General features: G+C 32.8%; 56 protein-coding genes, 1 tRNA gene and 1 riboswitch (1 of these 58 running past the window's edge). Of the genes, 24 read left to right on the plus strand and 33 right to left on the minus strand.

The features are described 5' to 3' along the window. From AC1RRN_RS19815 to AC1RRN_RS19825, 3 genes are all read right to left on the minus strand, one after another. A partial coding sequence (locus tag AC1RRN_RS19815) for a GIY-YIG nuclease family protein (RefSeq protein ID WP_492969026.1) occupies positions 1-155 on the minus strand: 155 nt, incomplete at its 3' end. Between the two features lie 123 nt (positions 156-278). After that, positions 279-518 (minus strand): GIY-YIG nuclease family protein, encoded by a 240-nt coding sequence (locus AC1RRN_RS19820; RefSeq protein ID WP_492968960.1) that lies wholly within the window; start codon positions 516-518, stop codon positions 279-281. A gap of 56 nt (positions 519-574) precedes the next feature. Further along, positions 575-648, minus strand: a tRNA-Met gene (locus AC1RRN_RS19825). 153 nt (positions 649-801) lie between these two features. Between AC1RRN_RS19825 and AC1RRN_RS19830 the strand changes: the two genes are divergently transcribed. Both AC1RRN_RS19830 and AC1RRN_RS19835 read left to right on the plus strand, forming a co-directional pair. Next, positions 802-1,194, plus strand: a complete 393-nt coding sequence (locus AC1RRN_RS19830) for an START-like domain-containing protein (RefSeq protein ID WP_026984135.1) — start codon at positions 802-804, stop codon at positions 1,192-1,194. Positions 1,195-1,249: 55 nt separating this feature from the next. Further along, positions 1,250-2,089 carry an aminotransferase class IV gene (locus AC1RRN_RS19835; protein ID WP_492968961.1) on the plus strand — a complete coding sequence of 280 codons (840 nt, stop codon included), beginning with the start codon at positions 1,250-1,252 and terminating at the stop codon, positions 2,087-2,089. Here AC1RRN_RS19835 and AC1RRN_RS19840 read toward each other — a convergent pair. The 6 genes from AC1RRN_RS19840 to AC1RRN_RS19865 all read right to left on the minus strand — a co-directional run bounded on the left by AC1RRN_RS19840 (position 2,086) and on the right by AC1RRN_RS19865 (position 7,911). Further along, the gene (locus tag AC1RRN_RS19840) at positions 2,086-2,646 is read right to left on the minus strand and encodes a YqgE/AlgH family protein (RefSeq protein ID WP_026984133.1); all 561 of its coding nucleotides are present in this window, start codon (positions 2,644-2,646) and stop codon (positions 2,086-2,088) included. The genes AC1RRN_RS19835 and AC1RRN_RS19840 overlap by 4 nt on opposite strands. Before the next feature lie 128 nt (positions 2,647-2,774). Further along, positions 2,775-3,047 (minus strand): HU family DNA-binding protein, encoded by a 273-nt coding sequence (locus AC1RRN_RS19845; RefSeq protein ID WP_017498096.1) that lies wholly within the window; start codon positions 3,045-3,047, stop codon positions 2,775-2,777. Between the two features lie 180 nt (positions 3,048-3,227). Continuing rightward, complete coding sequence (fmt, locus tag AC1RRN_RS19850; protein ID WP_492968962.1) at positions 3,228-4,175, minus strand: methionyl-tRNA formyltransferase; 948 nt, start codon at positions 4,173-4,175, stop codon at positions 3,228-3,230. Next, positions 4,175-6,070: a RecQ family ATP-dependent DNA helicase gene (locus AC1RRN_RS19855; RefSeq protein WP_492968963.1), complete on the minus strand. Its 1,896-nt coding sequence runs from the start codon at positions 6,068-6,070 to the stop codon at positions 4,175-4,177. The genes fmt and AC1RRN_RS19855 overlap by 1 nt, the downstream gene beginning before the upstream one ends. 65 nt (positions 6,071-6,135) lie before the next feature. Continuing rightward, on the minus strand, positions 6,136-6,669 hold the full coding sequence (locus AC1RRN_RS19860) for an AAA family ATPase (RefSeq protein ID WP_492968964.1): 534 nt from the start codon (positions 6,667-6,669) through the stop codon (positions 6,136-6,138). 327 nt (positions 6,670-6,996) lie between these two features. After that, positions 6,997-7,911: an alpha/beta hydrolase family protein gene (locus AC1RRN_RS19865; RefSeq protein ID WP_492968965.1), complete on the minus strand. Its 915-nt coding sequence runs from the start codon at positions 7,909-7,911 to the stop codon at positions 6,997-6,999. 198 nt (positions 7,912-8,109) lie between these two features. Here AC1RRN_RS19865 and AC1RRN_RS19870 point away from each other — a divergent pair, with 198 nt between their 5' ends. The 4 genes from AC1RRN_RS19870 (at position 8,110) to AC1RRN_RS19885 (ending at position 11,562) form a co-directional block, all read left to right on the plus strand. Then, positions 8,110-8,406 carry a DUF493 family protein gene (locus AC1RRN_RS19870; protein WP_492968966.1) on the plus strand — a complete coding sequence of 99 codons (297 nt, stop codon included), beginning with the start codon at positions 8,110-8,112 and terminating at the stop codon, positions 8,404-8,406. Positions 8,407-8,409: 3 nt separating this feature from the next. Further along, on the plus strand, positions 8,410-9,132 hold the full coding sequence (locus AC1RRN_RS19875; protein ID WP_492968967.1) for a DUF4290 domain-containing protein: 723 nt from the start codon (positions 8,410-8,412) through the stop codon (positions 9,130-9,132). A 91-nt stretch (positions 9,133-9,223) separates the two neighbouring features. After that, positions 9,224-10,537, plus strand: coding sequence for a UDP-N-acetylglucosamine 1-carboxyvinyltransferase (gene murA, locus AC1RRN_RS19880; RefSeq protein WP_492968968.1), 1,314 nt, complete (start codon positions 9,224-9,226; stop codon positions 10,535-10,537). Between the two features lie 146 nt (positions 10,538-10,683). Continuing rightward, positions 10,684-11,562, plus strand: a complete 879-nt coding sequence (locus tag AC1RRN_RS19885) for a cation diffusion facilitator family transporter (protein WP_492968969.1) — start codon at positions 10,684-10,686, stop codon at positions 11,560-11,562. A gap of 100 nt (positions 11,563-11,662) precedes the next feature. Here the strand turns inward: AC1RRN_RS19885 and AC1RRN_RS19890 are convergent, their stop codons facing one another. The 3 genes from AC1RRN_RS19890 to AC1RRN_RS19900 all read right to left on the minus strand — a co-directional run bounded on the left by AC1RRN_RS19890 (position 11,663) and on the right by AC1RRN_RS19900 (position 15,332). Then, positions 11,663-14,152, minus strand: a complete 2,490-nt coding sequence (locus AC1RRN_RS19890) for a DUF5686 and carboxypeptidase regulatory-like domain-containing protein (RefSeq protein WP_492968970.1) — start codon at positions 14,150-14,152, stop codon at positions 11,663-11,665. Between the two features lie 70 nt (positions 14,153-14,222). After that, on the minus strand, positions 14,223-14,636 hold the full coding sequence (gene aroQ / locus AC1RRN_RS19895) for a type II 3-dehydroquinate dehydratase (RefSeq protein WP_492968971.1): 414 nt from the start codon (positions 14,634-14,636) through the stop codon (positions 14,223-14,225). Between the two features lie 132 nt (positions 14,637-14,768). After that, a complete protein-coding gene (locus tag AC1RRN_RS19900) occupies positions 14,769-15,332 on the minus strand; it encodes a porin family protein (protein WP_492968972.1) in 564 nt (187 codons plus the stop codon). Positions 15,333-15,757: 425 nt separating this feature from the next. On the opposite strand from AC1RRN_RS19900, the gene AC1RRN_RS19905 reads away from it, so the two are divergent. The 3 genes from AC1RRN_RS19905 to AC1RRN_RS19915 all read left to right on the plus strand — a co-directional run bounded on the left by AC1RRN_RS19905 (position 15,758) and on the right by AC1RRN_RS19915 (position 18,978). Continuing rightward, on the plus strand, positions 15,758-16,339 hold the full coding sequence (locus AC1RRN_RS19905) for a porin family protein (protein WP_492968973.1): 582 nt from the start codon (positions 15,758-15,760) through the stop codon (positions 16,337-16,339). A 79-nt stretch (positions 16,340-16,418) separates the two neighbouring features. Continuing rightward, entirely contained in the window at positions 16,419-17,315 is an 897-nt protein-coding gene (gene xerD / locus AC1RRN_RS19910) for a site-specific tyrosine recombinase XerD (RefSeq protein WP_492968974.1), read from the plus strand. Between the two features lie 142 nt (positions 17,316-17,457). Then, the gene (locus AC1RRN_RS19915; protein WP_492968975.1) at positions 17,458-18,978 is read left to right on the plus strand and encodes a PAS domain-containing sensor histidine kinase; all 1,521 of its coding nucleotides are present in this window, start codon (positions 17,458-17,460) and stop codon (positions 18,976-18,978) included. A gap of 74 nt (positions 18,979-19,052) precedes the next feature. On the opposite strand, the gene rny is transcribed toward AC1RRN_RS19915, so the two are convergent. The 3 genes from rny to AC1RRN_RS19930 form a co-directional block, all read right to left on the minus strand. Continuing rightward, entirely contained in the window at positions 19,053-20,615 is a 1,563-nt protein-coding gene (gene rny, locus AC1RRN_RS19920; protein ID WP_492968976.1) for a ribonuclease Y, read from the minus strand. A gap of 208 nt (positions 20,616-20,823) precedes the next feature. Next, positions 20,824-21,117 carry a cell division protein ZapA gene (locus tag AC1RRN_RS19925; protein WP_026984116.1) on the minus strand — a complete coding sequence of 98 codons (294 nt, stop codon included), beginning with the start codon at positions 21,115-21,117 and terminating at the stop codon, positions 20,824-20,826. A gap of 5 nt (positions 21,118-21,122) precedes the next feature. Then, the gene (locus AC1RRN_RS19930; protein ID WP_492968977.1) at positions 21,123-21,413 is read right to left on the minus strand and encodes a coiled-coil domain-containing protein; all 291 of its coding nucleotides are present in this window, start codon (positions 21,411-21,413) and stop codon (positions 21,123-21,125) included. A gap of 180 nt (positions 21,414-21,593) precedes the next feature. On the opposite strand from AC1RRN_RS19930, the gene AC1RRN_RS19935 reads away from it, so the two are divergent. From AC1RRN_RS19935 to AC1RRN_RS19950, 4 genes are read left to right on the plus strand one after another with little or no spacing between them, the layout of a single operon-like run. Further along, complete coding sequence (locus AC1RRN_RS19935) at positions 21,594-23,276, plus strand: M23 family metallopeptidase (protein WP_492968978.1); 1,683 nt, start codon at positions 21,594-21,596, stop codon at positions 23,274-23,276. 11 nt (positions 23,277-23,287) lie between these two features. After that, positions 23,288-25,747, plus strand: a complete 2,460-nt coding sequence (locus AC1RRN_RS19940; protein WP_492968979.1) for a TonB-dependent receptor plug domain-containing protein — start codon at positions 23,288-23,290, stop codon at positions 25,745-25,747. Next, entirely contained in the window at positions 25,744-26,412 is a 669-nt protein-coding gene (locus tag AC1RRN_RS19945) for a hypothetical protein (RefSeq protein WP_492968980.1), read from the plus strand. Before AC1RRN_RS19940 ends, AC1RRN_RS19945 begins: the two co-directional genes overlap by 4 nt. Positions 26,413-26,443: 31 nt before the next feature. Further along, a complete protein-coding gene (locus tag AC1RRN_RS19950; protein WP_492968981.1) occupies positions 26,444-27,166 on the plus strand; it encodes a hypothetical protein in 723 nt (240 codons plus the stop codon). A gap of 190 nt (positions 27,167-27,356) precedes the next feature. On the opposite strand, the gene AC1RRN_RS19955 is transcribed toward AC1RRN_RS19950, so the two are convergent. The 5 genes from AC1RRN_RS19955 to AC1RRN_RS19975 form a co-directional block, all read right to left on the minus strand. Further along, positions 27,357-28,058 (minus strand): hypothetical protein, encoded by a 702-nt coding sequence (locus AC1RRN_RS19955; protein ID WP_492968982.1) that lies wholly within the window; start codon positions 28,056-28,058, stop codon positions 27,357-27,359. Positions 28,059-28,175: 117 nt separating this feature from the next. After that, positions 28,176-30,005: an ABC transporter ATP-binding protein gene (locus AC1RRN_RS19960; protein WP_492968983.1), complete on the minus strand. Its 1,830-nt coding sequence runs from the start codon at positions 30,003-30,005 to the stop codon at positions 28,176-28,178. Between the two features lie 76 nt (positions 30,006-30,081). Continuing rightward, entirely contained in the window at positions 30,082-31,809 is a 1,728-nt protein-coding gene (locus tag AC1RRN_RS19965) for a phospho-sugar mutase (RefSeq protein ID WP_492968984.1), read from the minus strand. 151 nt (positions 31,810-31,960) lie between these two features. Then, positions 31,961-32,917: a glycosyltransferase family 2 protein gene (locus AC1RRN_RS19970; protein WP_492968985.1), complete on the minus strand. Its 957-nt coding sequence runs from the start codon at positions 32,915-32,917 to the stop codon at positions 31,961-31,963. A gap of 8 nt (positions 32,918-32,925) precedes the next feature. Next, complete coding sequence (locus AC1RRN_RS19975; RefSeq protein WP_492968986.1) at positions 32,926-33,456, minus strand: DUF4199 domain-containing protein; 531 nt, start codon at positions 33,454-33,456, stop codon at positions 32,926-32,928. A gap of 248 nt (positions 33,457-33,704) precedes the next feature. Here AC1RRN_RS19975 and AC1RRN_RS19980 point away from each other — a divergent pair, with 248 nt between their 5' ends. The 3 genes from AC1RRN_RS19980 (at position 33,705) to AC1RRN_RS19990 (ending at position 37,428) form a co-directional block, all read left to right on the plus strand. Further along, a complete protein-coding gene (locus AC1RRN_RS19980; protein ID WP_029272307.1) occupies positions 33,705-33,959 on the plus strand; it encodes a type B 50S ribosomal protein L31 in 255 nt (84 codons plus the stop codon). A gap of 362 nt (positions 33,960-34,321) precedes the next feature. Continuing rightward, positions 34,322-35,497, plus strand: a complete 1,176-nt coding sequence (locus AC1RRN_RS19985; protein WP_492968987.1) for a GlmU family protein — start codon at positions 34,322-34,324, stop codon at positions 35,495-35,497. A gap of 296 nt (positions 35,498-35,793) precedes the next feature. Beyond that, a complete protein-coding gene (locus tag AC1RRN_RS19990; RefSeq protein ID WP_492968988.1) occupies positions 35,794-37,428 on the plus strand; it encodes an ABC-F family ATP-binding cassette domain-containing protein in 1,635 nt (544 codons plus the stop codon). 77 nt (positions 37,429-37,505) lie between these two features. On the opposite strand, the gene AC1RRN_RS19995 is transcribed toward AC1RRN_RS19990, so the two are convergent. Continuing rightward, positions 37,506-37,811: a GNAT family N-acetyltransferase gene (locus AC1RRN_RS19995; RefSeq protein WP_492968989.1), complete on the minus strand. Its 306-nt coding sequence runs from the start codon at positions 37,809-37,811 to the stop codon at positions 37,506-37,508. Between the two features lie 282 nt (positions 37,812-38,093). Here AC1RRN_RS19995 and AC1RRN_RS20000 point away from each other — a divergent pair, with 282 nt between their 5' ends. Next, complete coding sequence (locus tag AC1RRN_RS20000; protein WP_492968990.1) at positions 38,094-38,753, plus strand: alpha/beta hydrolase; 660 nt, start codon at positions 38,094-38,096, stop codon at positions 38,751-38,753. A 268-nt stretch (positions 38,754-39,021) separates the two neighbouring features. Here AC1RRN_RS20000 and AC1RRN_RS20005 read toward each other — a convergent pair whose 3' ends face one another. Beyond that, positions 39,022-39,537, minus strand: a complete 516-nt coding sequence (locus tag AC1RRN_RS20005; RefSeq protein WP_026984100.1) for a hypothetical protein — start codon at positions 39,535-39,537, stop codon at positions 39,022-39,024. A gap of 166 nt (positions 39,538-39,703) precedes the next feature. Here AC1RRN_RS20005 and rpmH point away from each other — a divergent pair, with 166 nt between their 5' ends. The 3 genes from rpmH to AC1RRN_RS20020 all read left to right on the plus strand — a co-directional run bounded on the left by rpmH (position 39,704) and on the right by AC1RRN_RS20020 (position 43,380). Then, positions 39,704-39,865: a 50S ribosomal protein L34 gene (gene rpmH / locus AC1RRN_RS20010; protein WP_008464848.1), complete on the plus strand. Its 162-nt coding sequence runs from the start codon at positions 39,704-39,706 to the stop codon at positions 39,863-39,865. Positions 39,866-40,012: 147 nt separating this feature from the next. Then, positions 40,013-42,868: a carbamoyl-phosphate synthase large subunit gene (carB, locus tag AC1RRN_RS20015; RefSeq protein ID WP_194658407.1), complete on the plus strand. Its 2,856-nt coding sequence runs from the start codon at positions 40,013-40,015 to the stop codon at positions 42,866-42,868. 173 nt (positions 42,869-43,041) lie between these two features. After that, positions 43,042-43,380: a hypothetical protein gene (locus AC1RRN_RS20020; RefSeq protein ID WP_492968991.1), complete on the plus strand. Its 339-nt coding sequence runs from the start codon at positions 43,042-43,044 to the stop codon at positions 43,378-43,380. Positions 43,381-43,706: 326 nt separating this feature from the next. Here the strand turns inward: AC1RRN_RS20020 and AC1RRN_RS20025 are convergent, their stop codons facing one another. From AC1RRN_RS20025 to AC1RRN_RS20040, 4 genes are read right to left on the minus strand one after another with little or no spacing between them, the layout of a single operon-like run. Then, positions 43,707-44,243, minus strand: a complete 537-nt coding sequence (locus AC1RRN_RS20025; protein ID WP_492968992.1) for a GFO_1091 family lipoprotein — start codon at positions 44,241-44,243, stop codon at positions 43,707-43,709. A gap of 2 nt (positions 44,244-44,245) precedes the next feature. Then, on the minus strand, positions 44,246-44,773 hold the full coding sequence (locus AC1RRN_RS20030) for a GFO_1090 family protein (RefSeq protein WP_492968993.1): 528 nt from the start codon (positions 44,771-44,773) through the stop codon (positions 44,246-44,248). 27 nt (positions 44,774-44,800) lie between these two features. Further along, positions 44,801-45,259 (minus strand): PG0215 family putative anti-sigma factor, encoded by a 459-nt coding sequence (locus AC1RRN_RS20035; RefSeq protein ID WP_492968994.1) that lies wholly within the window; start codon positions 45,257-45,259, stop codon positions 44,801-44,803. Beyond that, entirely contained in the window at positions 45,246-45,755 is a 510-nt protein-coding gene (locus tag AC1RRN_RS20040; protein WP_492968995.1) for a GFO_1088 family ECF-type sigma factor, read from the minus strand. The genes AC1RRN_RS20035 and AC1RRN_RS20040 overlap by 14 nt, the downstream gene beginning before the upstream one ends. A 232-nt stretch (positions 45,756-45,987) precedes the next feature. Here AC1RRN_RS20040 and AC1RRN_RS20045 point away from each other — a divergent pair, with 232 nt between their 5' ends. Beyond that, complete coding sequence (locus AC1RRN_RS20045; protein WP_492968996.1) at positions 45,988-47,460, plus strand: GFO_1087 family putative carboxy terminal peptidase; 1,473 nt, start codon at positions 45,988-45,990, stop codon at positions 47,458-47,460. 86 nt (positions 47,461-47,546) lie between these two features. On the opposite strand, the gene AC1RRN_RS20050 is transcribed toward AC1RRN_RS20045, so the two are convergent. The 7 genes from AC1RRN_RS20050 to AC1RRN_RS20080 all read right to left on the minus strand — a co-directional run bounded on the left by AC1RRN_RS20050 (position 47,547) and on the right by AC1RRN_RS20080 (position 55,025). Beyond that, a complete protein-coding gene (locus tag AC1RRN_RS20050; protein WP_492968997.1) occupies positions 47,547-48,599 on the minus strand; it encodes a YncE family protein in 1,053 nt (350 codons plus the stop codon). 4 nt (positions 48,600-48,603) lie between these two features. Next, positions 48,604-50,457 carry a TonB-dependent receptor plug domain-containing protein gene (locus tag AC1RRN_RS20055; protein ID WP_492968998.1) on the minus strand — a complete coding sequence of 618 codons (1,854 nt, stop codon included), beginning with the start codon at positions 50,455-50,457 and terminating at the stop codon, positions 48,604-48,606. Between the two features lie 27 nt (positions 50,458-50,484). Then, positions 50,485-50,691, minus strand: a riboswitch (cobalamin riboswitch). Positions 50,692-50,759: 68 nt separating this feature from the next. Next, entirely contained in the window at positions 50,760-51,296 is a 537-nt protein-coding gene (gene cobC, locus AC1RRN_RS20060; RefSeq protein ID WP_492968999.1) for an alpha-ribazole phosphatase, read from the minus strand. Further along, entirely contained in the window at positions 51,281-52,078 is a 798-nt protein-coding gene (locus AC1RRN_RS20065; RefSeq protein WP_492969000.1) for an adenosylcobinamide-GDP ribazoletransferase, read from the minus strand. The genes cobC and AC1RRN_RS20065 overlap by 16 nt, the downstream gene beginning before the upstream one ends. A 152-nt stretch (positions 52,079-52,230) precedes the next feature. After that, positions 52,231-53,910 carry a nicotinate-nucleotide--dimethylbenzimidazole phosphoribosyltransferase gene (gene cobT, locus AC1RRN_RS20070; protein ID WP_492969001.1) on the minus strand — a complete coding sequence of 560 codons (1,680 nt, stop codon included), beginning with the start codon at positions 53,908-53,910 and terminating at the stop codon, positions 52,231-52,233. A 132-nt stretch (positions 53,911-54,042) separates the two neighbouring features. After that, positions 54,043-54,549 carry a bifunctional adenosylcobinamide kinase/adenosylcobinamide-phosphate guanylyltransferase gene (cobU, locus tag AC1RRN_RS20075; protein WP_492969002.1) on the minus strand — a complete coding sequence of 169 codons (507 nt, stop codon included), beginning with the start codon at positions 54,547-54,549 and terminating at the stop codon, positions 54,043-54,045. 110 nt (positions 54,550-54,659) lie between these two features. Next, entirely contained in the window at positions 54,660-55,025 is a 366-nt protein-coding gene (locus tag AC1RRN_RS20080) for a C1orf53 family protein (RefSeq protein ID WP_492969003.1), read from the minus strand. 173 nt (positions 55,026-55,198) lie between these two features. On the opposite strand from AC1RRN_RS20080, the gene AC1RRN_RS20085 reads away from it, so the two are divergent. The 3 genes in view from AC1RRN_RS20085 to AC1RRN_RS20095 are tightly spaced (at most 43 nt apart) and all read left to right on the plus strand, a layout consistent with a single transcriptional unit that may run on beyond the window. Continuing rightward, complete coding sequence (locus AC1RRN_RS20085; protein WP_492969004.1) at positions 55,199-56,341, plus strand: ABC transporter substrate-binding protein; 1,143 nt, start codon at positions 55,199-55,201, stop codon at positions 56,339-56,341. A gap of 1 nt (position 56,342) precedes the next feature. Beyond that, positions 56,343-57,371, plus strand: a complete 1,029-nt coding sequence (locus AC1RRN_RS20090) for an iron chelate uptake ABC transporter family permease subunit (protein WP_492969005.1) — start codon at positions 56,343-56,345, stop codon at positions 57,369-57,371. Between the two features lie 43 nt (positions 57,372-57,414). Beyond that, on the plus strand, positions 57,415-57,671 hold the beginning of the coding sequence (locus AC1RRN_RS20095) for an ABC transporter ATP-binding protein (protein WP_492969006.1). The gene runs 520 nt beyond the window's last position; the window shows 257 of its 777 coding nt (coding positions 1-257); it begins with the start codon at positions 57,415-57,417; its stop codon lies beyond the right edge, outside the window.

Consider the following 57,671-nt stretch of genomic DNA (forward strand, 5'->3'; position numbering starts at 1 on the left):
ACATGAATTACAGTCCAGGGTCTAAATTTCAAGGTAAATCCTTTTGTACCAAGATGATTATGTGATTTAAATCTTTCAATTAGATTAGAAGTGAATCCTGTATAATTTTTATTAAATCTTTCAGAATAAAGAATATAGACAACAAATTCTTCCATGTATACTTTTTATAAACGAAAAAAACACCAACTTTTCAGTGGTGTTTTTTATTTTGTAGCGAGGACGGGCGTTGAACCCGTGTCCGCCGGGGCGGATATAAATCCTGTGCTATAATTTTTGAATTATATTTTGAATAAATTCTCTTCCAATTCTGTTTTAAAATATTTCTCTCTTTTCATTGCTTCAGATTTTGAATAGAAAAATTCTACATGAATTACAGTCCAGGGTCTAAATTTCAAGGTAAATCCTTTTGTACCAAGATGATTATGTGATTTAAATCTTTCGATTAGATTAGAAGTAAATCCTGTATAATTTTTATTAAATCTTTCAGAATAAAGAATATAGACGACAAATTCTTCCATATGCAACTTTTATAAACGAAAAAAACACCAACTTTTCAGTGGTGTTTTTTATTTTGTAGCGAGGACGGGAGTTGAACCCGTGACCTCAGGGTTATGAATCCTGCGCTCTAACCAACTGAGCTACCTCGCCAAGATTGCAAGTGAACCGTGTTCCTCATTGCGGGTGCAAATATAAAAATAATATTAGAGCTTACAAGCATAAATTGAAGAAAAAAAAATATTTTTAAAAATGCATTGTTTTTGGACATATATTCTTATATTTCGAAAAAATTAAAAGTAGCACATGGATCCAAAAATACGTTACGAAATCGAGTTTCCTATAAATTCTTCGCCGCAATTATTATATCAATATATATCAACACCTTCAGGTTTGTCAGAATGGTTTGCAGACAATGTAAACTCAAGAGGCGAATTCTTTACTTTCATCTGGAATGACTCGCAGGAAAAAGCGCGTTTGGCTTCTAAAAAAACTGGCGAAAAAGTCAAATTTAAATGGGTTGACGAAAGCAGTAAGGATACAGAATACTTTTTTGAATTGCATATTTTAGTTGATGAATTAACTAAAGATGTATCATTAATGGTGGTCGATTTTGCCGAAAAAGAAGAAGTAGGTGAAGCTAAACAATTGTGGGAGAATCAGATCTCAGACCTGAAACATCTTATAGGATCTGTTTAGTAAAAGTCTATTTTATACCTTATATTTGCCCTGAACAAAATTCAGGGCTTTTTTTATGATCAATTTTAACGGAAATATAGTAGCACAAGACGAAAATATATTAACTCAAAATCGTGCTTTTTTATATGGAGATGGTGTTTTTGAAACACTAAAAATAGTAAATAACAGAATTTTGTTTCTCGAAGATCATTATTTTAGATTAATGGCTTCAATGCGAGTAGTTAGAATGGAAATTCCGATGAACTTTACAATGGAGTTTTTTGAAGAACAAGTTTTAAAACTGGTTCAGGAAAATCAAATTTCGGCTTCAGCCAGAGTGCGAATCACAGTTTTTAGAAAAGATGGCGGGTTATATTTGCCAAAAACTAATGAAGTTTCGTATTTAATTCACGCTACACCTCTTGAAAACACTTCTTACGCTGTTAATACAGCCGAATATGAAGTTGATTTGTATAAAGATTTCTATGTGACCAGGCAATTATTATCGTCGATTAAAACGACGAATAAAATGATAAACGTGACCGGAAGTATTTTTGCACACGAAAATGGTTTGGCAAATTGTCTTTTAGTAAATGATACAAAAAATGTGGTCGAAGGTTTACAGGGTAATTTATTTATGCTGACAGGTAAAAAACTAATTACACCTCCAATTTCTGAAGGATGTTTAAATGGAATAATGCGTAAGCAAATTTTAGCTTTAGCTAAGAAAGTGGATGGCATAGAAGTCGTAGAAGAAATAATTTCGCCATTTGATCTTCAAAAAGCTGACGAATTATTTCTCACAAATGTAATCACAGGAATACAACCGATAACCAAATATCGAAAAAAGGAGTTTACAAGTAATCTGGCGCATTTATTAGTGCAGAAGCTTAATGAATCTATATCTGAAAATTAATTCAGATACGGATTCTCAGGTGCATTTGACCAAATAAGATAATCACCGCCAAGCTCAATAATTTGTTCTTTCCAGAAATGCGTGGTAGACTTGCCGATAATTTTGTTTTTATAACTGTTATCGGTAATGATCCAGGAGTTTCCTTGCATTTCACTCTCGAGCTGATTTTCATCCCAACCGGTGTATCCTAAGAAAAAACGAATGTTATTTTTACTAATCGATCCGTCATTTATTAAGTCTTTGGTAGATTCGAAATCACCTCCCCAATAAATTCCATTAGAAATCTCGACACTATTCGGGATTAGTTCTGGAATATTGTGAATGAAATAAAGGTTGTCTTGTTCTACAGGGCCTCCGTTATATATCTTGAAAGTGGCGTCAATTTCAGGTATTAAATCATTAATAGTGTATTTTAATGGTTTATTAATGATAAAACCTATTGATCCTTCTTTGTTATGGTCTGCTAATAAAATTACCGATCTATTAAATGATAAATCTCCAATTATAGAAGGTTCGGCAATAAGCAGGTGTCCTTTTTTTAATTTTTCTGAAATCATACGGCTACAATTTTTATTAAATTTAGTCATAAAATTTTTAAAAACCCAAATAAAATCGTTAAACCGCACAAAAAAACCCTCCATAAGGAGGGTTTTAATTATATTATAAGTTTAGAGAACTTTCTTACTTAGTTCACTGCACCTTCTAATTCAGCTCCAGCTTTGAATTTTACAACATTCTTAGCAGCGATTTGAATAGTTTTTCCTGTTTGAGGGTTTCTTCCGTCTCTAGCAGCTCTAGCAGATACTGACCATGATCCAAAACCTACTAGTGAAACTCTTCCACCTTTTTTCAAAGTAGCTCCTACGTTTCCTAAAAATGATTCTAAAGCTAATTTTGCCGCAGCTTTTGTAATTCCTGCATCAGCAGCGATAGCATCGATTAATTCTGATTTGTTCATAATAATTAGTTATTAATTGTTGGTTAAAAAAAATTGTTAATACACAAATTTAGTAGGAAATCCGTTCCTTGCAAGTGTTTTCTTTAATTTTAGCAAAAATTGTTAATAACTTACTTTTTTTGTTCATAAAGCTGGCTGTTCATCGATCAAAAACAGGTAGAAACCCCTGTTTTACTGACGTTAATACACCTTTGCTCTATCAGAAAAAGTTATCCCATTTAGTAACTCTGCCACCTGCATTCTCTTTTTTCCAGGCAATTGCAAACTTAATAGCTGTAAAAAGCCATCCTGAACCGCAACTTTGATTTCTTTTTTGCTACAAATTAAACTTCCAACTTCGTAGGAATGTGCTTCTGAAATTAATTTTGCTTCATATATTTTAATGCTTTGTTCTTCCTCTTTATCTTTCAAAAAACACCATGAAGCTGGATACGGACTCAATCCCCGAATTAGATTATTTATTTCTGCTCCAGATTTAGTCCAATCTATTTTACAGTTTTCTTTATTGAGTTTGTAAGCTGTTTTAATTTCTTCGTTATCTTCCTGGATAGTTGTGGTAACGTTTCCGTTTTCAATTGTTTTTAAAGTATCAATAACAGTCTTACTTCCTAATAACATTAATCGGTCGTGTAACTGTCCGGCATTTTCTTCGGGTTCAATTGCAATTTCTGAATTTAAAATCATTGCGCCGGTATCAATTTTGTCATCGATAAAGAAAGTAGTAACGCCAGTTTTAGTTTCTCCATTAATAATAGCCCAGTTAATTGGCGCTGCTCCACGATAATTTGGTAATAACGAAGCGTGAAGATTAAAGGTTCCAAAGCTTGGCATTTCCCAAACAACTTTCGGCAACATTCTAAAAGCAACTACAATTTGTAAATTGGCATTTAAGGCTTTTAATTCTTCTAGGAAGGTTTCATCTTTTAAATTGGTTGGCTGTAATAAAGTAAGGTTGTTCGCCAGTGCATATTCTTTGACCGCCGAATATTTTATTTTTTGTCCGCGTCCCGCTGGTTTATCCGCAGCTGTGATAACGCCAACAACATCGTAATTGTTTTTAATAATGGTATCCAAAATGCCTACAGCAAATTCCGGAGTTCCCATGAATATAATTCTCAATTTTTCCATTATGATTTTAAAGTGTATTTATTATTTGCTAATATGGTAATGTGGTTGTTTTCTAATAATTCCTGAAGCACCAAAACAATGTCATTTGCATCCAGTTTTATTTGAGCCTGAATTTCTCTTGAAGTTAATGCGGCCGATTTTAATAAATGCAGAATTTTATCTGCAATCGAATCGGCTTCTGTGATTTTTCCTTTTTGCGTAATACAATAGGAACAGACACCACAGTTCTCGGTTGTTTCTTCTCCAAAATAATCCAAAATCAATCGGTTCTTACAGGTTTTATTTTCCTTTATATAATGAAGGACAGACAAAAGCTGTTCTTCTTTTAGTTTATTTTGTTTTTCCAGATATTTCGAAACCCGGTTTATGGTTAAATCATCTTCGCGGACTTCATTAAATAATATTGTCGCGTCGTTATTTTTAGATTTGTATTCGATGATTTCTTTTTCTTTCAGTTTTTCTAAAACAGCTGAAACTTGTTGTTCAGTGTGATTTGATTTTTTTGCAATCAATGAAAGATTAAAAGGTGCTTTCATTTCGTAAACTCCAGGATATGTTCTCAAAATCGCCAGAATTATTTCTTCATCATTTGGATTCAGACTCATGTACCGAATTACTTCTTTTGATTCGATTAAAAACTGCAGGGTAATTTTTTCTGAGAATTCCTGAGACATGGTAATAATTCCCTGCTGATTTAAAAATTGCAAAGCATTATATGTTTTTAAGGTTGGGAAGTCGTACTTATGACAAAAATGATTCAATTTAAAAGAAAAAGAATCGTCTAAACCTTCGCCATATGCAATCTGAAAATAATTGCAAAGTTTCACATACATAGTTTTTAAAAACTTCTTATCGGGCAAAACATTCAAAAATTGTTGTTCTGTCTGGTTGGCATCGGAATTATTAAAAAGCAAAACAGAAAATGCTTTTTCGCCATTTCGTCCCGCTCTTCCGGATTCCTGATAGTAGTTTTCCAGATTTTCAGGTAACTGCGTATGAATAACTGTTTTTACATTGTCTTTGTCAATGCCCATTCCAAACGCATTTGTTGCTACAATAACCTGTGCTTGTTCCGACATCCACAATTGCATGTTTTTGTCTTTTTCTTTAGCCGAAAGTCCGCCGTGGTAATACGTCGCTTTAAATCCTAATGATTGCAATTGCGTAGACATATTCAGGCACGATTTTCTATTTCGTACATATATAATAGAAGGCTGTGGATTTTTCTTTAAAATTTGTTCTGTACGGTACAATTTGTCTTCAATTTCAAAAACCATGTACGCAATATTTTTTCTTTCAAATGATTGTTGAAAAAGGATTGGATCTTTTAAACCCAACTCCGTTTTAATATCTTCAATAACTCTCGGTGTTGCGGTAGCAGTCAAAGCCAAAAACGGAATCTTCGGAAAGTACTTTTTAAGTTCCGAAATTCTCAAATAAGCCGGACGAAAATCATGACCCCATTGTGAAACGCAATGTGCTTCATCAATAGCAATTAAATTTATAGGAAGATTTTTGATTCGTTCCAAAATCCAGTCGGACTGTAAACGCTCCGGTGAAAGGTATAAAAACTTATAATTGCCGAATTGGCAATTGTCGAGAAGGTCAATAATTTCTTCGGTATGAATTCCGCCCGTAAGTGCAATGGCTTTAATATCTCGTTTTTGCAAATTTGCCACCTGATCTTTCATTAAAGCAATCAAAGGCGAAACTACTAAACAAATACCTTCCTGCATCATCGCCGGAACCTGAAAACAAATTGATTTTCCGCCGCCAGTTGGTAAAAGGGCAAAAGTATCCTGACCATCCAAAACAGAGTCAATAATCTCCTTTTGCAACGGTCTAAAACTCTCGTGTTTCCAGTATTTTAAAAGAATTTCTTGCGCTTCTGGCATCGGTCTTGTTTTAAAGTTAAAAAATTTAGAAATCAGTTTCTAGTTTTGCAACTTTAACCAAATGCCTAAATTTTATCTAAGATATAAAGAATTCTGTTCTCCACCGTATCTTTAGGCACTTCAATTAAATTGTAACCGTATTTCTTATACGTTTCAACCAGGTGCTTTTGGATCGTTAACGCCTGTTCAAAATTCTCGTAACGCTCAGTGTCGCTTTCGTAAATTTCTTCCCAAGGCGGTAAAATAAATGTTTTAGAATATTTAAAATCTTCGCAGGCTTTTGTAAAATGCGTCGGATATTCATCACCAATATAATCCATATAAGCAACAACATCCGGAATTCCGCGATCTATAAAAACTACATTATCAGGTTCTTCAAGGGCATTTTCGAATTGTTTAATGCGACCTTGTAATAGCATTTCGCTAAACAATAAAGGCTGTTCCAGGAACAATTGTTCGATCCCACGTTGTTGTGCTTCGAGCGTAACTTGTCTTGAAATTTCAGGGTAACAGCAGTAGCCACGAGCTACCAATTCGTTGATCAGAGTAGATTTTCCCGTTCCCGGGCCACCAATGAGAACTATGATTTCTTTTTGCACTTTCTTAAAATAAAGCGCAAATTTACCTAAAGTTATTGGTATTTAAAAAGATTATTTTACCTCAAGCGGATGATTTCGCAATTTTGGTAATTATTAAGGTGCTAGATTAAAATTAAGCCCTACAAAATAAATTGTTCCTTTAGAACTAAAACAAAGAAGAATCGTAGATTCGAAAAATATTGTAGGGCTGGACTTCAGTCCAGTTTAGATTGAGATATGTTTGATGAAATTAATAAGATTCGAATTCAAATTTGTTGAATAGTTTTTAGTTTTAACCAGCACATTTATTAAATTGAATTATCTTGGCTTTCGCCGAATTATTCATTGTTACTCACAAAACAAATATTTCCCAGAACTAACACCTTTTTTAGAAGGAACAACCAAATGCGATTCAAATTTCTTCCCTTTCAAAACATCATTCACAAAATCTAAGACATATCGCTGTCCGTCATGAAAAAGATAACCGGAGAATTCATGTCCTCCACCACAGAAAGTAATTAATTCAACATCTTTATGTAAACCTTGCATATGATTGTAAACCGCATAGGATCCAAAAAGAATTAACCAACCCGAAGCATTTGTAGGACAGGAGCGGTGCGAGCCTGCACTGTACGGAACGGTTTCGTCGTTGCTTCCATGTGCCAATAACATCGGCATTGCTTTTTCTTTCGTAATTAAATTAATGTCCTGAATCGCTCCGGAACCTCCAATGAAACCTTTGTATTTAAAATTTTCAGGCAAATTGTTTTTGTATAAATTCATGAGTTTATAATCCCAAAACGAAGCATGGAAACCAATTTCCGCACCCGCACTAATTCCGGAAATAAATATTTTTGAAGCATCGAGATTGTATTTATTGGCGTTTTCGATCAAAAAAGAAGTCGCCTGCCACATATCGCTTACGCCAATTTGGATTGCTTTTATTTTTTCGGTCAAAGTTCCTTTACAGCCAAAATCTTTTCCTTTCATATATAAACTGTAAGAAATGCTGGCAACTGCATAACCGTTTTTCGCCATAAACATTCCAAAGTCTTTTTCGCTGGTACGTTCTCCGCCAGAAAATCCTCCACCAAAAGCAAAAATTATTAGCGGGATTTTTTCATTTGATTTTTTCTCAGGTAAATACAAATCTAAATCCAGTTTGATGGTATCGTTCTGGAAATAAGTCATTGTTTTTATTTCCTGTGCTTTTATTGAGTTGAATGTAATCGCAATAAGAAGGAGAAGAATATTCTTTTTCATGGCATTGTGGTTTAATCTCGCAAAGACGCGAAGTCGCAAAGTTTTTCAAATATAAGAGGAAATTTCACAAAGAAATAATGTCATAAAGTTTTTTTCTCTGCACCTTTGAACCTTTGTATCTTTGAGCCTTTTTTCAAAGAAAAAAATCTGAAAAATCTGAAATCAAAACCGTATATTTGCGTTTATTTTTAATTACGAATGGAGAACGATAAAGAAAAAAACACCGCCGAATTTTACGAAAGATTAAAGGTTGAGTTAGATAATTCAAATACTTGGCCAGCAGAATATTTGTATAAATTTATAATGCCTTCAGTAGGCGATAATGTTGAGCGAGTTGAAAAAGCGTTTGACAATATGGGCGCGGTTATCAAAACAACAAAATCTAAAACAGGTAAATTTACCAGTGTTTCTGTAGATGTTACGATGAACAGCTCTGACGAAGTGATTGGCAAATACAAAGAAGTATCTACAATAGAAGGTATAGTTTCATTATAACTTATGGTCGAAAAATATAAAAAAGAAGTCGCGAATGACGTTGTTTTTAATTTAGAATACAATTCTGAAAGGCAGCGTTTACTTATTCCTGAATATGGTCGTCATTTGCAAAAACTGATTGATCAGGCTACTATTATTGAAGATGATGAAACGCGCAATAAAGCTGCAAAATACATCATTCAGGTAATGGGGAGTCTAAATCCGCATTTGCGTGATGTTCCTGATTTTCAACATAAATTATGGGATCAGCTTTTTATTATGTCTGATTTTAAATTGAATGTAGAATCACCATATCCAATTCCGTCCCGCGATGTATTACAATTAAAACCAGATGTTTTACAATACCCGCAAAACTTTCCAAAATACAGATTTTATGGTAACAATATCAAATATATGATTGATGTTGCCAATAAATGGGAAGATGGCGAAATGAAAAATGCATTGGTTTTAGTGATCGCTAATCACATGAAAAAGTCTTATTTAAGCTGGAACAAAGACACGGTAAAAGATGATGTGATTTTTGAACATTTATTTGAATTGTCCGGAGGGAAAATCAATTTATTGCAAAGTACAGAAGAGCTTTTAAACACCACTGATTTATTGCGTACGAACAAACGTATGTCAAATAAAATTACACCACCAGGACAACCAAAAATCCAAAGCAATAAAAACAATAAAGGCCCGGGAAAGCCAAAACCTTTTCAGAAAAACAATAATCAGAAATAAAAAAAGGGACTAAGATACTAAGATGCTAAGCTATTAAGATTTTTAGCTCAGAACCTTAGAACCTCAGAACCTCAGAACCTAAAAGAGAAATATGGGAATTTTTAAAATCGAAGGAGGAATTCCTTTAAAAGGAGAAATCACTCCGCAAGGAGCAAAAAATGAGGCATTACAAATTTTATGCGCCGTGCTTCTAACGGGGGATAAAGTAAAAATTAATAATATTCCCGATATTATTGACATCAATAAATTAATCACTTTGTTGGGTAATTTAGGAGTAAAAATTCAACGCAATGAACCGGGTTCGATTACGTTTCAGGCCGATGAGGTTAATGTTGGATATTTAGAAACTGAAGCTTTCAAAAAAGAAGGTGGAGCACTTCGTGGTTCTATTATGATTGTTGGACCGCTTTTGGCGCGTTTCGGTAAAGGGTATATTCCAAAACCGGGTGGAGACAAAATTGGCCGTCGTAGGTTAGATACACACTTTGAAGGTTTTATTAACCTTGGAGCAAAATTTAGATACAACAGAGAAGATCACTTTTATGGAGTAGAATCTCCAGCAGAAGGATTGAAAGGAACAGATATGCTACTTGATGAAGCCTCTGTAACCGGAACTGCAAACATTGTTATGGCTGCTGTTTTAGCAAAAGGACAAACTACCGTTTACAATGCTGCTTGTGAGCCATATTTACAGCAATTATGCAAAATGCTGAACTCTATGGGAGCTAAAATTACCGGAGTTGGTTCAAACTTATTGACTATTGAAGGTGTTGAAAGCCTTGGAGGTTGCGAGCACAGAATTCTTCCTGATATGATTGAAATCGGTTCCTGGATTGGTCTTGCGGCTATGACAAAAAGCGAAATTACAATCAAAAATGTAAGCTGGGAAAACTTAGGTTTGATTCCGAATACATTCAGAAAATTAGGTATCACAATCGAAAAACGTAACGACGATATTTACATTCCGGCTCACAAAGACGGATACGAAGTAAAAACAGATATTGACGGGTCAATCTTAACAATTGCCGATGCACCATGGCCAGGTTTTACACCTGATTTATTGAGCATCGTTTTGGTTGTGGCTACACAAGCAAAAGGGGATGTTTTAATTCATCAAAAAATGTTTGAAAGCCGTTTGTTTTTCGTAGACAAATTAATCGATATGGGAGCAAAAATTATGTTATGCGATCCGCACAGAGCGGTGGTTATGGGACATAATTTCGAATCTCAATTAAAAGCAACTACAATGTCATCTCCGGATATTCGTGCGGGAATCTCATTATTAATAGCTGCGCTTTCGGCAAAAGGTACAAGTACAATTCAAAATATCGAACAAATTGATCGTGGATACGAGCGTATCGATGAGCGTTTGAGAGCTATTGGAGCAAAAATCGTGAGAGCTTAAAAAGGTTAGCCACGAATTCACGAATTAAACTAATTCAAAATTTTTAAAATTAAATTAAACGAATTTCATTTTAAAAATTAGTGAAATAAGACATAATTCTAAATTTCGTTTAATTCGTGAATTCGTGGCGAAAAAAAATAGTCTAAATGACAGATGAACAAAAAGCTGTAAAAGCTACTATCTTTAGTATAGTTGGGAACACCTGCTTAGCCTTGATAAAAGGTTTGGCAGGTTTTTTTGGCAATTCTTATGCCTTAATTGCAGATGCGATAGAATCGACAGCGGATATATTTTCGTCTTGTTTGGTTTTATTCGGTATCAAATATTCTAATAAACCGCCAGATGAAAACCATCCTTATGGTCATGGTCGTGCAGAGCCATTGATTACTTTTTTGGTAGTTGGTTTTTTAATCACTTCTGCAACAATTATTGGTTACGAAAGTATTTCTAATATTCAAACTTCACATGATTTACCTAAATCCTGGACTTTATATGTTTTGGGCGCTATTATTATCTGGAAAGAATACTCGTTTCGTTTGGTAATGAAACGCAGTAAAGAAACAAATAGCTCTTCTCTTGCTGCCGATGCGTGGCATCATCGTAGCGATGCCATAACCTCTGTTGCGGCATTTATAGGGATTTCTATTGCACTAATCATGGGAAAAGGTTATGAATCTGCAGATGATTGGGCTGCACTTTTTGCTGCTTTTTTTATCTTATACAACAGTTATAAAATTTTCAGGCCCGCTCTTGGCGAAATCATGGACGAAAATCTAAATGATGATTTGGTCGAAGAAATCCGCATGACCGCTTTAACTGTTGACGGAATTTTGGGAACTGAAAAATGCTTTATCCGTAAAGCCGGAATGAAATACCACGTCGATCTTCATGCTATAGTTTTGGCTAAAATTTCGGTGAAAGAAGGGCATGATTTGTCACATAAATTGCAAGATACTTTAAAAGAAAAAATACCTCAATTGGGGAATGTTCTGATTCATATTGAACCAGATGATTATCATTCTTAGAGGTTCAAAGCTGCAAAGGTTCAAAGGGACAAAGTTTTAAAAAATTTAAACTTTAGGTTTACAAAAACTTTGTCCCTTTGAACCTTTGTGACTCTGTACCTTAATTCAACACATTCAAAATCTTCAAACCAAAAACAACACCGTTTTGCTGAACTCCGCCTTGATAGGAGTGAACATAATCAACTCTAAATAATTTAAATTTTCCGAAACCTAAATTGTCTAAACCAATTGTGAACTCAGAATAAGGTTTTCTATCCGGAATTGCCAACGAATGAAATCCGATATTCATTGTTGATTTTAAGAGATTCAGTAACGGAATTTTATTCATAATAAATCCAGTATCATTATATTCTGAATGTATTTCAAAATAACTGTCGTTAGTGCTGTTGGCATAATATGGCATTAGATTGAAGACGTTTAAGTAGCGATCACTTGTCCCAATGTGAGTTTGGTTTCCGTTAAAATGTCTGTAATCTATAAAAGCGATATTTTCGGCATTAAAGAATTTTCCGGCTTTGAAATTCATTCCTAAAAGACCTTTGTTTCCAAGAGATAAATCGTATTGTACAGCAGCACCAATTCTTTCAAATTCATACTTTTTCTCGCTTGCCGCAAACGCTTTTTCAAAGACTAAAAATACAGTAGGATATTTTTCATCTTTAATATTATATCTTCCGTCTGGTCTTGAAATGTATTTATTTCCGAAATTAATTCTCGCAGTCAAAGCAGTTTTAAACAAATGATGCGGATCAAAAGCGGGAGTTGTAAAATCGTCTGGAGCCAAAGGATTATTCGATGAATATATATCATCTTTTTTAAAGAAAGAATAATCTGTGGTGTTAAAAAGAGGTTTTCTTTGCTCGTAAGCTATCTTAGCATTCAAATTTATTCCGTTTGCAATATCCTGAGCATAGTTTATTTGAGCAAATTCCAAATTATACAATTTCATATAATTGTCCTTAAAGAATAAAGAACTAATAGAATTGACAAATTTGCTTATAGGTTCTGCACCATTAAATTGAGCTGTTTTTGTTCCTCCGGAAGCCCAAATTGTAGCATAATTGATCGTGTTGAATCGATGGCTAAATTCTCCGGTAACACGAAAACGTTCATCCGAAAAGCCATAGTTAAAAGTGGTGCCGATAGAAGTGTTTTTTCCTTTTTCTTCATCCCATTTTCTAAAAGAGAAACCTGTATCAAAATTAAATCCCTGAACGGTATTAAAGCTTAATGAGGTTAAATTTAATAAACCCTTATACTCAAAAGAATATTTCTTGAAGGTGTTTTTATAATCATAACCCATTAAAACATCCCAAACTTTAAATTTGTTGTTTTTGGCATCAACAGAATCGATATATTTTCTCGATTTTCTAATCGTTAGTAAACTATCTTTTTTGGTGTAATCGGTACTTTCCTCAATAGTTAACGGAATTGGTCGAATTTCATTCCAGAAAGCATCATCTTTTTTATTGGCGTTTGCTTCAAAAGCTACAATTTCATTTCCAAAAGTTTTCTTTTGAAAAGAGTCTGGAAATTCATAATTCGAATAAACATAATTGAATTTCCCGGAGAATTTAATTCCAAAAATACCAGCATTAAATGAAAGCGTTTGAGCATTTTTAGACCAAATTTTATTCTTCGAATTATAACTAAAACTCTGTTTTAAAGTCATAATCTCAGTAAATTCATTTTTCATTCGGTAACCCTTGATATCTAAATCTATGGCATAAATTGCAAAACTATCATCAACTATATAAATATACCCTTCAAATACAGGTTCTTTATCTCGTTTTGGAGTTACTTTAATTTTATTGATTTGCTGATTGTTGTCGTCAAAGAAAGTTCCTTCCAATTTGTATTTGTAGTAATTGAATGCATTATCAGCAATAGGAGAAATGAGTTTGACATCAAAGTCTAAAGTATTCTCATAAAAATCATAAGTCGATAAACTGGCCGTGTTATAACTATAGCCTTTATTGTTTCCGGAGATTTTAGAAGCAATGATTTTCTCTTTTAATTTATTGGGTTTTTCAAAAGAAATTTTCGAAATAGTTTCAGATAAATATAAAATTCCTGTTCCGGTCGAATCTAAATTAGAGGACATATCTTCGCCAAGATAAACTTTTTGTCCGAGGATTTTTTTAGGAAGATCTTTAACCTTAAACATTCCTTTTGAGTAGAAATCAGCAGTATATCGCGATGTCTTTTCGGAGTTTTCTTTTTTGTTGGCAATCGCGCTTTTTATAATAGCATTTGCAGGATTGTTTTTAGGATCGATGATTACCTCATTTAAAGTAAAACTTTCCTCCAGCATTTTAACATCCAGCGTAATTGTTTTAGATTCTGATGAAACTGCTATTTTTTGAGTTTTAAAACCTAAATACTGAAATGTGATTTTATTTTTGCCAACTTCTTTTACGTTCAGTTGGTATTTTCCCAGTTCGTTTGAAGTTGTGCTTGTATAAGTGTTTTCTTCAAGAACAGATACAAAAGGCAAAGGATTTCCTTTTTCGTCCGTTATGGTTCCTTTGATTTGAGCAAAGTTGGAAATCGAAAAAAATAAAAAGGCAAATAAAGTATAGTTTCTCATGAAAGTTTTTTCTCTCACAAAAATAGAATAACTTAAAAACGAGGTTATTAATAATTTGTTAAATAAAGAATTATAAAAAAGACTGAATAGCTAATTCGTAGCTTTTTAATCCAAAACCTAAAATAACGCCTTTTGCATTTCCTGACAAATAGGATTGATGTCTGAAGCTTTCGCGTGCATAAGTATTCGAGATATGAACTTCGATTACCGGAGTTGTAATAGCTTTCATAGCGTCGCCCAAACCTATCGAAGTATGCGTATAAGCACCGGCATTCAAAATAATTCCATCAAATGTAAAACCAACTTCCTGAATTTTTCCAATCAATTCGCCTTCAATATTACTTTGATAATAAGAAAGTTCAACGTTTGGAAATTTATGTTCCAATCTTTCAAAGTAATCTTCAAAAGTTTGGCTTCCGTAAACTTCTGGTTCTCTTTTTCCTAAAAGATTCAAATTGGGTCCGTTGATAATGCAGATTTTCATAAATGATTTAAATTTTATTAGTGTGCTATGATTCCATTTTACATTTTACAGAATACATTTCACCAGTACGTAAAAATAAAAAAACCGTTCCAATTAATAGAACGGTTTTTATAAAACTATGTGATATTCTTTTTAGAACATGAATCCGGCTGATAATTGTACGGTTGAATTTTTGATATCTGCATTTTCTGAAGCCTCAGTCAGTCCTAAGCTATAACGACCCTGGATAAAAATACTTTCTGTGATTTTTAAACCCAATCCAGCATTGATGGCAAAGTCAAATGTACTAGCATCATCAAAACGTACATCGTCTTTTTGGTTTAACAAAAATGAAGCTTGCGGCCCTACTTCTAAACTTAATGATTTTGTCATATAGATTTTAGCCATTACAGGAATAGATAAATAGGCTAATTCATTTTTGAATTCTTGGTTAATTTCCTCAAATTTATAAGAAGCACCTTGCGTTGAATATAAAAGTTCTGGTTGAATTGAGAATTTTTCCATTAATTTAATCTCAGCAACTAAACCAGCGTGAAAATTTGTTATTCCGTTTTTATCAATAGGTTGATTAGGAAATGCATCTCCAGTTTGGCTTGCAAAGTTAACCCCTGCCTTAACTCCAAGTTTTAATAATTGGGCTTGTATTGTAGCTGATGTTGCAATGAACAGTACAGCTGCTAAAAGTATCTTTTTCATAAAATTGTTTTTAAAAATTGGTATTATTTTTTAATGTTATATAAATCAAAACTACAGATTTAAGAATTTATTGTTTTACGTAAAACCTCAAATAATTAATATATTTCTCATGTTTTTCATTTAAAGCCTTATAAAGTGTTCTATTTGTGGTAGTTATTCTTGTGTTTTTAAATGGTTAAATTTTTAATTTTAACAGAAATTGATTTTATCAATGAGTTTAGGAGAAATTATAAAATGCTTTACTGAATCATATTTCTAAGGAATTTTTGAAATAATTAAAGATTAGATAGTTAATTAAAAAACAGATTTCATTTCGTAGGATTCGCCTTTAATTACAGTTTTTATTTATTAAAATGCAAATTATTTTTTAATAAGTATATTTCTATATTTGATTAATTAAATTTTAACCCAAAATCAAATAAAAAATGAAAAAAATTTTTTTAGTTGCGATTGCAGTATTGGCATTTGGATTTACAAATGCTCAACAAACAAGGTTTGGAATAAAAGGAGGTCTTAATATTTCCACTGTAGTTGGAGGAGATGTTGAAGATACTAAATCTCTTGTAGGTTTTCACGTTGGAGGTTTTGCAGAAATTCATGTTGTTGAGAAGTTTTTTATACAACCAGAGCTTTTGTTCTCGACTCAAGGTACTAAAGTTGATGGTCCTTTTGGAGCTGATGGAGATATTAAACTAAATTACTTGAATATTCCTGTATTGGCTAAGTATTATATTGTAGATAAAAAATTTAGTGTTGAAGCAGGGCCACAATTAGGTCTTCTATTGTCAGCTAAAGCAGAAGGTGATGATATTAAGGATTTTACCAGATCAGTAGATTTTGGTTTTAACATTGGAGCTGGATATAATTTCACAGATAATTTTTCAGCGGGTCTTCGTTATACTATTGGTTTATCTCCACTTTCTGATGACGATATTGATAATGCAGATGATTATTATGACAGTGCTAAAAATAGTAACCTTGCGTTGTCTTTAGCTTATAAATTCTAATACCTTTCTAAAAGATATTTAAAAACCTTCCTCATTCAGGAAGGTTTTTTTATGCCTAAAAATCATTTACTTTGTAAATATGAATTGGAACAGATACATAAAGGATTATCAATCGTATTTACGAATCGAAAGAGGTTTGTCTAAAAATACTATTGAGAATTACGGTTTCGATATTGAAAGACTTTGTCTTTTTTTAGATGTGAATAAAATAGAAGTTTCGCCATTGAAAATTACGGATGAAACGGTACAACAATTTATTTACGCCGTTTCAAAAGAAGTAAATCCACGTTCTCAGGCTCGAATTATTTCGGGATTAAAAAGTTTTTTTAATTATTTAGTTTTTGAAGATTATAGAGCTGATAATCCTTTAGAATTAATTGAAACGCCAAAAACCGGCCGTAAATTACCGGACACTTTAGCTGTTCAGGAAATTGATGCTTTGATTGCGGCAATTGATTTAAGTTCAAATGAAGGTGAACGAAATCGTGCTATGTTGGAAACTTTATACGGTTGCGGACTTCGGGTTTCAGAACTCGTTTCTCTTAAAATTTCTGATTTATTTTTTGATGAAGGGTTTATAAAAATTACCGGAAAAGGAAATAAAGAGCGTTTTGTTCCGATCGGAAAATTGACGCAGAAATACATGCAGATTTATCAGAATGAAATTAGAGTGAATTTAACGATTAAGAAAGGCTGTGAAGATACCCTATTTTTAAATCGAAGAGGAAATCAATTAACACGCGCTATGATTTTTACTATTATAAAGGATTTGGCTGTGAAAATTGGTCTTAAAAAAAATATTAGCCCGCATACACTACGTCACTCTTTTGCAACACATCTGTTAGAAAATGGAGCCGATTTAAGATCTATTCAATTAATGCTTGGTCATGAATCGATTACAACTACTGAAATTTATGTTCATCTGGACAGAAGTTTTTTAAAAGAAGTGATGTATTCTTATCATCCGAGGAGATAATTTTTTTTGAGATTTGGCGTTTTAATTCAAAAATTAATATCTTGTATGATATATTCTGTTAAATACAGATAAAGTCGACGAACTGCGCTTTTTGCTTTTAATTGTTTGTTTTAATTATTCAATGTACATAAATAAGTAATATATGGTTTTTGATTTGTATGGAAATGATGATTGCTTAGAAGTTAATAATTTTTATAAAAAATTATTGGCAGAAATGCCCGATTTGCTTTTTCAATTTGTCATAGACAAAGATAATAATTACTCTTTTCCGCTTGTCAGTAAATCGGCTGATGATATGTTTGAGATTTCTGCGACGGAGTTTACAAATGATATTAAGTTCATTGTATACGATAGAATTTTTCCTTCTGACAGAGAACTTTTTTTTCAATCTTTAGTTAAAGCACGCAAGGAAGTGAAACCTTGGGAAATAGAATTCAGAGCTGTTTTGCCTAAAAAAGGTTTGCGTTGGTTTAAAGTTTCTTCTAAAACAGAAAAATCTTCTGATGATAACGTTAGTTTTTTTGGACATCTTTCTGATATTACTGATTTGAAAGATAAAGAAGAAAGACTTCGAATTTCTGAAGAACGATTTCAGTTTGCCCTTGACGCTTCAACTGTTGGTGTTTGGGATTGGGATATGGTTACTAATAGTGTTTTTTATTCTTCATTGTCGCTTAAAATTCTGGAATTAGAATCAACAGATATATTTGATGATCCGGAACGTTGGGATAAAATTGTTCATCCTGATGATCTTCCAAAATATTATTCAGATATTCAGGAACATTTTGATAATAAAATACCTTATTACGAAAATTACCATCGCGTAATGACTTCGAGTGGTAATTACAAATGGATTTTGGATCGCGGTAAAGTGATTAAACGTGATGAGAACGGAAAGCCATTGCGTGTATTAGGAACTCATACTGATGTTTCTTTGCAGAAAGAAAAAGAGCTTGAACTTATAAAAACGATGAAATTATACAGCGATCAGAACAGTCGTTTATTGAATTTTTCGCATATAGTTTCACATAATTTAAATACACAGGCAGGAAATATAAAGTCAATTTTGGACTTTATTGATGCCGATGTTGACAAACAGACAGTCAACGAAATGTTGGTGCATTTAAGAACTGTTTCTAATGATTTGAATGATACTATTTCGAATTTGACGCAAATAGTAAAAACACAAAGCAATATTAACATTGCTGTTGTTCCGTTGAAACTTTGCGAGTATATCGAAAAAACGATTACAACAATAAAGGGATATGATAAACAGAAGAATGTTACGATTGTAAATAATGTTCCTAATTATTTGACTATCAATTTTAATCCGGCTTATCTTGAAAGTGTTTTATTGAATTTTACTACGAATGCGATAAAGTATGCTCATCCGGATAGGGATCCAATTGTTGTTTTTGATTTTGCGATTGAACCTGAAGGTCAAAAATCATTAAAAATTACAGATAATGGTTTGGGTATCGATTTGGCTATTCACGGCGATCTTTTATTTGGAATGTATAAAACCTTTCATAAACATGAAGAAGCACGTGGCATTGGTTTATATATTACCAGAAATCAAATAGAAGCGATGAAAGGAAATATTTCTGTTGAAAGTGAAGTAGGAGTAGGGACAAGTTTTAAGATTATATTCAGCGATTTGTAAGAGCTGAAATTTAGTATAAAAACAATAAAGGCTATCTTAAAAAGATAGCCTTTATTGTTTTTATAAGAATGAGATTACTTCGCAATATTAACTGCTCTGGTTTCTCTAATTACTGTTACTTTCACCTGACCTGGATAAGTCATCTCAGTTTGGATTTTTTGTGAAATCTCGAAAGATAAGTTTGCTGCATTATCATCAGAAACTTTTTCGCTTTCTACTATTACACGAAGTTCTCTACCAGCCTGAATTGCATAAGCATTTTTAACACCTGTAAATCCGTAAGCTACTTCTTCAAGATCTTTCAAACGTTGGATATAAGAATCTAAAACCTGACGTCTTGCACCTGGTCTTGCACCTGAAATGGCATCACAAACCTGAATGATCGGAGATAATAATGATTTCATTTCGATTTCATCGTGGTGAGCTCCAATTGCGTTACAAACTTCTTCTTTTTCACCATATTTCTCCGCCCATTGCATACCTAATAATGCGTGTGGCAAATCACTTTCAGTATCTGGTACTTTACCAATATCGTGAAGTAAACCAGCTCTTTTAGCTAATTTTACATTTAAGCCTAATTCGGCAGCCATAATACCACAAAGTTTAGAAACTTCTCTTGAGTGTTGTAATAAGTTTTGTCCGTAAGAAGAACGGTATTTCATTCTACCTACAACTTTTATTAATTCAGGGTGTAAACCGTGAATTCCTAAATCTATAACTGTACGTTTACCAACTTCAATAATTTCGTCGTCAATTTGTTTAGCTGTTTTAGCAACAACCTCTTCAATTCGTGCCGGGTGAATACGTCCGTCGGTTACTAATTTGTGCAACGACAAACGAGCAATTTCTCTACGAACAGGATCAAAACAAGAAAGGATAATAGCTTCTGGTGTGTCATCAACAATGATTTCAACTCCGGTTGCAGCTTCAAGAGCTCTAATGTTACGACCTTCACGACCAATGATTCTACCTTTTACGTCATCAGATTCAATGTTAAATACAGAAACGCAATTCTCTACTGCTTCTTCTGTTCCAACTCTTTGAATGGTGTTGATAATAATCTTTTTAGCTTCTTGTTGCGCTGTCAGCTTCGCCTCTTCAATTGTGTCTTGAATATGAGACATAGCTTTGCTCTTAGCTTCGGCTTTTAGGCCTTCAACTAATTGCTCTTTTGCTTCTTCGGCAGAAAGTCCTGAAATTACTTCTAACTGTTGTAATTGACTTTTGTGTAGTTTGTCAACTTCAGTTTGTTTTTTATCTAAGACTTCTATTTTGTTGTTGTATTCTAATGTTTTAGCTTCAAAATCATCATTTACTTTTTTAGCTTTAGAAAGCTCATTTGATATTTGTGATTCTTTATCTCGAACTCTTTTTTCTACTTCAGCTACTTTTTTGTCTCTGGCCAAAATAACTTGTTCGTGTTCTGATTTTAATTCGATAAAACGTTCTTTTGCCTGAAGGATTTTATCTTTTTTAATATTTTCTGCTTCTAAATTAGCATCTTTTAAAATGGAAGCTGCTTCTTTTTTTGCGTTTTTGATGAGATTAGAAATATTGCTTTTTTCGATAATTTTAGCTATTCCAAAACCTGCTGCAATACCTATAATACCTGAAATAATGATCGTTATGATGTCCATGTTTGTTTAAATTTATATATAAAAAAAGCCTACATTAATTGCTTGAATAAACTCGTAAAGACAAGTTTTGAGCTAACTCACTGTTCAAGTTTCCAAGCCGAAGCATGGCATACTATAGTAGCGACGATTTGCTCATTCTAAATTGTTAGTGTTGAGTTTACCAATTGTGAACTAATGTAGGCAGTATCTTAGTTTCTGTAAAGAACGTTTAATTTTCGAGATATTGATCTAATAGCGAATTTAATCTTTTAATTCTTTCGATGGTTTCCTCGCCATCAATCGCGTTATCAATTTGTTTTTGTTCAACCTGTGATGCAAATTGTAATGCACACATAGCCAATACATCTTGTTTATCACGAACCGCGTAACTTTCTTCGAATTGCTTGATCATAGCATCAATTTTCTTAGAAGCACTTCTAAGTCCTTCTTCCTGAACTGGTTCAACCGTTAACGGGTAAACTCTGTCTGCAATTGATATTTTGATTCTAAGCTTTCCGTCCATGTTTTTTAATCTGATAGTTGTGCTATACAGTAATCAATTTCGCGAATTAATGAATTTATTTTAAGCTTTGTCTCTCTCTTGTTATTGTCGCTGCCAAGCAACGAATTGGCTATTTTAAGTGTATCATATTGCTTCTTCAAAGCTTCCATTTCTTCAGATTGTTTCTGGATGATTTGCGCAGCTTTGGCTAATTGTAATCGTAATTCCTGATTGCTTTTCTCAAGGCCTTTTGATTTTTCAAAAAGCTTTTCGACCTTATATTCAAGAGTATCAATTATTTCTGCAATTACACTCATTATAAATCCTATTCATTACTTAATCATACAAAGTTAGTATTCCTTTTTATTAATGCAATTTTTTATCGATTTTTTTGCATTAAAAATAGACAAATAAATGAAATTCAATCAATTGTGTTTTTGTCTTAATTATCGTCGGATTTAGCCTGTTATTTTTTTATCTTAGCAAAAATGTTGCTTATGAGATTTTCAGTACTTACCCTATTATTTTGCCAGTTTATTTTTGCCCAGACTCAATATCCTAAAGATTATTTTGATCCGCCATTAGATATTCCAATGCAACTTTCTGGAAATTTTGGTGAGTTGAGACCGAATCATTTTCATGCAGGTTTCGATTTAAAAACCAATCAAAGGGAAGGATTGAATGTTTATGCAGTTGCTGAAGGATATGTGTCAAGAATAAAAATTTCGACTTTTGGTAATGGTAAATGTATCTATATCACGCATCCAAATGGCTATACATCGGTATATGGACATTTGCAGACGACTATTGGTGCAATTGAAGAGTATGTTCAGAAAACACATTATAAAGAAAAAGCATTTGAAATCGAAATGTTTCCAAAACCAGGTGAATTACCCGTTACAAAAGGACAATTAATTGCGCTTTCAGGTAATACGGGTTCATCAGAAGGCCCACATTTGCATTTTGAAATAAGAGATACAAAATCGGAGTTTGTTATTAATCCAATATTTTTTGGATATGATAGAAACATAAAAGACACAAAAAAACCAACAATTTCGAGTTTATATGTTTATCCAATGGATAACACTACGGTTAATCAATCGCAACAACCTTTATTGTTGAATGTTTCGCTTCAGAAAGACGGTACTTATTTAGCAAGTAAAGTGAAAGCCAACGGAAAAATTGGTTTCGGAATTAATGCAGTTGATTTTGACGATGTTTCAGGAAATAAAAATGGCGTTTTTAATGTCTCAACTTTCGTCAACGGAAATCAAAATTATAATTATCAGTTTAATACTTATTCCTTTGATGAAATGCGTTACGTAAACGCTTTGATAGATTATGCTAAATATAAAAAATCAGGACAGCGCGTACAAAAACTTTTCATGAAAACGCCTTTTGCATTAAGTATCATAAAAACAGATTCGCTTCATGGAATTATTCCGGTTGAACCAAATTTAGTTTCAACGTATCGTATTGAAGTTTCAGATTATTTCGGAAATTTAAGTTCTATTACGGTGCCTGTTGAATATGATACGGCAACACCGGTTGTAAAAGCTGAACCTGTAACATCTCCTTATTTTATAAAAGTCAATAAAGATTACAACTTTGAAAAAGAGAACATGTCTGTGTTTTTACCAGCAGGAACTTTTTATGATGATTTTAATCTGAATTTTGATGTAAAGAATAATAAAATCTATATTCATGATGATGTTGTGCCGGTTCATTCTAACTTTACAATTACAATAAAGGATAGTACCTATTCAGAAGCATTGCGAGATAAAGTTTTTATAGGAAGAAGCGGCGGTTATAATGCAACAACCAGAAAAAATGATGTTTTTACAGCCAAGTCTAAAACGTTAGGGCAATTTGGTTTGGTGTTGGATACAATTGCTCCAACAATTAAAATTACTAAACCAATTCAGGATAAATGGATTAGTGATATGAAAACAATTCAGTTTACAATAAGTGATAGCTCATCAGGAATTAAATCATATAACGGATATTTAAACGGAAATTGGATTTTATTTGAATATGATAACAAAACAAGAAAAATAACGCACAAGTTTGATGATACATTATTGGCTGAAGGGGCAAATGATTTAAAAATTGAAGTGATTGATAATGTGGGTAATTCTGCTATCTTTGAAACTCATTTTTTTAGAAGTCAACAAAAATAAAACCACAACATTTGAACCATCGTAAGTTAATATTTGTTTTTCTTTTTCTTTGCAGCTGCGTTACATTTGCTCAGAATGCACATGTAAAAGGTATTATTTTAGATCAGGAAAACCGTCCGGTTTCAGATGTGAATATTGCAGCTTTAGGAAATATTGCCCAGTCAGATTCAAATGGATATTTTGAAATTGAAGTTCCTTCACATAAAAAAATATCCTTGATTTTTACACATATTTCTTTAAAAATGATGAGCCTTACCGTGAGTTTAAAACCGAATGAAGTTTTCGTTTTTAATCCGGTAATGAACAATTCTGAAGAACAAATGGGAGAAGTGTTTGTGTCTTCTAAAAATAAAAAAAGAGTTCAGGGAATCACTACAATAGATGTTGCGACAATTAAAAAGATTCCCGGAGCAAATGCCGGAATCGAAAATATTCTAAAAACTTTACCAGGTGTAAATTCTAATAATGAATTGAGTACACAATATGCAGTTCGTGGCGGTAATTATGATGAAAATTTAGTTTATGTAAATGAAGTTGAAGTGTATCGTCCGTTTTTAATTCGTTCAGGACAACAGGAAGGTTTAAGTTTTACAAACACCGATTTAGTTCAGAATGTAGATTTTTCTGCCGGAGGATTTGAAGCTAAATTTGGGGATAAATTGTCATCAGTTTTAGATATTACATATAGAAAGCCAACTCAGTTTGGTGCTGCTTTTGAAGCCAGTTTGTTAGGTGCAAGTGCTGCGGTTGATTTAGTTTCTAAAAATAAAAAATGGTCTGCTGTAACCGGAATTCGCTATCGAAACAATAGTTTGCTGGTAAATAGTCAGGATACAGAAACGAATTATACTCCTGTTTTTGCTGATATTCAAACCAATATTACGTATGATATTTCTAAAAAATGGCAAATGAGTTTTTTAGGAAACATTTCTCAAAATAAATATTTATATCAGCCTTTAACGCGTGAAACTAGATTCGGAACGATAGACCAGCCAATGGAGCTGAATGTTTATTACGAAGGGCAGGAGAAAGATCAATATGATACTTATTTTGGAGCGCTTAAAACTACTTATAAAGTTACTCCGGATTTCACTTTAAAGTTAATTGGTTCGTTGTTTCATACAACAGAGCAAGAACATTTTGATATTTTGGCACAATATCGTTTAGGAAATGTTACGGAAGATGGAACTCCGGATGCAATTGATTTTACACGCGGAATAGGTTCTCAGCTCAATCATGCGCGAAATGATTTGGATGCTTTAATTGCAAATGTTGAAATTAAAGGATTTAAGGAATGGAAGAATGATAGTCAGTTAGAATTTGGTTTAAAATATACCCGAGAATCTATTCGTGACAGAGTAGTGGAGTGGGAAGTAATTGATTCGGCTGGATTTTCTATAAATCCTCCCTTGGTTATTTTGCCTAAAAATAATCAGCCTTATCAATCGTATACCGGACCACTTTTACCATATCAGGATGTTCGTGCGACCAATTTTAATACTGTAAACAGAATTGTTGGTTATGCACAATGGAATCAGAAAACAGAAATAGGTTCTAGTCAGGTTTGGTATCATGTTGGTGCTCGTTTTCAGAGTTGGACTGTTTCTGGCGCAGCGGTTGAAGGTAAAAATCAGACCGTTTTTAGTCCACGTGCGCAGTTTGCTATAAAACCAGACTGGGACATGGATATGGTTTTTAGGCTTTCTGGAGGGATTTATTATCAGCCACCTTTTTATCGAGAACTTCGAGATGTAAATGGAGTTGTGAATCCGAATGTGAAAGCACAAGAATCGGTGCATATTGTTTTGAGTAATGATTACAATTTTAAGATGTGGAATCGCCCTTTCAAATGGGTTACGGAAGTCTATTATAAATCACTTTCAGATGTAAATGTCTATTCGATAGATAATGTCCGAATTCGATATATTGCCAATAATAATGCAACAGCATACGCACAAGGTTTGGATTTTAGACTGAATGGAGAATTTGTTCCGGGAACTGAATCCTGGGTTAGTTTTGGTTATTTGAAAACCGAAGAAAATTACGAAAACAGAGGTTATATCGCCAGACCAACTGATCAATGTTTAAAATTTGCCATGTTATTTCAAGATTATATGCCAAATATTCCAAGTGTGAAATTGTATCTGAATTTAGTTTACAATACTGGCCTTCCAGGCGGTGCACCATCGTATTCAGATCCGTATTTGTATCAAAATAGATTAAATGATTACAGAAGGGCAGATGTTGGTTTTGCTAAAGTTTTTGTGGATAGCACTACCAAAACCGCTAAAGCAAATTGGTTGAAAGGTTTTAAAGAATTATCTGTTGGATTTGAAATTTTCAATCTTTTCAATAACCAAAATGCAATAACCAATACCTGGGTTAGAGATGTATATTCTAAAAATCAATATGCGATTCCAAATTATATGACTTCGCGGGTTTTTAATATAAAATTGAATGCGAGGTTATGACAGAAAAACGTGAAAAAAGAAAGAAGATTTTTTACGTTCCGGGAATGATTTCCCTGGTTTTTATTCCTTTGTTCTGTTTTTATCATTTTTATAAAACTGATGCGTTTGAAGTTTATGGTGCGATCAATTTGAATATGCCTAATAAAGAGTTTTTTTTTGAGTATAAAATTCCAAGTCTGCGAAAATATAAAGTATTTAATTTTAATGGAAGTGAGTTTTCTGAACAGAAGAAGTTAAAAGATATGCAGGTTTATCTTCGAAAACTAGCAAATGATAAAGACACAATAAATGGAATTAAAATGCACTTTGGTTTAAAAACGAATTACGATGTTTTTATTAGGACTATTGATATTTTGGTTGAGGAGAATGCTCCGACTTGGATAATAAATGAAAATGATATTTATATTTTAGGAAGTAGTAATAGTTGTAAAAAAGTAAAAGATACTACTAAATATAATACAATGAATTGTGGTACGTTAGAAGTAATGAGGCGGAATGCTTATTGGGAGCAAAAAGCAAAAAAGGAAGAAGAGGAGCGTGAATTTAAAATTTCTTTTTTTAAAGAAAAATGGAAGTTACTTTTTCTTGGTTATTCTGGTCTTGTGTTTCTCAATATACTTGCTTTAGTAAAATTCAATAAAAACCAGAATTACAATCAAAAATAGTATATTTGATAATTGAATATAATCTTTGTAAATGAAAAACTATTTAAAATATATCGCCTTAGTAATCATCGGAACAGTAGTGAGTTGTAAAGACGATACTCAGAAGCCAAAAGTAATTTATGATGCTTCAAATAAGGCAAAAGTAGTAGCGAAAACAGATTCAACGCAGATAGAAGTGGCTGATTTGCCAATTCAGATGGAAGGAACGAATTATTTAATTCATCCGGTTGGAGATTTAAGAGTTTTTGAAAGAGGAACAAAAGCACGTTACGGGTCTTCGAGTGTAAATGATGTTAGTTTTACTATCTCAAACCTGGGCGAATTTGAAATTACAGGTTATTTACAAAACCTTAAGTTTCAAAGAGTTGACTCAGATTCTATCCGTCCTCTTTCTGATAAACCAGTTTTGATTTTAACTGCTACTTACTTGAAAACAGTTGCAGATAAAACTCAGAATAAAATTATGGTGTACACTCTAACGGATTCTGACACCAATAAAGATGGAAAAATAGATACAGGTGATATTAAAACATTGTATTTAAGTGATATCAGTGGGGAAAATTTCACTAAAGTTTCCTCAGATCTTCAGGAATTAGTGGATTGGAGTTTAATCGAATCTAAAAATCGTTTGTACTTTAGAACTATTGAAGATACCAACCAGAATGGACAATTCGATAAAAACGATGTTTTACATTACAATTATATTGATCTGGCTTCTAAAAAATGGGAGGTTAAAAATTATAAACCTATCTAAGATGCTAAGTTCCTAAGATACTAAGGTTCTGAGTTTTTTTTTGCCACAGATTAAAGAGATTAAAAAAATTTCTTTTATTTTAGATCAATAACAAAAATAGTAAAGCCAATTAAAAATTATTTTTAATTGGCTTTACTATTTTAAAGATTAAAAAAACCTTAGTATCTCAGAACCTTAGGAACTTAGCAACTTAGATTAAAATGTCGCTTTCTAAATCTGATTTCTCGATTTCAAAACCAAACCCTAAACGCTCTACTAATTCAATAACCAGTTTTTTATACCAGTTTTCTGATTTAGGATGAATGTATATTTTTTCTATTAATTGATTAATATCAACATTGATTTTTAAGCCGTCATTTAGTTTTATAGCACTTTTTGAAGTATCAGTTAGAATTCGAACTTCACGTTCATACTGAAAGCTTTTTCGTTTAAATAAAAACGGAAAGAATAAATCGTCAAACGGAATATATTCTTTTCTGTAGTCGATATAATTTACCTCTCCAATATACTGATCGAAATTATTTTCTGGTTTCAATGCTTTTTGCATTCTCCCAATTGTGGATTGAATGGCTAATCCTTCACTGTTTTGAGTAAAAATCTGCCACATAGCAAACGATTCGTATTCATTGATATGCCAACTGCTAATAGCAACCTGTTCGCGTTGCGTTTTGTAATATTTTAAAAAGTCGGGATTGTCTATGGCCAGTTTCTTGATCTCTTCAAAAGTAGGTTCGCTAAAAGTGCCTTCATACTGATCTTCGAATTTATCAGAACGAGACATGAATAACTTTTTCGAGAGTAGTAAATCAAGAAATTTAGATAAGTCAAGGTATTTCCAGACAATAGTATTGGGGTCGTCAGGAAGTTTTATGTTTGGATTATTAAGATACATTTTTAGAAAGTTAAATAATCTACATAAAGTTAGAAAATTAAACACAGATTAAAGGAATTAAATATAGTTTTAATTTTTTCCTTAAATCTGTGTCTATGTGAATGAGTTTTTTAATCTTTAAGACTCAAAAGATTGCATTGTAACTAATTTGTTATAAGTGCCGTTATGAGCTATTAATTGGTCGTGAGTTCCTTGTTCAACAATTTTTCCTTTTTGCATCACTACAATTACATCTGCTTTTTGAATGGTTGAAAGTCTGTGTGCAATTACGATCGAAGTTCTGTTTTGCATCATATTCTCCAAGGCAACCTGAACAAATTTTTCACTTTCCGTATCCAATGCAGATGTTGCTTCATCCAAAATCATAATTGGAGGGTTTTTTAATACCGCTCTGGCAATAGATAAACGTTGTTTTTGACCTCCTGAAAGTTTGTTACCGCTATCACCAATATTGGTGTAGATTCCTAAAGGTAATTCTTTTACGAATTCGAAAGCGTTTGCAATTTTCAATGCTTCAATAATTTCATCATCAGTAGCATCTAATTTTCCTAAGGCAATATTAGCCTTGATTGTATCATTAAATAAAATGCTGTCTTGTGTAACCAATCCCATTAAGCTGCGAAGAGATTGTAAATTCATATCCTTGATGTTGATTCCGTCAATCGAAATTGTTCCGTCATTCACATCATAAAAGCGAGTTAGTAAATTTGCAATGGTACTTTTTCCACTTCCGGATTGTCCAACTAGAGCCACAGTTTGTCCCTTTTTAATTTCTAGTGAAAAGTCTTTTAAAACAGTTTCATCTTCATATTTAAAGTTAATATTCTGAACTGTGATATTGTTGTCGAAAGTTGTTTTTTCGATTGCATTATCTTTTGAAGTAATGGTATTTTCCTGTTCTAAAATTTCAAGAACACGTTCAGCTGCTGCATTTCCTCTTTTTACGCCATATGATGCTTTTGAAATTGCTTTTGCTGGTGTTAGAATATTATATGCCAATCCCATATAAGCAATAAATGAAGCTCCTGCCAGCGTTTTGTCAATTAAAACCATTTGACCTCCGTACCAAAGTAAAATAGCGATTACAGTGATTCCCATAAACTCACTTGCAGGTGATGCTAAGTTTTGACGATTTCCAATACTATTTGATAATTTGAAAAAACGTTCCGTTGAGTTTTGGAAAACGTTATTGAAATAGTTTTCAGAATTGTATCCTTTTACCACTTTGAGTCCGCCAATAGTCTCTTCAATAGTTGATAAAAATTGACCTTGTTCTTGTTGTGCTCTTGAAGATTGTTTTTTAAGCTGTTTTCCAATTAAAGAAATTAGATATCCTGAAATTGGAATAAAAATGAAGACAAAAAGAGTCAGTTTCGCACTAATAGCAAACATGGTTGCGATCGTAAAAATAATCGTTAAAGGTTCTTTTATGATAAGTTCCAAAATAGCCAGAAATGAAGTTTGAACCTCGTTTACATCTGCAGAAATTCTGGAAATCACATCACCTTTTCTTTTTTCTGAATAAAAAGCCAAAGGCAATTCCAGCGTTTTCTTATACAATGCATTTCTCATGTCTCTCAAAATTCCATTCCGAAGAAAATTAATGAAAAACATAGCTAAATAATCAGCTAAGTTCTTTAATAAAAAGATTGAAATGATTCCGCTTACCATAATTCCTAAAGTGTATCCAACGCCATAAGTGTCTGTAATATGAGTAATGAAATAGCTTAAATAATTTTCAGCGTATGTTTTAATTTCCCAAATTCCTGTGTAAACTGGTTCGATTGTGTTTCTTTTGGTTTGGTCAAACAAAACCTGAATCATCGGAATTAACGACACAAACGAAAGTGTGCTGAAAAGTGCATACAAAACATTAAAAAAGATGTTTAAGAATGCATATTTTTTATACGGATATATAAAAGGAACTATTTTTTTGAAATTACTCATTTAGGTGCTTTTTACCATTAAAACCCGATAGTTATAGAAACATATCGGGTTTTTTTAAAATTGTATAATTATTCTATTATTTCAATTGCATTCCTGCAATGATATTTTGTATTTTTTCGTCTAAGAAGCTTTCGGCAGCATCAAAATTTTCAACTGAATCTAATTCAGCATTTACACTGATGTAGAATTTGATTTTTGGTTCCGTTCCGCTTGGTCTTGCGCAAATTTTAGAACCATCTTCAGTATAATAAATCAATACGTTAGATTTCGGGATATCCATTGTAGATTCTTCACCTGTCAATAAATTCAATGCAATTGATGATTGATAATCTTCGACCATAATTACACGTTGTCCGCTGATTTCTTTCAAAGGATTTTTACGCAAATCAATCATCATCTGATTAATTTCTTCCAAACCTTCCATTCCTTTTTTAGTCAGTGAAACCAAAAATTCTTTATAAAAACCATTTTCAACATACAGTTGTAAAAGTTCTTTGTAAACAGAGCTTCCGGCTGCTTTTGCCTGAGCGGCAACTTCGCAGATTAATAAGGTAGCTGCAACAGCATCTTTATCTCTAACGGCATCGCCAACCATAAAACCAAAACTTTCTTCGCCACCACCAATAAATTGTAGTTCCGGGAAATCTTTGATCATTTTAGCGATCCATTTAAAACCTGTTAATCCAACTTTGCATTCAACGCCATAACTTGTAGCCAATTCCATAATCATTGGAGTCGAAACAATAGTAGATCCTACGAATTGTTTGCCATTAATTTTGCCTGCTTTTTTCCATTGTTTCAATAAAAAAGAAGTCATCAAAACCATAGTCTGATTTCCGTTAAGCAAAATCATTTCACCATCGTTATTTCTAACGGCAACACCAAGGCGATCGCAATCAGGATCAGTTCCTACAACAATATCAGAATTTGTTTTATCGGCTAATGCCAGAGCCATAGTCAAAGCCTCAGGCTCTTCAGGATTTGGTGATTTTACCGTTGGAAAATCTCCATCAGGAATGGCTTGTTCAGGTACAATATGTACATTTTTATAACCTGCCTGAGATAAAGTATCCGGAATAGATTTTATAGAAGTACCATGTAATGAAGTAAATACAATTTGTAAATTATCTTTTGCTTCGGCCGGAGTATTAAAACTGGCATTTTCAATAGACGATTTTACAAAAGCTTTATCGATTTCAGTATCAATATATTTAATTAGGCTTTCATTTGCATCAAACTTGATTTTATCGTAGCCTAAATTTTCGATAACATTAATAATGGCAGCGTCTTGTGGAGGTACAATTTGCCCGCCATCTTCCCAATATACTTTGTAGCCATTATATTCTGGTGGATTATGTGAAGCTGTAAGAACAATTCCGCATTGACAACCTAAATATTTAAGTGCAAAAGACAATTCCGGAGTCGGTCGTAAATCTGAAAACAAATAAACCTGGATTCCATTTGCAGAGAAAACATCTGCTACAACTTTAGCTAATGTATTACTGTTATGACGACAATCATAAGCAATAACAACCTTTAAAGGCTGGTTAGGAAAAACTTCATGTAAATAATCAGATAAACCCTGAGTGTTTTTTCCAAGCGTATATTTGTTAATTCTGTTGTTCCCAACGCCCATAACACCGCGCATTCCGCCGGTACCAAATTCAAGGTTTTTATAAAAACTTTCCTCAAGTTCTTTAGGCGACGTTGTCATTAATTCTTTAACCGCCGCTTGTGTTTCTTTGTCAAATGTTGGAGTCAACCATTCGTTTACAGCATTCAAAATATTAGGTGCTATATTCATGTAAATATTTTTTTAATGTTTTAATTAAAGATAAGATTTTTTAAGGAATATTCCTGTTTCATAATTATCAGAAAACTTTATCTTTTAAGTGTATTATGCTAACAAATATGATGTTCCAAAAGATTTAGGAACATCGTATTTGTAGTAAACGTTAAAAATTAACCTCTCGGGCTACTTTATAACGAGATTCATTGTTTTTAGTTCGCAAAATAATTTCACCAAGAAAGCCTGCTAAAAATAATTGCGTTCCTAAAATCATAGTCGTCAAAGCAATGAAAAACCAAGGATTGCTGGTGATCAGACTATATTTCATTCCATTGTACATATGGTATAGCTTTGAAATACCAATATAACCCGCCAATAAAAATCCGATAATAAACATTAGTGAACCCATTGCGCCAAATAAGTGCATAGGTCTTTTTCCGAATCTTGATAAAAACCAAATTGTAATCAAATCGAGAAAACCGTTTATAAAACGCTCCATTCCAAATTTGGTTTCGCCATATTTACGAGCCTGATGTATAACAACCTTTTCTCCAATTTTATTAAAACCGGCATTTTTTGCCAAAACCGGAATGTATCGGTGCATTTCGCCAGATACTTCGATGTTTTTTACAACTGTATTTTTGTATGCTTTTAAACCGCAGTTAAAATCATTCAATTCTACTCCTGAAGTTTTTCTAGCCGCCCAATTAAATAATTTTGAAGGCAGATTTTTTGCCACAACAGAGTCGTAACGTTTCTTTTTCCAACCAGAAACCAAATCAAATTTTTCTTTGGTAATCATTTCAAACAATCCCGGAATTTCATCCGGACTGTCTTGTAAATCGGCATCCATGGTAATAATAACATCACCTTTAGCTTTTGCAAAACCAGCGTGTAAAGCCTGAGATTTGCCAAAATTCTTCATGAAACGAATTCCTTTTACATTCGGGTTTTCGTTTGAAAAACTTTCAATAATATTCCAAGAATCATCTGTACTACCATCATCTACAAAAATGATTTCATAAGAGTAATTGTTAGATTGCATCACTTTAATAATCCACGAATAGAGTTCTTGCAGTGATTCCTCCTCGTTTAGAAGCGGTATAAGTATAGATAAATTCATTTATTTTTTTATTCTTGAGTAGTTTTGCTTTTAAAAAATGCTGCTAAAATTAATCCTAAAATAGAGTAAAGGGCAAGGCTGAAAACGAATCCTTTAAGTTGTTCTAAAGTTGAAAAAGGACTGGTTTGTTTTATTTTTGCCAAAGCTTCATTTATGGCTGAGGCAGGTGTCCCAAATTTTTGAAGTGTTTCAGCCATATATTTTACAAGATATTCGCCGATAGTTTCTTTTGCACCAGGGTCAATTACATTAAATAATAAAACGCTGAATAATGTTGAAATTAAAAGAGCAATAAAAGTGGCAATAAAAAAAGTTGTAAATGCATCTTTGAAAGAGTAAAACCCATTTAACTCTTTCTTTGTATTTATAAGTAATACGATGCCAATAACTAAATAAACCACGAATGTGGATGCTCCAATCCAGCCAGAAACGAATAATTTTAGGTCAATTGCGTAAATTGTAGCGGTAATTAATGCAAGGATAACACCTAAGATAATTCCGTAAGTAATCCCGTTCTTTTTTATAACTTCATTAATCATATTTCTATATGTTTTAAAATTAATCCACAAATATAACAATTCCCAATATAATCGCAGATAAAAAAAGCTTTTTGAATTTTACTAAAAAAAGTAAGCTAAATGTTTGTTTATTAAAAAAGAATTGTAAATTTGCACACTCAAAAATAATTAAATTTTTAAACAAAAAAGAGTATCCTTTGTTTACACCTTTTTCTAACCATGGAAAAGCTTCAAAATAAAAATGCTCTAAACAATAAATAAAAGAAAAGATGAAAAAAGGAATTCACCCAGAAAATTACAGATTAGTTGCATTTAAAGACATGTCAAATGACGAAGTTTTTATCACTAAATCTACTGCAGATACAAAAGAAACAATTGAAGTTGACGGAGTTGAGTATCCAGTTGTAAAAATGGAGATTTCTAGAACATCTCACCCTTTTTATACTGGTAAATCTAAACTTATCGATACTGCAGGACGTATTGACAAGTTCAAAACTAAATATGCAAAACACGTTAAAAACTAATAACTGTTTTTACTTATACAAAAGCCTTCCAATCGGAAGGCTTTTTTTATGGATTGTAAAATTTAACGTAAAGTACGCAAAGATCTTGCTGTTTGGTTTTTATAAAAAAAAGGTAAAGTTCGCAAAGTCAAATCGATACAAAGCTTTGTGATCTTTGTGTTTTCTAAACATACTAACGGAAAAAATCTTTGCGAACTTTGTGGTTAAATTATTAGCAATATGAAAATCATGTTTCTCTATAATTAAAAAAGCAATTATTTTCTTATTTTGAATAGAAGGCTTTTCAGTCAAACCCATAAATATTTGTAACTTTGAACCTGATAACCAAATCAAGATTTTAACAAGTACCAAATTTTTTATTTATGAATTATATTCTTTTTGACGGTCCAGTCCGGAATGCTTTATTGCCTTTTACTTTTACAAAGCCAGTGGCTGATATTTTAATCGGAATCATGACGATTCGTCAAAAATGGGAAGCACGTTTGGGCTCAACCATAACAACTATTACAGAAGATTATTTAGCGGCCAAATTTCCGATGGTGGAAATGGAAGAAAATGTGATGATAAATGCAGCGTATTTACCAAATGATACGCTTGCTGAAATGGTTTCTGATTTAAAAGAAAACCAGGCCATTTTTAAGGGAGATGATGTAATTGCTTTTTTTACAACTGAAAATCAGGAAGAAGTTGATTTCGATTCTTATGAAATCATTCAATATAATGACGAGTGTCTTACAGTAGAACATACCTGGGATATTTTTTCAAAAAATGATGCTGCCATTCGTGCTGATTTTGCTTTCTTAACGGAAGACAGAAAATCACAGCCAATTCCAAAAAGTGTAAATGTTATCTCTCCGGAAAATATTTTCATTGAAGAAGGGGCGAAATTGGAATTTGTAACACTGAATGCTTCAAACGGTCCTATATATATAGGTAAGAATACCGAAATTATGGAAGGAACCGTAATTCGTGGACCTTTTGCTTTATGCGAAAATGCGCAGGTAAAACTGAATGCTAAAGTTTACGGAGCAACCACAGTTGGTCCTGGATCAAGAATAGGAGGAGAAGTTAAAAATTCGGTACTTTTTGCAAATTCAAATAAAGGGCATGACGGATTTTTAGGTGATTCTGTTTTGGGTGAATGGTGTAATATTGGTGCAGACAGCAACAATTCGAATCTAAAAAACAATTACGAAGAAGTGAAATTATGGAGTTATGAGACAGAAGGTTTTGCTAAAACCGGACTTCAGTTTTGTGGCTTAATGATGGGAGATCATAGTAAATGTGGAATTAATACCATGTTTAATACGGGAACTGTAGTAGGAGTTAGCGCTAATATTTTTGGAAGCGGTTTTCCTCGTAATTTTGTTCCAAGTTTTTCTTGGGGAGGAGCTGCAGGTTTTACAACGTATGTAACTAAAAAAGCTTTTGAAACCGCGAAATTGGTTATGGGAAGAAGAAATATTGATTTCGACGAAACAGAATCTGCAATCTTAGAGCATATTTTTGAAGAAACTAAAAAGTGGAGAAAAGATTAATTAGATAATTAGTCAATTTGAAAATTAGATAATTTTTGTAACCCGACAGGTTTTTAAAACCTGTCGGGTTTTGTTTTTTGCATGTCTTTAAACTGGACTGAAGTCCAGTTTAAAAATAGAATGAAAATATATTTTTGTTTTGTTATAGATTTTCAAAATTATCTAATTATCAAATTGTCACATTTTCTAATTCTCTCATTGGCACATTATCTAATTAAAATCTATCTTTGCACCTTCAAAAAAACACTTGCTAAGAAGTCTAATAATCTAAGCAGTCTAAAATCTAAAAAATCTAAATGATTACAGTTAACGATATTTCGGTTCAGTTTGGTGGAACTACATTATTTAGCGATGTTTCTTTTGCTATAAATGAAAATGATAAAATTGCCCTTATGGGTAAAAATGGTGCGGGAAAATCGACACTTTTAAAAATAATTGCAGGTCAAAGCAAACCTTCAACCGGAAGTATTTCGACTCCAAAAGATGCTGTTGTGGCTTATTTGCCTCAGCATTTATTGACTAAAGATGGTTCGACTGTAATGGAAGAAGCATCAAAAGCTTTTGGTGAGATTTTTAAAATGAAAGCCGAAATTGACGAAATCAACGAGCAATTAACGGTTCGTACTGATTATGAAAGTGACGAATACATGAAATTGATCGAAAGAGTTTCTGACTTAAGCGAGAAATATTATGCTATTGAAGAAGTAAATTATGAAGCCGAAGTTGAGAAAATTTTAGTTGGTTTAGGTTTTGAACGTGAAGATTTTACGCGTCAGACTTCTGAATTTTCAGGAGGATGGAGAATGCGTATCGAGCTTGCGAAAATCCTTTTGCAAAAACCAGATTTAATTTTACTGGATGAGCCAACGAACCACATGGATATCGAAAGTATTCAGTGGTTAGAGGAATTTTTATTAAATCAGGCTAAGGCTGTTGTGGTGATTTCGCACGATAGAGCGTTTGTAGATAATATTACAAATCGTACTATCGAGGTTACAATGGGAAGAATTTACGATTACAAAGCGAAATACTCTCATTATTTAGAATTAAGAAAAGACCGTCGTATCCATCAGCAAAAAGCTTATGATGAGCAGCAAAAAATGATTGCGGATAACAGAGCTTTTATTGATCGTTTTAAAGGAACATTTTCTAAAACCGATGCGGTTCAGTCTCGTGTTAAAATGCTGGAAAAATTAGTTATTGTTCAGGTTGATGAAGTAGATAACTCTGCGTTAAAATTAAAATTCCCTCCGGCGGCGCGTTCAGGACAATATCCTGTTGTGGTAAAAGATTTGTCTAAATCGTATGGAGATCATGTGGTTTTTAAAGATGCGAATATTGTTATCGAAAGAGGTCAGAAAGTTGCTTTCGTTGGTAAAAACGGGGAAGGAAAGTCAACCATGATCAAAGCGATCATGAAAGAAATTGGTATTGATGAAGGAAGTGTTGATATTGGTCATAATTCTCAAATTGGATATTTTGCTCAAAATCAGGCTTCATTGTTAGATGAAAATGCTACTATTTTTGAAACTATTGATAATATTGCTGTTGGTGATGTTAGAACTCAGATTAAAAATATTCTGGGAGCTTTTATGTTTCAGGGTGATGATATTACCAAAAAAGTAAAAGTACTTTCCGGAGGAGAAAAAACGCGTTTGGCAATGATAAAATTATTGCTAGAGCCAGTTAACTTGTTGATTCTGGATGAGCCTTCGAATCACTTAGATATGAAAACTAAAGATATTATTAAAGATGCATTGCGTGATTTCGACGGAACTTTAATTCTGGTTTCCCACGACCGTGATTTCCTTGATGGATTAGCAACTAAAGTATTTGAATTTGGAAACAAAAGAGTAAAAGAACATTTTGAAGATGTGGCTGGTTTCTTAGCACATAAAAAAATGGATTCTATGAAAGAGATTGAAAAATAATTTTTCAACCTATATAAAAACGAAAAAGCACAAGATGATTCTTGTGCTTTTTTATTTTGCGGAAAGAAATGGTGAAATTAAATTCTAATTCCCGGAGGAAGTAATTCTTTATACTTTGGATTTTTTTTGATAAAAAGTGCAATTTTTGTATGGATAGGCATTAATTTGAATTTCTTTTCACTTACAATTTCCATAATGCTTTTAAGTAATGAATTAATCAATTCTTGATTTTCAAAACCTTCGGGAGTATTGATTTTGGTTAGGAAAATTTTCTTTTCCTGAAATGAATACTCAACAGAAATTAGTCCTTCGGGGGTTATGGTTTCAAATTGTCTTGCGAAAGTGTTGTCTTTGATTTCCATAATTGTTGCAATAGGTTCCATAATTTTACATGTTTTTAGTAGGTTAAAAATGTTTATATAGATTAGGGTTTAATTCGCTCAAACTTCTTGTGGAGAAGATTGAATACAAATCATTTGGCATACAAAGGTAATCATTTGATTTTCAATATGAAATTATTTTTTCAATCGATTACCTAATTCTTTATTTTTTAATTTTATTTGTTTTAATGTTGAATTATGGTGTAAGATTTGCTGTGTATATTGGTAAAAAAAGTAAATTTAACTTGAAATTGAAATCTGTAATTAAAATTCCTTTTCTAGCAAATGAGTAAAATTCCTGTATATTTTATGCCTGGTTTGGCTGCAAGCTCAACCATTTTTGAAAGAATTAAATTAGATGAATCTGTTTTCGAAATGTGTTTGCTGGAATGGGAGATTCCGCAACCTAAAGAATCATTGTCTGATTATGCACTGCGAATTAGTAAAAACATCAAACATGAAAATCCGGTTTTAATTGGTGTTTCCTTTGGTGGAATTCTGGTTCAGGAAATGGCAAAACATATTCAGGTTCGGAAAATAATTATTATTTCGAGTGTTAGAAGCAATGCGGAATTTCCAAGAAGAATGAAAATTGGAAAAACGACAAAAGCGTATAAGCTCATTCCGATGAAGTTGATTTTGAATATCGAAAATCTTGCAAAATATTCTTTTGGAGAAAAAATAAACAAACGCATTAAGCTGTATGAGAAGTTTTTGGCCATGCGTGATCTTAATTATTTGCAATGGGCTGTTGAAAATGTAATTTTATGGGACAGAGATCAAAGGGATGAAAATGTTATTCATATTCATGGTGATAAGGATGATGTTTTTCCGATAAAATATATTAAGAGTTGTATTATTGTAAAAGGTGGAACGCACGTCATGATTCTCAATAAATATAAGTGGCTTAATGAGAATTTGCCTTCTATTATATTGGAAGATTAGTAATAGCTTCTTTATAGGGATAGATCTTCTTATGAAAAAGAGTGCCCTAGCCCTGATGGGAGGGAAAATCCTTTTGTGCCGGGGTTCGGCACAAAAGATTGGAAGGACAGCAGGAAATAGCTCCTAATTATTAATCTAATTTTAAAATTCCAAATTCAAAAAAAGAAAACATTCTAAATGAGATTGCTTCGTCTTTCGCAATGATAAAAAAAATCCCAAACGCCATTAATTGGAATTTGGGATTTTAAATATTGAAATTTAAAGAAGTTTAGATTTTCTTCATTTGTTCTTTCATCATGGTGATTTGCTCTTTCAGCATGCCTTGTTTGTCTAATTTCTTAGCTTCATTCAATAAATTGGTTGCTTCAAGCTTTCTTCTGCGTGACATTGCAACTCCTGCAAGGTTTAATTTAGCTACTGCTAAATCCATATCCATAGATAATCCAAGTTCGATTGCTTTTTTGAAATGTTTCTCAGCCTGGTTGATATTAGTTTGAGATAACATAATTCCGTGTAGGTAATTAAAATATCCTTGTTGTTTTCTAACTAATGCCGATTCCGGATTTTTGATGTATGCCAACCAGTTTTTAGCTCCTTCAAAATCTTGTTTTCTTAATTTTAGGAAGGCTAAAAGGATGAATTCGTTTTTGAAATAAAGAAAAATCGGAATTGCTGTCAATAATATAAGGAAAATACCATTCCCGATATTACTCTCAGTAAATTGCCAAACGCCAGCAACTACAAGAAGTCCGGCCAAAATAAGCTTAATATTTTTGTTAAACATAATAGGTGTATATTTGTGATTGCAAATATAGTAAAATGAATTAAAAATATTTTTATTAAAGTACTTGCCAGAAAAAAAAGTCTTTGTATATTTGCACTCGGTTTTAGAATAACGATATTCAAAAACAGAAAAGAGATATTAGATACCATTTTAAAGATACAAAGCAATGAGCAAAAGAACGTTTCAACCATCGAAAAGAAAAAGAAGAAATAAGCACGGATTTATGGACAGAATGGCTTCTGCGAATGGAAGAAAAGTTCTAGCGCGTAGAAGAGCAAAAGGAAGACATAAATTAACTGTTTCTAGCGAGCCTAGACACAAAAAATAATGTTTGTATAAACATACATAAGGCGATTACTTTTTTAGTATCGCCTTTTTTTATACCTTGTCGGTAAAAAAAGCCGCAACGTTCTAGTTTAGAATACACTACGAATGTTTTTTTAAGTACATTATATAACTACACAATACAAATACAATGCCTAAAGACACATCAATAAAATCAGTTTTAATAATAGGATCAGGTCCTATTGTTATTGGTCAAGCTTGCGAATTCGATTATGCAGGATCTCAATCTGCACGTTCTATTCGTGAAGAAGGAATTGAAGTTATCTTGATAAACTCAAATCCAGCGACTATTATGACCGACCCAACCATGGCGGATCATGTATATTTGAAACCATTAACTACAAAATCGATTATTGAAATTCTGAAGGAACATCCACAAATTGATGCGGTTTTGCCAACAATGGGGGGACAAACTGCGTTGAATTTATGTCTGGAAGCTGATGAAAAAGGAATTTGGCAGGATTTCGGAGTAAGATTAATAGGTGTTGACGTAAATGCTATTAATATTACCGAGGACAGAGAGCAATTTAAACAATTGCTTCAAAAAATAAATGTACCTACTGCACCGGCAAAAACAGCTACTTCTTTCCTTGAAGGAAAAGAGATTGCTCAGGAATTTGGATTTCCTTTAGTAATTCGTCCTTCGTTTACATTAGGAGGAACTGGAGCGGCTTTTGTTCACAGTAAAGAAGAATTTGACGAAAAACTAACCTACGGATTAGAAATGTCACCAATTCACGAAGTACTGATTGACAAAGCTTTGTTAGGATGGAAAGAATATGAATTAGAACTTTTGAGAGATAAAAATGATAATGTTGTAATTATCTGTTCAATTGAAAATATGGATCCAATGGGAATTCATACCGGAGATTCGATTACGGTTGCACCAGCAATGACATTATCAGATACTACTTTCCAAAAATTACGTGATTACGCGATCTTGATGATGCGTAGTATCGGAAATTTTGCAGGAGGCTGTAACGTACAATTCGCAGTTTCGCCAGATGATAAAGAAGATATCGTAGCGATCGAGATTAATCCTCGTGTGTCACGTTCTTCTGCTTTGGCATCAAAAGCAACTGGTTATCCAATTGCTAAAATTGCTTCTAAACTTGCTTTAGGATACAATTTAGATGAATTACAAAACCAAATTACAAAATCGACTTCGGCTCTTTTTGAACCGACATTGGATTATGTAATTGTAAAAATACCACGTTGGAACTTTGATAAATTTGAAGGTGCCGACAGAACTTTAGGACTTCAGATGAAATCTGTTGGTGAAGTAATGGGAATTGGACGTTCGTTCCAGGAAGCTTTGCATAAAGCTACACAATCATTAGAAATCAAAAGAAATGGTTTAGGTGCTGATGGGAAAGGATATACGAATTATGAGCAAATTATCGAGAAACTGACTTTTGCAAGCTGGGATCGTGTTTTTGTAATTTATGATGCAATTGCAATGGGAATTCCGTTGAGCCGTATTCATGAAATCACAAAAATCGATATGTGGTTCTTGAAACAATACGAGGAACTTTATACTTTAGAAAAAGAAATTTCAAACTATAAGATTTCTAATCTTCCAAAAGAATTGTTACTTGAAGCAAAACAAAAAGGTTTTGCCGACAGACAAATCGCTCACATGATGAATTGTCTTGAAAGTGAAGTTCACACTTTACGTATGGATCAAAACATCAATCGTGTGTTTAAACTGGTTGATACTTGTGCAGCAGAATTTAAAGCACAAACACCTTATTACTACTCGACTTTTGAAGCTGAAATCGAAAAAGCAAACGGCGAGCGTTATGTAGATAACGAAAGTATTGTAACAGATAAAAAGAAAATCATCGTTTTAGGTTCAGGACCAAACAGAATTGGACAAGGAATTGAGTTTGATTATTCTTGTGTGCACGGAGTTTTGGCAGCAAAAGAATGTGGTTACGAAACAATTATGATCAACTGTAATCCTGAAACAGTTTCGACTGATTTTGATACAGCTGATAAATTATACTTTGAGCCTGTTTTCTGGGAACATATTTACGATATCATTCAGCATGAAAAACCAGAAGGTGTTATTGTTCAGTTAGGTGGACAAACAGCTTTGAAATTGGCTGAAAAATTATCTAAATATGGAGTAAAAATCATCGGAACTAGTTTTGATGCACTTGATTTAGCCGAAGACAGAGGACGTTTCTCAGACTTATTGAGAGAATTACACATTCCTTTCCCACAATTCGGAATTGCTGAAACAGCAGATGAAGCTTCTGCACTTGCAGATACTTTAGACTTCCCATTATTGATTCGACCTTCTTATGTATTAGGAGGCCAGGGAATGAAAATTGTAATCAACAAAAAAGAATTAGAAGAGCACGTTATCAATTTATTGAAAACGATTCCAGGAAATAAATTGCTTTTAGATCATTATTTAGCCGGTGCAATCGAAGCAGAGGCAGATGCAATTTGTGATGCTGATGGTAATGTTTACATCATCGGAATTATGGAGCATATAGAACCGTGTGGAGTTCATTCTGGAGATAGTAATGCTACTTTGCCTCCTTTTAACTTAGGAGAGTTTGTAATGCAACAAATAAAAGACCATACTTACAAAATTGCGAGAGCTTTAAAAACAGTAGGTTTGATCAATATTCAGTTTGCAATTAAAGATGATACGGTTTACATTATCGAAGCAAATCCTAGAGCTTCGAGAACAGTACCGTTTATTGCAAAAGCTTACGGAGAGCCTTATGTAAACTACGCTACAAAAGTAATGTTAGGGCACAATAAGGTAACAGACTTCGATTTTAATCCACAATTAAAAGGATATGCGATCAAACAACCGGTTTTCTCTTTCAGTAAATTCCAAAATGTAAACAAAGCATTAGGACCTGAAATGAAATCAACAGGAGAAAGCATTTTGTTTATTGATGATTTGAAAGACGATCAATTCTACGAATTGTATTCAAGAAGAAAAATGTATTTGAGTAAATAATCTCAGATTCTTATATAAATGAAAAGCTCCAATGAAAATTGGAGCTTTTTTTTGATTCTTAGATAAAGATGAATGCGTTTAATATTTTGGGACAATATTAAAAGTAAGAAAAAGAGTATTTTTATTTAAATAAATCTTATTTTTATAGGATTAATCTTAAAAAAAATACAACCATGAAAAGCACGAAACAAATTATGTTGATAATTACTTTATGTATTTCACAACTTTTTATTCAATGTAGTACTGATGATAATAAGGTAAATGAAGAAAAGACAAGAAAGGAAAGTTATACTGAGGAAATCATTTTATTAAGAAATTATATTGCGACTAGTTTGAATATAAGTATAACAAAAATTATTTATTATTCAAGTCATAGCACTTTTATAATCGATGGAGACGTCTCGATGTCTTTAGAGGAGGCAAGAAATCGATACAATGATTCGGGTTTAAAAAATGCCAACAAAAGTAATCAAAGGGCTAGCCCATATCTTATGAGTCCGGAAATGTTCTAGGATATTTATTTACTACTCAACAACCTGGAACTAGTGCACCTTATAGTTTTGGAATTTATGAAGCTAGACCAGGGCAATTCCTTCTTATGTATACCATTATAACTTCTCAACAAAAGATTCTGACGCTGTATTAAAATCTATTGTAGGATATGTAAGTACTAAATTAATAGAAAAAGATGGTCAAAAAGTGCCTATTTGGCTTTGATAGAAATAATGTTAAATTGGATTTGAATCGAAGCTGTATTTTGTATTATTTGTGTACTTATTTTAAAAAGAGAAAGCTCCATTATTTGGAGCTTTCTCTTTTTAAAATAAATAAGACATTATTATTTAATCAATTGCTGCAAAGGCTTCAATTGTTCCATGTCGATTTTTGATTCTTTCAAAACCGACATTAAAGTCATAATGTTATTCGGGTTCATGTTTTTTCCCAGAACGCGAACTACTGCAAAACCATTTTCTTTTCTGTTCGCAAAAACTACAAACTCTTCGATGTTTTCATCCGTGCCAACGTAACTTATAGAAGCACCATCTTTACCTGAACCAAAAGACATTAGTTTTTGGTATTTTGGATCTTTCAAAATCGCTTTAACTTTTGCTCTTTCGGTTTCAAATTGTACCTGATTTTTAGCATTTGCTTTGAACGCCAGTATGTTCATTTTATCAAAAGAATTTAAAGCTTCGGTTTGTGCTGCTGTTAATTTCGTTTTTTCAATGTTTAGAATAGTTGGCGAAATATCAAAAGCGATAAAATCCTTATTATCAGTATTTTGTACGAAATATTTTTGCAATGATGGTTCAGAATTACAACTTATTAAAGTTAATAATGCTAAAAGGACTGTGGTAAAGACGCTTGTTCTCATGATTATTTTTTGCCTTTAGAGGCTTTTTTTAAGTCAGAACCACCAGGAAGTTGCATCTTGTCTGTTAGTACTGAGATTTCGTTGATATCAAAATTACCTGTTAAAGATAATAAAACTGTTTCGTCGCCTTTAGCTCCGTCAACGTACATCAGTAATTCTCTTACCTGAGAGTCTGTTGCTCCTGATTTTACTGATATTTTTACGTTTCTGCCACCGTCATTGATTCTCATTAATTCTTCTAAACCAGCTGTTTTTACATATTTATCTGCTGAAGCTTTCATATCAGCTTCGATTTTAGGATTTTTGGTTGTAAACACTTTTAGATAGTCTAGTTTTTTAATTAGACTGATGTATTGTTGCATTTCTTTATCAGAAGCATCAACTTTTACTTTGCTCATTAAATCGAACATCTTTTTGTTTACAATTACTGAAGTTACATCGTCCTGACCATCAAATTTGTCAAATGCTCCTTGTGCATAAAAAGTAGTTGTAACGAATGCGAAAACTAGTGTTATGATGAAATTTTTCATTTTGTTTATTTTTTTTGATTGATTTAATTACTGTTTAAAAATTTTGTTTTTTGATTGTTCATATTCCTGAATGTATTGTACACTTTCAATACCTACATTCACATTGTTTGATAATAAGGCCAAAGCTTTTTGCGTTGCTGCAAGGGCTTCTTCCGGATCATCATAGGTTCCTAATTCTGATTGCGCTACAACCGGAGCTGTAGTTTCCTGGCTCACATAATAAAAGGTTCCAATTCCGAGTAAAACAACAACTGAAGCTGCAATTGATAACCACGCCACATTTCGTTTCTTAGTTTGTAGTGGTATCTCTTGCGTTGTTTTTTGTTGTTTTACCTGAGAGAAATAACCAAACATTGGTTTGTATTGCTCCAAATGCTGCGCAACATCTGATGAAGAAAAGTATTCTTTTAATTCTTTTTCTTCGGCAATAGTAGTTTCTCCCTGAAAGTATTTTTCTAATATATTTTCTATTTTATCTAATTCCATAACTGTGTGTATTAACCATTGATTCTCTTATTTTTTTTCTCGCTCTCGAAAGTGCTACCCGAATAGCAGTTTCATTCATATTGACAATTTTCGCAATTTCATCAAATTCATATTGTTCAACATCGCGAAGCTGAATTAATATTTGGAGTTGCTCGGGCAACTGATTTATAATTTTTTCGACCCATTCCAGACTATCAGAATCTTCCAGTTTTTTATCTAATTGCGGTTCACGATCTGTATAATTATTATGAACTATTTTTAGATTTCCCGCTCTTTTAGATTTTAGCTGATCCAAACAATAATTTTTGGTCATTGTCATCGCCACAGCTTCAATATTATTGTAGGTATCCAAATTTTCTTTTTTATTCCACAATTTTACCATTACTTCCTGAGTGGCGTCTTCAGCTTCTTCAGTACTGGTAAGTAATCTTTTTGCCAGACGAAAAACTTTGTCTTTAAAAGGATTAATCAATTCTATAAACGCAACTTGATTCATAATTGGTTATTTGTTGGTTTTTGGTCGGTTATAAGTTGCTTTTTTATTATGATTTTTTTAAAATTAATCAATGTTTATAAGTAAGCTTATATAGTCAAGACGAGGCACTATTATTTTTGTTACAACGTGTTTATGATTTTTTTTTGAAAAAAGAACCTAAACTGAATATAGTTAAAACTAAAGGTAGTATTTTTACGTTAATATATTTATTGATACCACTATACCTAATTATATGAAAACAATATTAAAGAGTTTACTGCTTATATTTTTGCTGGCATTTGCTCTGCAATCATGTGAAGATCAGGACGATGTTGCTGCTCCGGCAGATTTACAGGTGAACGATTTTATCTGGAAAGGATTGAATCAGTTTTACTTATGGCAACCTGATGTTCCTAATTTAGCTGATGATCGTTTTAGTTCTCAGGAAGCACTTAACTCTTTTTTGAAAGGATATTCTAAGCCTGAAGATTTATTTCAGGATTTATTAAATAAACCAAGTAGTAAATTTCCGAAAGGACAGGCAATTGACCGTTTTAGCTGGATTGTAGATGATTATACTGTTTTGGAAGGAGAACTTCAGGGAACAACAAAAAATGATGGAGTAGATTTTAGATTAAGTTACAAACCTGGAAGTACTACAGATTTAGTGGGTTTTGTGCGATATATTATTCCAAATTCTGATGCTTCAACGAAAGATATTAAGCGTGGAGATTTATTTACGGCAGTAAATGGAACGCAGCTTACGGTTTCAAATTATCAGGCACTTTTGAATGCTGATAGCTATACATTGAATATGGCTACTATCAACGGAACAACTATTACATCTAATGGTAAAACGGTAGCTCTGGTTAAAACAACTTTAGATGAAAATCCAATTTTTATCAATAAAGTTATTATTTCAGGAAGTCATAAAATTGGTTATTTGATGTATAACGGATTTTATGCTAATTATGATGCCCAACTTAATAACGCTTTTGCTACATTAAAATCACAAGGAGTAACGGATTTCGTTTTAGATTTAAGATATAATGGAGGTGGTTCGATTCAAACAGCTTCAAGATTAGCAAGTATGATTACAGGTCAGTTTGCAACTAAGATTTTTGCTAAAGAAAAATGGAATCCAAAGGTGAATGAATATTATGAAAGTGAAGATCCGGAATCGTTGAATGTTAGATTTGTAGATAAAATAGACGGAGCTGCAGTTAATAGTTTGAATTTATCTAAAATATATATCATTACTACAGATGGAACTGCATCTGCAAGTGAATTGGTTATTAACGGACTTGTGCCTTATATTTCTGTAGTTCAGGTAGGAGAAACAACGGTTGGTAAAAACGTGGGTTCAGTAACATTGTATGATTCACCTAGTTTTGGAAAAACAAACCGAAATCCAAATCACAAATATGCTATGCAACCTTTAGTTTTAAAGATTGTAAATGCTGCTGATTTTGGTGAATATACAAATGGTTTACCACCTACTTATGAGCAATTGGAATACATTAATAATATGGGAGTTCTGGGAGATCCATCTGAACCTTTATTGAATTTAACTATTTCAAAAATTACAGGTTCAACTGCGAAGAAAATACAACAGGACAGAACACAAGCTTTAAGAACGTTTACAGATATTAAAGCGATGAACGGAATAAGAAATCAAATGTATACTGAAAAAGCACCGGAAGGGCTTTTGAGAGCATTAAAATAAAATCGGAATAAAAGGAAAAAGGCTTTCAGAAATGAAAGCCTTTTTTACAAAAAAAATCCAAAAACTAATTTAAAAATAAAGGAATATTAATTGTTAAAGTAAAAACCATTTGGTCCTACGCCAACCGTTAATTCTTTTTGCAAACTTCCACTTAAATTGTAGATGTAAGCTTTGCTGTTTGATCCGAAATCGCCACCATCAGCAATAAATATTTTATCATTTTCTACTGCAAAACCATAAATTGAACCTCCTGCAGGAAGACTGGCAGTTGCAATTGCTGTTGTTGAAGCAGCTGTTGCAGTAGTACTAATTGCATAGACTGATTTATTAGAAGTATAATAAATCTTATCATTATAAATATCTAAATATCCAGCTCTGTCTAAAGATGCAGGGAAAGTGATTTTAGTAACCGACTTATCAGATAATTTTACTTTTACAATTTCGCTTCTGTTATTACCATAAGGAGCTCTCAAAACATACAAAATGCCATCTTTAACTTCCATACTATCTCCATCATAACCAATTGTTACCGGAGTTTCTAATGCTTTTGTTGCAGGATTTACTACCAGTACTTTGTCATTAGAAGAATCTGTAATGTATAATTTATTGTTTTCCAATAAAATTCTATTCGCAGTTGCGCCCAATTCGATTTTAGATTCTACTTTATTGGTAGCCAAATCGATTATTGCAATATAATCATCAGTATCTCCAGTTGCCGGGTTGATATATGAGTAAGTGTTTGCATTCGTTACATAAGCTTTTCCATCTTTTACAACTCCGTATCTTGGATTAGAAAGACCTGTTTCAACTTTTGCAATTAATTTAAAAGTATATCTGTTTACAACGTTAATTACATTTGATCCACCAGCAATGATATACGCTTTATCTCCATCAAAAAAGATGTTTTGAAGATATACTCCTGCAAAATCACCAGCATTTACAGTTTTGTAAACATCTGATGTAAAATTGGCTAAATCATCACTGGCAAAAGAAACTGAACCACCGCCAGAATTTCCTTCATTTAAGATGAAAAATCCATTATCATAAACTCCTTTAGGATCATCATTGTTGTCATCATTTGAACAAGAAACAAAAAGCGATGCGCTTAATGCTACTAAAAATAGTCTGGTTAACTTCATTATATTAAAATTTAAGGTTTAAATACACATTAAAATTTCTGCCTGGCATTGGCCTGTTTTCAAGACTTTCATAATTTTCATTCCAAAGATTTAAAACCTGAAACCCTAGTTTGAAAGAACTTAAAAATTTAAAATCGTAGTCGATTCCTATATTGGAAACCATATAGGCCTCTACAATTTCATTTGGATCATTATCGGATTGTGTGTACACAAAACCGTTATACAAAAATTGGTAATAAGCTGAAATATTATTTCTTGAATAAGAAACAGCTGCAGTAACTTTATTAAAAGGGACAAAAAAGAGTTGTTTGTCAGTTGCTATATCTTTAGAAACTGTGTAAGCGTAAGTTGCATTAGCACCAAAATAATTTTTGCCATATTGTTTTTTCCAGCTCAATAAAGTTTCAGTTCCGTAAGTATTGACTTTATCTGTATTTTGAGGTGTCCAGATTCCGTTACTTCCAGGAACCCAACGCAATAAATCGGTAATTTTGATGTAGTAGAAAGTCTGCGTAAGCGAAATGTTTTTATAAGTAAACACATTTCCAATTTCTGCCTGATACGAACTTTCTGGCTTTAAATCCGGATTTCCGCCTTCTTCCCAATATAAATCATTGAAAGTTGGAATTCTGAAATTTCGGGATAAATTCAATTTCAAATTGTATAATTTTCCAAATTGATACGAAGATCCTAAGGAGAATAAAACAGGTGATTTATAATTGTCTGTAAATTCTTTTCTAATTCCAAATTCGTTTTTCCAATCTTTTGAAAAATCTTGTTTTATCAATAATGCAGCAGAACTAATTTCTCTGGTATTATCGCCAAAACCACTTCCAAAACCTTTGGTTTTGTTATAATCTAAAATCCCGTTTATTTGTGTTGATTTAAAAAGCGTATATCCTAAATCAGCTTTGGCAATAAAGCTTTCTGTTTTTCCGAAAGTATATTGATTAGTTGAATTATCAGCGTAATATTGATAATTTTCAAAAATATAAGCAGTTTTGAAATTGGTTTTAAATCTTCCGAAATCGCCATCGTATTCTAATAAATTTCGATTGAAACCATTCACATATTTGCTTTTGGTTTCTGTCTCGGTTATTAAGGAAGTATTTCGATCAGTATTAGAAGTTTGGCTGTATAATTTCAGACTGTTTTTGGCATTAAATTTATAACCCAAATTAGCGCTCATGGTAATAACATCGTATTGCCCGTTTTGGTTCCAGCGCTGTTCGCCTTTCCAGGTATATTGATTGAGGTATTTATAATCGTTTGTCGAGCTATTTTTAGAAAACCCAATTTGAGCGCTCCATTTTTCGTTAGAAATATTAGTTTTATAATTGATTCCGATAGTATTGAAACTTCCGTAATCTAGTTTTAAATTATTCTCAAAACGATTATAAAATGCTAAATCGTTATTTAAATGGACAGTTCCTCCAACGGCTCCACTTCCATAAATTACGCTTCCTCCGCCGGCTTTCACACTAACTGAATTATAATCAGAACCTGAAATTGTATTGAAATCAGTACTCCCATTCATTTGAGAATTAATGTTGATTCCGTTCCAGATTACAGCAGTTTGTGATGAAGTCGTTCCTCTAAAAGCAACTGTAGAAAGCATACCGCGTCCGTATTCTTTGAAATAAATAGTGGAGTTAAAGTTTAAAAGATCTGTTAATAAAGCTTCATTTTTATTGATAACAGAATCATTGAGTTTTAAAACAGATTGTGAAGCAGAATATTTTTTAAGATTAGAATCAGAAACGACAACTGTTTTCAATTTTGTAATAGAGTCATTCTGCGCCGAAATAATCTGGCACAAAAACAGCAAACAAAAAGCGAAACGTTTTTTTAAAGTCATAATTTCTACACTCTTTTTCCCGAGAGTTCGATATTTGTTATAAAGGCAGGTCTCCTGGCTTGCGTCTTGTTGTTTACCTTCCCATTCGTCGTGGCGAACAGTGGTTTTGTAGTTAACAACAAGCATTCTTTTCAGAACTAAGCTTACAGTTGCGGGTACAGCTCAAGATTTTACTTGATTCCCTTTTAATGTGCTTTTAAAAATTAAAACACAACCTTAAATTTCGGGCAAAGATAAAGTTAAATATGTTGAATTATCAAATTTGTTTTACTTTTTAGGTCAAATTCTAAACAGAATCATCCTCAAAGCTCAATTTTAATGACTTCGCCAAAATCTACTTTATTTTGAAAAGCATCTTTTAAGGGCAAAGAAGAATAATGACATAAGATACTTCTTATAACTCCGGCATGACAAACCACAACAATTGGCTGATCCATTTCTTTTGAAGTTAAATCAGTTAGAAAATCTCTAACACGTTGGTGTAATTCGACGAAAGATTCTCCATTTGAAGCAGGAACGTTTACAAAATCTTCCATCCAGGGATTGAGTTGTTCAGGCAGAATATCATTCCATTTTTTCATTTCCCAATCGCCAAAATTCATTTCCATTAAACGATTGTCTTCCTGATAAGATAGAGTTTTAACATTCTCTTGAATGTACTTTGCCAAAAGAACACAACGTTTTAACGGGCTGGAAAAAAGATGTGCTTCTGAAGGTAATTGCTTTGTAATATTTTCAAAAATCGATTCAAAAGGTTCGGCTATGTTTACATCAGATTGTCCGTAACAAATTCCTTTTTCGCAAGTCGTTTCAGTGTGACGAATTAAATAAATTTCCATATAAAAAGAAAGCTTAAATAATAAACAACTTCGCAAACTTGTTGTGTTGCACCCAGACAATCTCCTGTATAGCCGTCAATCCATTTTTGAAAATAGCGCGCCAAAAAATAACGTGTTATAAAAACAGGAATTAAAAGAAATAAGAATTCGTACTGAAAATAAGAAAGCGCCAAAAGCGGCAATAATCCGAAGAAAAAGGCTCCGAAAATTTCTTTCCATGTATGCTTTTTAGCAATAGGTTTACTTTTACTCGAAGCATCAACGCGCGAATATTCGTGTGTAAAAATGATAGAAATGGCCGCCAATCGGCTCAAAGCGTGAGCTGAAATGAATAAAAGAAAAATCTTAAGAAGTCCGCTATAACTTTCTATCTGAAAAATAGAAATCGATTCAGAAAGTAATTTAAATTTCAATAAAAATAATAAAACCAAACCAATTGCTCCATAAGCACCAATGGCACTGTCTTTCATAATCATCAGGATTTTTTCTTTGGTCCAGCCGCCGCCAAAACCGTCACAAACATCAGCAAAACCATCTTCATGAAAAGCGCCAGTTGTTAGAATTGAAGCGATAATAGCTAAAATTACAGCAATTTCAATAGACAAAAATTGAGCGAAAATATAAAAGGCAAAAAAAGAAATACTTCCCACAATCCACCCAATAAATGGAAAATAACGTGTGGCTTTATTTAAATAATCAGGATTGTGATCTATGTTTTTTGGACACGGAATTCTTGTGTAAAACATTAAGCAAGTGAAGAAGATGTGTAGTTCTTTTTTCATTTAAAAAAGGGTATTTGTTTGAATTTTAATAGAATAGATTTTAAATGGTTTTGTCATTTCGACGAAGGAGAAATCACATCCAGAGAGCGACGCACTGTATGTAAGTTTCTAGTGTGATTTCTCCTTCGTCGAAATACCAATAGGAGACTTCATCATTTTCTACTAACTCCTGCACTCTCAAAACTAGCCATTTCATTCAGAAAAGCTTCCGCTGATTTTAAAATTGGGAAAGCAACTGCACAGCCCGTTCCTTCTCCCAGACGCAAATCTAAATTTAAAATTGGTTTTGCCTTTAAATATTGAAGTAATTTTTGATGCGCCTGTTCAGCAGAACAATGACAAAAAACAGCATTTTTAATTATAGAAGGATTTATTTTTGAAGCAATTAAAAAGGCCACGCTGCAAATAAAACCATCAACTAAAATCAACATTTTGTTATCAAAAGCCGTTAACATTCCGCTTGCCATTTGTATAATTTCAAATCCGCCAAAATAGGCTAGTTGCTCTTTTAATTCGGCTTGACCGGAATAATTTAAAATTGCTTTTTTAAGAAATTCCTGTTTCTGAAGTAACTTTTCATTTTCAACACCAGTTCCTTTTCCAACGCATTCTTCAATAGGAAAACCAGTTAAAAGGCTCATTAAAATGGACGCTGTAGAGGTATTTCCAATTCCCATTTCACCAAAACCAATGCAGTTTGAACCTGTTTTTGATATATTTTCGACAATGATTTTACCTTTCTCAAAACACAATTGCAATTCGGTTTCGCTCATGGCCGGCGCATGCAGGAATGATTGCGTTCCTTTTGCAATTTTAGCATTTATAAGATTTGCGTTTGTCGGAAAATCATAATTTACGCCTGAATCTACAATCGACAATTGAATGTGATTTTGTTTGCAAAAAATATTTATCGCTGCGCCACCTTCCAGAAAATTACCTATCATTTGGCGCGTTACATCTTGCGGATAAGCACTCACACCATGATTTGCAATTCCGTGATCTGCTGCAAAAACAACAATATTCGGATTTATAATTTTCGGATTTAAAGTTTCAAAAACCGTTGCCATCTGAAAAGCTAAAGTTTCTAAAGTTCCTAAAGCACCAACAGGCTTGGTTTTGCCGTCTATTTTTTCTTGTAAAAGGGTACTGAAATTATTTTGGTTTTCAATCTCAGTTTGTCTTTTTGTTTTTAAATCAGAAATATAACTGTCTGTTACATTTTTAATTTCTGTACAAATCGGTTTTTCTGATTTTTGCCTCCAGTGCAATTGTTGCAACATGGGTTGATTATCATAATTAGTGGCCGGTTTTCCCACACAGAAATAACCTAAAGGTTCGATGTTTTCAGGTAAATCAAGTATTTTTTTAAACTGATAATAATTCAAAATCGAAACCCAGCCCATACCATAACCTTGATCGGTTAGGGAAAGCCAAATATTCTGAGCCGCACAAACCGAACTAAATTTTACTGCTTCATTGCTTCCAACGGTTCCAATTGTAAATTGATTTAAAACCGATCTGTCATAAGCGATAATAAGTCCAACTGGTGCTTCTTCAATGGCTTCAAGTTTCAGGGATCTATAATGTTCTTTTTGTTCCGGATTATCGGTTAAAGATTCAGCTTTTTTATTGTAATCCAAAAACAAATTTTTGATAGCACTTTTTACTTCTGCCGATTTAATGATATAATAACGTGTAGCATCTGTAAGTCCAACAGATGGCGCCCAATGTCCTGCCTGCAAAGCTTTTTCAATCACTTCATCAGGAACTTCATCGGCGGTAAAATGTCGGGTATCACGACGCGATTTTAAAATATCATCTAAATTACTCATGTTGTTGGGTTAAAATTCCAATAAAAAAAATCCAAATTCCAATAAAAAAAATTAATTTGAATGTTTGAATTTATGCAAAGTTAAGGCAATACCTTGGAATTTGAATTTATCCCGAGGCTTCGGGATGGAATTTTATTTAATTTTTACTGGAATTCCTGAAACCATCAAAATCACTTCATCTGCATTTGAGGCCAAAAATTGATTCATCCAGCCTTGAAGTTCTGTGAATTTTCTTCCGATATGGGTTTCGGCATGAACACCCATTCCAATTTCGTTTGTAACAATAATTAGTGTTGCGTTTTCCTGGTTTGCAATCGTAAGAAACTCTTTTTTTGCTTCTTCTAAACTTAAAATCACATCATATTTATGGTCGACAAAAAAGTTAGTCAGCCAAAGCGTGACACAATCAATTAAAGCAACTTTTTCTGAAAAATTAATTTCGCTTAAATGTTTTTCTTTTTCAATGTTAGTCCAACGTTGGTCGCGTTCTTGCTGATGACGATCGATTCTGGTTTGGAAATCATCGTCCCATTTTCTGGCTGTTGCCACATAAATTGGTGCATCTGAAAGTTTTAATGCTAAATTTTGTGCATAACTGCTTTTTCCAGATCGCTCGCCGCCGGTAATTAAGTAAATCATTTTGTTCTTGAGTTATGAGTTTTGAATTATAAGTTATGAGTTTTTTGACGGAAATTAAAAAATGAATTGAATAAGTAATGAACTCAAAATTCATAATTTATAACTCAAAATTATTTATAAGGGCAATGACGACAACCATTTCCACAGCAATTGCCACGTTTCAAATGAAACCAACTGGTAAAGACAGTATTGCCATCTTCCTTATAATAATCGATATCTTCAATAAGTTTTGCGGTTTTTGGTAAAGATATGGCTTTATTTTGTAAAGCTTTTGTAGGCGTCATAGTTTCGACATAAGCATCTATTTTGTCTACGCAGGCTTCTTTAAAGCAAAGAGGACAAAGACAATCTCCTCCTTCAGAAAGATTAAAAATAGGAGGGTAATCATTACACCAACATTTATTTTCAACAGAAGTATCTCCGCAGCTAAAATTAGATTCGCAACTTGAGCAAACTTTGGTTTTTGTGGTATTCATAAATAGTAAAAGATAATTTGTTGAATTTTGTAAGAATAAAAGTAAACAAAAAAAATAGAAATTGCCTTACCTTTGTCGTCATAGAAAATTTAAATAATGAAATTGTAACATTCAAAATCTGTGCCGATATTGGGACTTAACGATTTCAAATTCCAAAATAGTATAACTAACATATGAAACATTTATTACCTAAAACGTTTTATGTTTTGTCTTTTTTTCTTCTTATAGGTTGTAAAAAAAATGAAACTGCTGAAGTTGCAAAATCTCCAATTGCCCAAAATAGTATAGAATATGCATCTGGACTTTCTATTGTAAAACACGAAGGATATTCGGTTGTAATAGTTTCAAATCCATGGCCAAATGCCAATAAAGATTTCAAATATATTTTAAAAGAAAAAGATGCCAAAGTTCCGGATAGCCTCCAAACTTATACCACAATCAAAGTTCCGTTGGAAACGGTTGTTGTTACATCAACTACTAATATTCCCTATCTTGAAATGTTGGATGTTGAAAATAAATTGGTAGGTTTTCCACATACCGATTATATCTCTTCTGAAAAAACCAGAATTTTAATTGATAAAGGTTCGGTAAAAAACGTTGGGCAAAATGAAAAATTAAATATTGAACAATTAATAGAATTGTCGCCAGATTTAATTGTGACTTTTGGAGTTGACAATAATAATCCGATGCTGGATAACTTAAAGAAAAGTGGTTTAAATGTTATGATTCAGGCCGACTGGATGGAACAATCTCCACTTGGAAAAGCCGAATGGATTAAACTCTATGGAGCCTTGTTTAGTAAAGAAGATAAAGCCAAAGAATTATTTGACAAGATTGTCGAAAGCTATAATCAGGCTAAAAAATTAGTAGCCGAAAAGCCTGCAACCACAACCGTTTTATATGGTTCTATGTATGAAGACGTTTGGTACGTTGCAAAAGGAAATAGCTGGGTAGCACAATTTATGAAAGATGCACAGTCTAATTATTTATGGGCCGATTTAAAAGGAACCGGAAGCGAAGGTTTATCATTCGAAAAAGTATTAGACAAAGCCAAAACTGCTAACGTTTGGATTGCTTCAGGATCTTTTCAGACTTTAGCCGAATTGCAGAAAGCAAATCCGCATTATAGTGAATTTGATGCTTTTAAAAATAAAACCATTTATACTTTAGAAAGTAAGTTTGGAGCAACCGGCGGAACTATTTATTATGAATTATCGCCAAGCCGTCCAGATTTGGTTTTGAAAGATTATATAAAAATTTTTCACCCGGATTTACTGCCGAGTTATGAGTTTACTTTTGCATCTAAACTGAACTAAATTGGCAAACAAAAAACGAAATACCATTTTATTTATCGTTCTGGGTTTAGGGCTTCTTCTGATGTTTTTTGCAAGTCTTAGTTTGGGTTCGGTGAATATTCCGTTTAAAGATGTTTATGCGAGTTTAACTGGAGGTCAGGCAAGTAAATCAACCTGGGAATATATTATTATCAATTACCGTTTACCAAAAGCAATTACAGCAGTTTTAGTCGGAACCGGACTTTCAATAAGTGGTTTGTTGATGCAGACTTTGTTTAGAAATCCGCTTGCAGGACCGTATGTTTTAGGATTAAGTTCAGGTGCAAGTCTGGGAGTGGCCTTTGTGATTCTCGGTGCTGGATTTTTGCCTTCTTTTTTGAAAATTATCGCATTATCATCATACGGAATTGTTTTGGCTTCGACTTTAGGAAGTACACTTGTTTTATTATTGGTTTTAGTAGTTTCACAACGATTACGCGATACGATGGCTATCTTAATTGTCGGATTAATGTTTGGAAGTTTTACAACCGCAATTGTTAGTGTTTTAACTTACTTTAGTACTGCCGAACAACTGCAAAAATTTACATTTTGGTCGCTAGGAAACCTTGGAAATCTTTCCTGGAAATCAATCACAGTTTTAGGTGTCAGTGTATTTTTTGGCTTAATTTTAAGTGCAGGCAGTATTAAGCCTTTGAATGCTTTGCTTTTGGGCGAAAATTATGCTAAAAGTATGGGGCTGAATTTCAAAAAAGCACGTTTGATCATTATTTTTGCAACCAGTATTTTAGCCGGAAGTATAACTGCTTTTGCTGGTCCAATTGCTTTTATTGGTTTAGCTGTTCCGCATATCGCAAAACTTACTTTTCAAACCAGTAACCATATGATTTTGTTTTGGAGTACATTGCTTTTTGGAGCTACAATTGTATTATTCTGTGATATAGTTTCTCAAATGCCGGGGTTTGATGTTACGCTTCCAATAAATGCAATTACGTCTATAATTGGTGCTCCGGTTGTAATTTGGTTATTGATAAGAAAAAGAAATTTTCAGTAATCTTAGAACCTTAGCGTCTCAGTATCTTAGCAACTTTAAAAGAATGAAAACAATTCTAGAAACATCGAATTTATCTATTGGCTACAAGTCCAAGAAAGCAACTGTGACTATTGCTGAAAATCTAAATTTGAGTTTAAATTCGGGAAAACTCATTTCGTTAATTGGTGCGAACGGAATTGGAAAATCAACTTTATTGCGAACGATTACGGGAATTCAGCAACCATTATCAGGAAAAGTGCTTCTGAATGATAAGAATATAAACAGCTATAATCCGTTAGATTTGGCACAAAACCTAAGTTT

The sequence above is a fragment of the Flavobacterium sp. GW821-FHT11G01 genome, assembly GCF_058808175.1.

Excerpts from the sequence above, each read along its gene's own strand:
- AC1RRN_RS19820 (WP_492968960.1), bottom strand. The coding sequence starts at position 518 with ATGGAAGAATTTGTCGTCTATATTCTTTATTCTGAAAGATTTAATAAA.
- AC1RRN_RS19830 (WP_026984135.1), top strand. The coding sequence starts at position 802 with ATGGATCCAAAAATACGTTACGAAATCGAGTTTCCTATAAATTCTTCG.
- AC1RRN_RS19835 (WP_492968961.1), top strand. The coding sequence starts at position 1,250 with ATGATCAATTTTAACGGAAATATAGTAGCACAAGACGAAAATATATTA.
- AC1RRN_RS19840 (WP_026984133.1), bottom strand. The coding sequence starts at position 2,646 with ATGATTTCAGAAAAATTAAAAAAAGGACACCTGCTTATTGCCGAACCT.
- AC1RRN_RS19845 (WP_017498096.1), bottom strand. The coding sequence starts at position 3,047 with ATGAACAAATCAGAATTAATCGATGCTATCGCTGCTGATGCAGGAATT.
- fmt (WP_492968962.1), bottom strand. The coding sequence starts at position 4,175 with ATGGAAAAATTGAGAATTATATTCATGGGAACTCCGGAATTTGCTGTA.
- AC1RRN_RS19855 (WP_492968963.1), bottom strand. The coding sequence starts at position 6,070 with ATGCCAGAAGCGCAAGAAATTCTTTTAAAATACTGGAAACACGAGAGT.
- AC1RRN_RS19865 (WP_492968965.1), bottom strand. The coding sequence starts at position 7,911 with ATGAAAAAGAATATTCTTCTCCTTCTTATTGCGATTACATTCAACTCA.
- AC1RRN_RS19870 (WP_492968966.1), top strand. The coding sequence starts at position 8,110 with ATGGAGAACGATAAAGAAAAAAACACCGCCGAATTTTACGAAAGATTA.
- AC1RRN_RS19875 (WP_492968967.1), top strand. The coding sequence starts at position 8,410 with ATGGTCGAAAAATATAAAAAAGAAGTCGCGAATGACGTTGTTTTTAAT.
- murA (WP_492968968.1), top strand. The coding sequence starts at position 9,224 with ATGGGAATTTTTAAAATCGAAGGAGGAATTCCTTTAAAAGGAGAAATC.
- AC1RRN_RS19885 (WP_492968969.1), top strand. The coding sequence starts at position 10,684 with ATGACAGATGAACAAAAAGCTGTAAAAGCTACTATCTTTAGTATAGTT.
- AC1RRN_RS19890 (WP_492968970.1), bottom strand. The coding sequence starts at position 14,152 with ATGAGAAACTATACTTTATTTGCCTTTTTATTTTTTTCGATTTCCAAC.
- aroQ (WP_492968971.1), bottom strand. The coding sequence starts at position 14,636 with ATGAAAATCTGCATTATCAACGGACCCAATTTGAATCTTTTAGGAAAA.
- AC1RRN_RS19900 (WP_492968972.1), bottom strand. The coding sequence starts at position 15,332 with ATGAAAAAGATACTTTTAGCAGCTGTACTGTTCATTGCAACATCAGCT.
- AC1RRN_RS19905 (WP_492968973.1), top strand. The coding sequence starts at position 15,758 with ATGAAAAAAATTTTTTTAGTTGCGATTGCAGTATTGGCATTTGGATTT.
- xerD (WP_492968974.1), top strand. The coding sequence starts at position 16,419 with ATGAATTGGAACAGATACATAAAGGATTATCAATCGTATTTACGAATC.
- AC1RRN_RS19915 (WP_492968975.1), top strand. The coding sequence starts at position 17,458 with ATGGTTTTTGATTTGTATGGAAATGATGATTGCTTAGAAGTTAATAAT.
- rny (WP_492968976.1), bottom strand. The coding sequence starts at position 20,615 with ATGGACATCATAACGATCATTATTTCAGGTATTATAGGTATTGCAGCA.
- AC1RRN_RS19925 (WP_026984116.1), bottom strand. The coding sequence starts at position 21,117 with ATGGACGGAAAGCTTAGAATCAAAATATCAATTGCAGACAGAGTTTAC.
- AC1RRN_RS19930 (WP_492968977.1), bottom strand. The coding sequence starts at position 21,413 with ATGAGTGTAATTGCAGAAATAATTGATACTCTTGAATATAAGGTCGAA.
- AC1RRN_RS19935 (WP_492968978.1), top strand. The coding sequence starts at position 21,594 with ATGAGATTTTCAGTACTTACCCTATTATTTTGCCAGTTTATTTTTGCC.
- AC1RRN_RS19945 (WP_492968980.1), top strand. The coding sequence starts at position 25,744 with ATGACAGAAAAACGTGAAAAAAGAAAGAAGATTTTTTACGTTCCGGGA.
- AC1RRN_RS19950 (WP_492968981.1), top strand. The coding sequence starts at position 26,444 with ATGAAAAACTATTTAAAATATATCGCCTTAGTAATCATCGGAACAGTA.
- AC1RRN_RS19955 (WP_492968982.1), bottom strand. The coding sequence starts at position 28,058 with ATGTATCTTAATAATCCAAACATAAAACTTCCTGACGACCCCAATACT.
- AC1RRN_RS19960 (WP_492968983.1), bottom strand. The coding sequence starts at position 30,005 with ATGAGTAATTTCAAAAAAATAGTTCCTTTTATATATCCGTATAAAAAA.
- AC1RRN_RS19965 (WP_492968984.1), bottom strand. The coding sequence starts at position 31,809 with ATGAATATAGCACCTAATATTTTGAATGCTGTAAACGAATGGTTGACT.
- AC1RRN_RS19970 (WP_492968985.1), bottom strand. The coding sequence starts at position 32,917 with ATGAATTTATCTATACTTATACCGCTTCTAAACGAGGAGGAATCACTG.
- AC1RRN_RS19975 (WP_492968986.1), bottom strand. The coding sequence starts at position 33,456 with ATGATTAATGAAGTTATAAAAAAGAACGGGATTACTTACGGAATTATC.
- AC1RRN_RS19980 (WP_029272307.1), top strand. The coding sequence starts at position 33,705 with ATGAAAAAAGGAATTCACCCAGAAAATTACAGATTAGTTGCATTTAAA.
- AC1RRN_RS19985 (WP_492968987.1), top strand. The coding sequence starts at position 34,322 with ATGAATTATATTCTTTTTGACGGTCCAGTCCGGAATGCTTTATTGCCT.
- AC1RRN_RS19990 (WP_492968988.1), top strand. The coding sequence starts at position 35,794 with ATGATTACAGTTAACGATATTTCGGTTCAGTTTGGTGGAACTACATTA.
- AC1RRN_RS19995 (WP_492968989.1), bottom strand. The coding sequence starts at position 37,811 with ATGGAACCTATTGCAACAATTATGGAAATCAAAGACAACACTTTCGCA.
- AC1RRN_RS20000 (WP_492968990.1), top strand. The coding sequence starts at position 38,094 with ATGAGTAAAATTCCTGTATATTTTATGCCTGGTTTGGCTGCAAGCTCA.
- AC1RRN_RS20005 (WP_026984100.1), bottom strand. The coding sequence starts at position 39,537 with ATGTTTAACAAAAATATTAAGCTTATTTTGGCCGGACTTCTTGTAGTT.
- rpmH (WP_008464848.1), top strand. The coding sequence starts at position 39,704 with ATGAGCAAAAGAACGTTTCAACCATCGAAAAGAAAAAGAAGAAATAAG.
- carB (WP_194658407.1), top strand. The coding sequence starts at position 40,013 with ATGCCTAAAGACACATCAATAAAATCAGTTTTAATAATAGGATCAGGT.
- AC1RRN_RS20020 (WP_492968991.1), top strand. The coding sequence starts at position 43,042 with ATGAAAAGCACGAAACAAATTATGTTGATAATTACTTTATGTATTTCA.
- AC1RRN_RS20025 (WP_492968992.1), bottom strand. The coding sequence starts at position 44,243 with ATGAGAACAAGCGTCTTTACCACAGTCCTTTTAGCATTATTAACTTTA.
- AC1RRN_RS20030 (WP_492968993.1), bottom strand. The coding sequence starts at position 44,773 with ATGAAAAATTTCATCATAACACTAGTTTTCGCATTCGTTACAACTACT.
- AC1RRN_RS20035 (WP_492968994.1), bottom strand. The coding sequence starts at position 45,259 with ATGGAATTAGATAAAATAGAAAATATATTAGAAAAATACTTTCAGGGA.
- AC1RRN_RS20040 (WP_492968995.1), bottom strand. The coding sequence starts at position 45,755 with ATGAATCAAGTTGCGTTTATAGAATTGATTAATCCTTTTAAAGACAAA.
- AC1RRN_RS20045 (WP_492968996.1), top strand. The coding sequence starts at position 45,988 with ATGAAAACAATATTAAAGAGTTTACTGCTTATATTTTTGCTGGCATTT.
- AC1RRN_RS20050 (WP_492968997.1), bottom strand. The coding sequence starts at position 48,599 with ATGAAGTTAACCAGACTATTTTTAGTAGCATTAAGCGCATCGCTTTTT.
- AC1RRN_RS20055 (WP_492968998.1), bottom strand. The coding sequence starts at position 50,457 with ATGACTTTAAAAAAACGTTTCGCTTTTTGTTTGCTGTTTTTGTGCCAG.
- cobC (WP_492968999.1), bottom strand. The coding sequence starts at position 51,296 with ATGGAAATTTATTTAATTCGTCACACTGAAACGACTTGCGAAAAAGGA.
- AC1RRN_RS20065 (WP_492969000.1), bottom strand. The coding sequence starts at position 52,078 with ATGAAAAAAGAACTACACATCTTCTTCACTTGCTTAATGTTTTACACA.
- cobT (WP_492969001.1), bottom strand. The coding sequence starts at position 53,910 with ATGAGTAATTTAGATGATATTTTAAAATCGCGTCGTGATACCCGACAT.
- cobU (WP_492969002.1), bottom strand. The coding sequence starts at position 54,549 with ATGATTTACTTAATTACCGGCGGCGAGCGATCTGGAAAAAGCAGTTAT.
- AC1RRN_RS20080 (WP_492969003.1), bottom strand. The coding sequence starts at position 55,025 with ATGAATACCACAAAAACCAAAGTTTGCTCAAGTTGCGAATCTAATTTT.
- AC1RRN_RS20085 (WP_492969004.1), top strand. The coding sequence starts at position 55,199 with ATGAAACATTTATTACCTAAAACGTTTTATGTTTTGTCTTTTTTTCTT.